The sequence below is a fragment of the Natronolimnohabitans innermongolicus JCM 12255 genome (assembly GCF_000337215.1).
Classification (GTDB): domain Archaea; phylum Halobacteriota; class Halobacteria; order Halobacteriales; family Natrialbaceae; genus Natronolimnohabitans; species Natronolimnohabitans innermongolicus.
The window spans coordinates 1-55,135 of record NZ_AOHZ01000107.1; the positions used below are offsets into that span (position 1 = coordinate 1).

The window sequence follows — 55,135 nt, forward strand, 5'->3', positions numbered from 1 at the left end:
CTAACGGACACCGCTGACGCGGTGTCCTTGCTCTCTTCGATTTCACAGCGACAGCTGACCAGTATCAACAATCTCCTACAGAAGAGCGTCCTCCTTTAGGGTTACAGTGAGATACTGAACGTGATTCACTTCCTTATCACTATGGCCAATCTGTTCCAAGAGTTCCGCCTCATGACCACCAACAACATCTACAACTTTATTGATCCTTGTAGGCCAGAGATCGCTATTTTCACCACTTGGTTCACATACTACGAAGCAAAGATTTGCTTCTCTCCGATTAGTCTCGGCGAGTAGTATGTCTGCAGGGTTTTGAGAAACTTCACACAATGGATCAGTAAACCGGACTTCATACTCAGTCCGATAGCCATCCTCATTATCAGGATGAAACGCATCCTTCACTGCTTTGAAAACTTTGAATGCAGGTTTTATCTCGTTCGTGAACTCTGACCTAACGAGTTCTAATGCTGAGTCATGACTGATGTCATTATATTCTTCTTCGTATTGGTCTCGAAACCGCTCCTTGTCATCTTCTAAAAGATCAGCGAACGAATTAGAAGAATCAACGGTTTCGGGACCCTTCATCATTAAACCTCCATGGGTTCGCAATCAGAGTCGAAGTGGTCTTGAACGAAATTGAATACCCGGAATTGGGGATCAATATCGTTTCCGTCTATCGGATATACTCGGATACTCTCCCAATTGCCTTCGATCTCAGTTCTTCCAAACTTATCTTCATCGATCACTTCTGCACTAAATCTAGTATCTGTTGGGCTTGAAAACTCAGATAGTCCAAATTTCCATCGGTCTTCAGAAAGTCGGGATTCAAATCCTTCCAGTGGAGCTTTTGAGATCGGACTATTCAGGTCAATCTCCCACGGTTTCGATGACGAGATCTTCTGATCTGGATTAACTCCACTTTCAACAGAATGCGCACCACCGGAATTTATTGCGCGCTTCAGAATAAGCTGACGCTCCTTTTGCGATTGGAATAGATCCCAAGCCCTTGTTATAGAGCCTTTCTGATGTGTGATTATTCCCTCCTGTTTCAGACCAAATTTGTACTGATCGGGCCTTTCAAACCGTATGTTTGTAGGGAGGATACCATACTTCTTCCTCATCTCCTTGTATGTTTTCCTTCCATCAACAGCCCAATAGGTCATCGTTCGAGTAACATCTTCTCTCTTCTCCGCAGGGACGTCAGAATACTTAGATCGATGTCCCGTAAAGAACGGTATAATCACATCTGGATCGTCTCGAACAATACGAGCTCTCATGGAATCCATTTCTTGCATTGATATCCAGAAACGACCGATATTTGCCTGAGAAACTATGAATCTCTCAATCGTATCGGGCATTTCTTCGGATATGTTGGCAGTGGTGATGAATATAGGAAAATCATCATCATAGTAAACATAATAAGGGATAGCTCTACCATTGCTATTAGCTGAAAGTAACTCCAGATTCTCCTCATTTTCTTCCCAAATCCGCTCAAAGTTTGATTCGATCTCCGAGAAGAACTCTCTTCTTGTATTGAAATTATTAACAGATCCAATTATGTTGACATTCCTTCCAACATCATCAAGGACATCATTCCGATCAATATATTCGAATAAATTCCGCTCATTGGAGAAAGTTTGCCCGCTAGCATCTAGGAAATCAAATTCGGGCATAGATCGTGAAGTCCGGTTTCTGTATATGTAATATCACCAGAGGAACTTAGTCTCTACTATCCTCGAGTGGATCGGCCTCAGTTGGATCGTCGTTGACTGAATCTCCATCGGTCGCATCATCGTCAACTGAATAATCGTTGACCGAATCGTCTTCTAACCAATCTTTGCCAAAGAGTGACTTCCGTTCATTAGCTAAATCCTCTATCTCGTCCCATAGCTCATTTTGATCAACTTCTGGGATATCATCATCTGCTCTCACTGAAGAAATTATACCTTTATAATTCAGAGCTTTTGTATAGAATTGAACTACCTTTTGTATATCATCCGATTTGAGTAGCCCGATATTATTGACATTCGATTCGAATACTAGTGTTGGAATTGATTCTGTAGGGGGCATTTCTTTTGGCTTTAGATAGTCTTCTGTTGAGGCTGAAGGTTTACCTCGAGAGTTCATCGTGTCCTTGCAGGTCTCGATTCCATTCATTCCCCTAATTTCCGACTTCAAGGCCCGCTTTAGCTTGATTCGCTCAACTCGTTGTTTAACAATATATGTGGCAAGTCCACCTGTTAAAATCGTAGCTGCAATTCTAAGCCAGTCTGGAACCCATGAGAACCAACCTAATATCGATCCACCATTCTGGGTCGTTTCATTTGCTGCCTGAATTAGGAAATCCATCTTATGGAAACCTTGAGTCGTGCTTGAATAATAAGACATGAGATAGACGATGGAGGTGAGTGAAAGACCCCCGTTTCATGTGCTTCAACTGGAACTCATGTACGGAGACAGGGGGAGGGCTGTAATTTTTTTGTGCTGTCCCCTTGGGGACAGTGCGGAGGCGGGACGGTTGATTTGTGACCTCGGCCGTAGCCACACCGAATAGTCACGCCGCCAATCTGTCTCACCCTCGAGCGGGGTGACTCACGGTCGGCCGAAGCGGTCGCACCACAACTCAGCCGATAGAGCGAGGACATCGAACCTCGAGATCGCCCGCGAACACGGAAATCTCACTCCTGCGGCAGTCGAGGAATTCGGTGGTCCCTCGAGCAGCCACGCCAGCCGCAGGTGCAAACAGGTAGCTCGGGACGGCCTTCTCGAGCAGATCGTGACCGGTCTCTAATACCTGACGGCCTCTCACTAAGTTAGTTGTTCCTCTAGAAGTATGATTACGAGTTCCCTGTGGGGAGCCCATCAGAAGTCGTCTTCTGTGGAAGATATTTCTTCATTATCAGGACTGCAGTAAATACCCTACGTATTCTATCGATTTTGATAGTCCATTCACCGGGAGACCGTCTAGAACGGTGGAGCTGCTCTTAGAGAACGTGGGTATTCCGACAGCTACGATCGCTTTTGAAACTCGAGAGAGTACTGCAGTGCCCGGATTACAGGTCAGCGACCTCGCAGCAGACGCCTGGGTTCGAAACGGGCGGAAATCAGACTGTGGGCTGACTGTAAAGCAGAGTCCGCAACTGCAGTTCACAACGGAGTAGCGCTGTTACTCGTGTTGCGTCGCCGGAACTTACCAGCCGCATGGAACTCAGTACCCTCAAAGAGGAATCGCCGCTCCCTGGGACACCCATCAACCTAAATATATATCCACAGGGCCGATAAAACTACAGCTATATCTCCCCTGTGGAAAAGTTACGCCAGCGATCCAATGGCGACCGAGAGAGCACACCGATGTCCGAATTCGAAACCAACAACACGTCGATCCCCGATCCGAACGATTTCGACCTCGAGGAGGCCGACGTACCGTCACGCCTCGAGTACCGAACTGCATTCGAAGAGGCGCTGACACAGCACGGCTTCCCGGATACGCTCGTCCTGTCCCGCGAGCGGGCGGAAGACGTCTTCCACGACCGACGCCTCGAGATCCTCGACTACCTGACGGACCACGACCCGCACTCGGTTCGCGCGCTCGCCGACGAACTGGGGTACGACAAAGGTGCCGTGAGCCGCGACCTCCAGACGCTCGCCGGTCTCGACGTCGTCGAGTACGTCGAACGCGGCCGTGCGAAAGCGCCGCGACTCAAACACGAACACGTCGTTATCGAACCGGTCGTCTGACTCGATTCGAGAGTTCATCGTTCTCGTCGCTGCGTTGCATAGTCGGTGGACGTTGCCGATCGGACCATCAGCACACTGAGGAAACGTGACACCCTCCGCGAAATGGTTCTGCCCGGTGGCGCCGTGAGTGAGCCGAACGCCGTCAGGGAGCACGTCACGCGGCCGTCGACGCCTTCAGCGAGGAGGGCCACGGCGTTCCGACGCGAGAACCGGAGATCGACTACTGACTGACGCCAGCGACCGAGAACTGAGTCAGTAGTCCGTCACGTCGACGACCGCCGTCGTTTCCGGGTGGGTGAGATCGCTATCGCTCGAGACGACCGTTGCATCGCGGGTTCGACCGAGCGCTGCGACGAGCGCGTCGACGCCGTCGAGAAACGGACCCTGTGGGCCGATTTCGTCCGCAATTCGCGCGGCCTCGATCGAGAGCTCTCGATCGACTTCGTAGACGTCGATCCAGGCGAGGGCGTCGATCGCCCGATCGACATCACCCGCTGGGAGGTTGCCGATCCCGACGATCGTCTCGGCGTAGGCCGGTGCGGGAGTGCTCCATCGTTCGTCGTCCCCACCGTTTGCCTCGTAAAACTCCTTCGTGGCGGGCTCACCGTTGAGATAGTCGATAAGGAAATTCGCGTCGAGAACCTTCATGGATCGCCGAGCCGTCGCATCCGTTCGCGTCGTTTTTCAGTCGCGTTCTCGCGGCCCTCACGAAGGCGATCAGCCTGCTCGTCCGAGAGGATACCGAACCCGTCGTCGAAACCGGCCTCGGAATCTTCCAAGACCCGCTCGAGGACGTCGTTGTAACTCTCGTTCTCTCGCTTTCGCCGCTCGAGTTCGCGTTTCACACGGTCACTGATCCGGATCTGCTCGTTTGCCGCACCCATGTGTTGACATCAGTGTCGACGCTACTTCGGCTTTTGGTTACCGCCAGCGGTATCGTGAGCCGCGATTGCCGGACGCTCGCCAGTCTCGATCGTCGAGTCCGTCGAAGAAAACCGTGCGAAAGCGCCGCGATTCAAACACGAACACGTCGGTATCGAACCGGTCGTCTGGCGCAGTTCGAGACCGTCCGCTCGTTCTCAACGTCATGCGACAGACCTCCCAGAGAGCAGTCGCGAACTCGCCCGCCTCGTCGATCGGCACCCGCCGAAGGTGTCCCAGAACGTCGCCGAACTCGCCGACTACGGACTGCAATCCATCGAGCACGGCCAGTACTCAGGGGGAAAATGCGCAGCTACTGTAACGATTCCCGGAAACTGTGTCACTACATGACCGGAGAGAGACGCCACTGAAAGCTCGTAGACGAGCCCACCCCCTGAAACTGCTCGCCCGCCGATAGCGCGGTCAAGCTTCCGGCGGCCCAGTTCTCTCTCCTGACGATCTCCCACCGGAACGCGACCGCTCTGGAGACGCGTGCTTCGAGCACCCCGAAATGCACTCAACCGATCCAGACAGAGGGGTGTGCGAACTGGGCAGGAAAACCTATTGTGATACATATATAACACTAGAACATGGATACAGATAACCTGAACTCGGGAACGGTACCCGATTTTTCTTTTCGTATCCTCGCACTTTGCATAGTCTTCCTCGTAGCCTCGAGAGTTGCTATGGGGTGGGTATACGAGTTTATTTCTAACGGAAACTGGTTGGCTGGTATCTCGGGTGGTATACTCGCGAGTCTTCTCGCCTATTGGCTCTACACGATCGCCGTCGACTCTCCGAGTGAGGAATAACACTCCTCCCTACTGGGATGTGAGTTACCGGCACCGAATAGCCGGTGATCAATCTGGCTGTTCACTGTCATCCATCAGGGACGAAACGATGAGCCGTTTCGTCCCGCGCCGGAGGAGACCACTGGCTGCGGGTTCGGAGATATCCAGCGTAGCGGCGACCTCGCTGAGCGTTGCGTTCCGTGGGTCGTCGAAATACCCTGTCTCGAGTGCGACGAGGAGTGCCTCTCGTTGGCTCTCGGTCAACCCCGCGTCCGTATCCCCTAAACTAGCGTAGTCGTTTACGCGCAGTAACTCGATAGCGATGTCGTTCTGTTCTGCATAGTCCCATACCGGGGCCAGATTCGTCCGGTCGGGCATCCATACCGTTAGAATCCAACCGGTTCCGTCGTTCTCCATGTCGAGTATGACGCCGTTCGCGGCCGAAATAATCGGTGAGACGATCTTCGCTTCGTCCGTATACTCGAAGCGATAGATCGCCTTCTCGTCTCTGGTTTCGATAACGCGTTCGAACTCGCCGATGGTGTGATCGTTCCGCAATCCGTCTTCGAACTGGGTGAAATCGGGAGACTGAACGCGGTAGAAGAATTTTCCCGATGTCGGGTCAGTTCCCGCCTCTAACACCGACTCGACGTTCGAACTCCGGTCGTGAGCGACTGTCTTTGTGAGCACGATATCAGGGTGCTCGACTCGGACGACGGCCGTAATATCGGTCACTGTTTTATCGAGTAGGCACCGTATGAGTATGTATATCTAGTGATGCCCGCAGCAGCATCACTCTCACTCCTGAAATAATCATCCGCTTTGCTTGCCCTCGTCGCCCTCACTGCATCCACCGAGCGACCTGCAAAAGCGATCGGAATCCACGAAATCTTCGAGACCCGGTATAAATGGATTATTCGATTAAGAGGGAGACCAATGCGGACACGGTCGGTATACGATATGTATGGCACAGAGACACCGTGTCGATGACCGGGACAGCGACACTGAGGCAACGTTCTCCCTCCTCGCCGAAGTCACCCCACCGTTCGAGACCAGTCGCTTCGAGCGTCTCTGGGCGTCGCTGTGCAACCAGTACGGTGACTCTCGATAATGGGGGTCCCCGAGATAGATTCGGCCGTGTTCTTCGGTTCGATTACGATGGTAACCTGGGGACTGTGGGTAGTCCTGGGCAACGCTGCGTCGGAGTCGATCGATCCGAGGACGGCCGCCGCGATCTCCTACCTCGTCGCGGGACCCCTTGCGCTCGGATACATCCTCGTTTCGGACGCCTCGCTTGCCGTTACTGCAAGAGGAGGGCTGCTCGCCGGCGTGGCCGGATTGTTCACCGGAATCGGTCTGATTTCGATGTACATCGGCTTCTCCGGAGGGTCAACGACCGTCGTGTCTACTCTCGGGGCGATGTACTTCGTCGTCGCGGCGCTCATCGGTATGGTCATCCTCGGAGACGAGGTTACGATAACGAGATTTGCCGGGATAGTGTTCGCAATTATCGGGGTCATCCTGGTTTCCCAGTGACATCCTTCGCGCCCTGAAGGGCGCGGGATTACCCCCGCGAGTGAGTAAAGAGGGTGCCGAGACTCCGATCGTTCGGTTCGACTCTAGAGCAAACCAAGTCCCAGCAGCGCCGAAACGACGCTGCCAACGATGCCAAGCACTGCGAGAATCGTTCCCTTTTGCTTTCTGCTCATGGTTTGAGTACGCAATTCAGGTGCAAAGAACTTCGGACGCGTTCTGTGGGCGAGGGGTGTCAACCGATAATCACGGAGCGTACTCGGAGTGCGAACAATCACACGTGCCGTGAGTCCCGTAGCGAACGGGAAGGACAGGTGATCGATTACCCGTTGCGCTACGCAGTCTGTCTGTAGCCATCAACGAACATCAGTACGACAAAGACTGCGATCGCGATGAACAGCATTAGCCCCCCCGCCGTAGTCAGCCCCGAAGACACGCCAGGCGATAACAGCTGTAAGCGCCGAAATCAGGCACATCACAAAGAGACGCTTGTCGGAGGGAGTGGCCATACATGACAGTAGTTTCCAACCGAACAGATACGTTCTAGAATTAACCGCGTTCATCGAAAACGGCCGTGCGAAAGCGCCGCGACTCGAGGACAAACGCGCCGACGACGGACTCGTCGAACCCGAAGACTGCAGCCGGTGATCCTGATACTGTCGGACAACAGTCAGTGCGCAGTCGGGCGTGAATTTGCGGTCGGCTCCGACGGCGACGACCGCAGTAGCGCGGCCGATCGGCAACGAGTGTTGTCCGGCAGTATGAACGACACGTCGATCCCCAGCCGAGCGATTTCGACCTCGAGGACATCGGCGTGGATCTGCCGTCAACGGCTGATAGATTACTCTTCCAGACGTAGTGCGCCGAGTAAATATGCGGGACCAACGAGCACGGCCGGTACGCGGTACTTGCATCGACTCGCTCAGTTACGCACTCGAGTACAGCCGCTATTCACAGGGCGGATGTACGGTCTACCGTAACGATTCCCCCAGAAACGTCAGGCGCGTGACTCGCCGCCCTCGTCCTCGAGTCCACCGCCATCAACGTCGGTTCCGAAGCCGAGATCGATCTCGCCGCCGACGGGCGCTTCGAGCACCACCGTTTCGCCGGCGGTCATCGAGTCTCCCTTCCCCACGGTAACGTCCTCGAGGTCGATTTCCGGTGGAAACAGGAGGTCGACCCGGCTGCCGAAGGCGATGTGACCCAGTCGGTCGCCGCGCTCGAGGGCGTCCCCGGGTTCGACGTACGGGTGGATCCGCCGCGCGAACGCGCCGGCGATCAGCGTCACCTCGAGGTCGTCGTCGGGTTCGTCGGGCCTCGAGTGGGAGCGCTCGTTGCTATCTGTGTCGCTCGAGTCCACCTCGCCCTCTCCTTCGGATTCGCCGTCGGGAAGGTTCGACGACTCGGTCGTACACCGGACGTGGACCCGCTCGTTTCGATCCGACTCCTTCGAGAACGCGGGTCGGTTAGCCCCCGAGACGTGCTCGACGTCGATCACGGACGCCTCGACGGGCGCGCGGACGACGTGGACGTGCCAGACGTTCATGAAGACGCCCAGTCGGACGCGGTCGCCCTCCTCGCGGAGGACGGAGACGTTGCCGTCGGCCGGCGAGACCACGCCGGTCGGCGGCGGCGTGCGGTCGGGATCGCGGAAGAAGGCGAGCGTCCCCGCACCGAGCGCGACGGCGATGAGGCTTATCGTGGCGCTGAACAGCAACGCAAACGGCGCGGCGATCAGCGGCGGGATGGCGTACTTCCAGGCCCCCGGCGCGAAGTTCATGTCTCAGTCCACGGCGTCGTCTCGTATGGCCGTTACGATGGGTGACCCGGAGATCGAAGCTACCGCCCCGTGCGCGCTCGCGGAAGGGTCATGTAGAACGTCGAGCCCTCCTCGGGTTCGGACTCGACCCAGATCTCGCCGTCGTGGCGCTCGACGATGCGCCGGCACAGCGCCAGCCCGATGCCCGTCCCGTCGTACTCGTCGCGGGCGTGGAGCCGCTGGAACACCCGGAAGATGCGGTCGGCCTCCTCCGGCTCGATACCGATCCCCTCGTCGCGAACCGAGAGCTTCCACCGCAGTCCCTGCCGCTCGGCGTCGACGTGGATCCGCGGGGGCTCGTCGCCCGAGTACTCGATCGCGTTCGACAGCAGGTTCTGGAACAGTTGGCGAAGCTGTCGCGGATCGCCGCGAACCGTCGGCAACTCGGCCGTCATGATCTCGGCGTCGGCCCCCTCGATCATCACCTGCAGATCCGTGAGCACGTCCTCGAAGACCGCCTCGAGGTCGACGGGCTCGAACGGTTCGCCCTGGGTCTCGACGCGGGAGTACTCGAGCAAGCCGTCGATCATATCACGCATTCGATTGGCGCCGTCGACGGCATAGGTGATGAACTCCTCGGCGTCGTCGTCTAAGTCGTCGGCGTAGCGACTCTCGAGCAAGCAGAGATACGACGAGACCATCCGCAGCGGTTCCTGGAGATCGTGACTCGCCGCGTAGGCGAACTGCTCGAGACGCTGGTTCGAGGATTCGAGTTCCTCGACGGTCTCGCCGAGGCGGCGCTCGTACTGCTTTCGTTCGATCGCGGTCGCGATGACCGTCGCGACGCTCTCGAGGAAGTCGACGTCGTGGTCGCTGAACTCTCGAGCGTCGCCGTCGTAAACCGTGAGGGCGCCCCACGGATCGTCGAGCGGACCGATCGTGACGCCGGCCCCGCTGTGAACGCCGTGGTCGGACAGCGTTTGGCCGTCGGCGGGCGGGAACCGCGAATCGCGCTCGACGTCCTCGACGACGACCGGATCGTCGGTGGCGAGGGTCGCGCCGGTCAGCGAGTGGGGGTCCTCATCGGTCGGGCGCTTCGTCTCGAACGCGCGGAGGGGGTCGTCACAGCCGACGGCGGACCGGATTCGGAACGCGTCGTCGATTGGGGATTCAGGCCCCGCTTCCGGTTCCCGTCTCGAATCCGGCCCCGGAATCGGACCCAGCTCCGGTCCTGAAGACTGGACGTTTTCGGCGACGAGACAGCACTCGACCTCGAGGGCCGCGGTGATCAGATCGGTCGCCGTCTCGAACAGATCGTCGGAGTCGGGGTTTTCCAGCGCGTAACGACCGAGATAGGCGACCGACTCGAGCTGGGATACCCTCGCGGTGAGCGACTGTTCGACCTCCTTTCGCGGCGTGATATCGCGAAAGAGGCCGACGAAGTACCGGTCGTCGTCGTAGTGAAAGTCGTTGAGCGAGACGCCGAGCGGGACCTCGTGACCGTCTTTGTGTTTTCCGGGGAGTTCGACGTAGGTCCAGTCGATACTTCGGTTTCCGGTCTCGAGATACTGCTGGATCGCGTCGAGGTGAGTCTGACGGAGCCGCGGCGGGATGATGTTGAGTTTGCTCGAGCCGACCAGTTCCGACGGCGCGTAGCCCAGGATCCGTTCGATTGCGGGGTTTGCATACTGGATGTCGCTGTTCGAATCGAGGACGATGATGCCGTCCGGCAGCGCGTCGGCCAGCGCCTGAAACGTCTGGCCGTACGTGAGACTGGAGGCTTCGGCGGTTGCCGGCGCACTCGGCTGTCGATCGACGAGGCCGACGATCCGTGGCGCTTCCTCCGCTTGCGCTTGCGCATCCGCGTCCCCCGTCGCGATCGTCTCGAGGTGGACGTCGACGGAGAGGACCGTCTCTGCTCGCGTTCGCAACGAGAGCGACGTCGAAACGGGCGTCGTCTCCGCGTCGGCGACGAGATCGGTAATCGACGGCGCGTCGGTCTCGAGCAACGTCGCAATATCGCGTTCGACCAGTTCGGCGCGACTGTATCCGGTCAGCGCGGTGAACGCGTCGTTGACGGCGTCGATGGTCCCGTCGGCCCGGACGCGAAAACCGGCGATGTCGGCCGCTGTAAGGAGTGAGTCCACTCCGAAACCGATCGGATCGTCTCGGCGGTCTGAGTTGCCAGCGGACGGCGCCGACGACGGACCGGAATCCATTGGCAGGGATTGACGAGTCGCGGTAATAAGCGCTGGGTTTGAACCGCTATACGACGGTTCTACTCGAGTTCCAAATGCGGGCGCGAGTCCACGAGTTCGAGAACCGGCGCTCGACTCAGTCCCAGAACGACTGCGTGCGGGCGTATTCGCGTTCTTTCGAGAGAATGTCCCGGTAGAACTCGGCTTCGTCCTCCCGGAGCCGGTTGATGATCTGGGCGGCGTTGTGCGGGCCGACGCCGCGGGCGGCCATCGCGATCACGGCCTGCTTGCCGTGGCTCTGGACAAGGCTTGCACTGCGGTAGGCGCGTTCGGTCATCGTCTCTTGTTCCTCGTCTTTCTCCGACGCCCGAACCGCATCCACTACCTCGTCGGCCCACGGATTCAGCGCCGCGATCCGGGTCGAACCGCAGTTGCCACACTCCGGTTGCTCCGAGACTCGTCGCACCTTCGTCTTCGATTTCCACTCCTTGCAGTGGGTACACAGCAGGATGATCCGGTCGTTCTGGATGCGCTCGCGGACGGTGTTGATAACGCTCGCGTCGGCGTTCTCCGGCGCGAGCAGTTCCTTCCCCCCGGACGAACGTCCGCCCTGTCCCACCGGCGTCCGGCCCCGATGGGTCACCAGTTCGATCTCGCCGGACTGGATTCCCTCGAGGACGGCGCTCGCCCGCTCGACATCCAGATCCTCGTGGAACACCTCGCGGATCGACTCCTGGTACATCGGCGTGTCCTCGAGCGCCGCGAGCAGTCGCTCGTTCGAGAGCCGACCCGACCCGTTGCCCTGCCAGCGCTTGAGCGCGCCGAACTTCGCCGAGACCTGCGCCAGTCGGAACGCGAGCGCGTCGGAGTTCTTCAGCCCGAGTTCGACGATCGTCTCGACGTGGTCGGGATCCGTCCCCTCGAGGATCCCCAGTACGTCGCTGGTCGCGACCGAACTCGGTACCTCGAGTTCGATCCGGTAGGGGTCGGTCTCGAGGCCGACCGACGACCCCGACTGCTGTCCGAGAAGCGACGAGAGCACGCGTCCGAGCGTCTCGTTTGCCGTGTGGCCAAAGGGCGCGTTCAGAACAACCGTCCGTCCCCGGCGCTCGAGGACGAGCCGGTCGGCCGTCGGCATCGGCGCCTCGGCCTCGACCTGGCGCTCGAGTTGCTCGCAGGCCTCGGTGAGCGTGCGTTCGTCGCCGGGGTATCGATGGGTCAACTCCCGACCCACTGCGGCCGCGTCGGCTCCCGCCGACAGCTGCGGCTCCGCGACAGCCCTGATCTCGCCGACCTCGCCCGCCACGGCCGCGGGGACGGGAATTTCCTGACCGATCCACGACGGCACCTCGCCCGCGGGGTCCTCGATCGGACTCACCTTGACCCGTCCCTCCTCGTCGTCGATTTCGGCGATGCGCCACATCTCGCCGCGCTGGATGAAGACCTCGCCGGGCTGGGCGAAGTTGACGACGAACCGCTCGTCAAGCGTGCCGATCTGGCCCCCCGAGGCGATGTCGTGGACCTCGTAGGTCTCCTCGTCGGGGATCATCGAGAGATTGGAATAGACGTACTGCCAGGTTCCCCCGGTCGTCTCGAGTCGATCCTCGCCCTCGTCGAACCAGACGATTCGGTTGCGGTGCAGTTCCGAGACGACCTCGCGGACCGTCTCCTCGGGAACGTCGCGGAAGGGGTACGCGCGCGTAACGGTATTGTACGCATCGCGGAGGTGCGTATCCCCGCGGCTCTGAACGATCCCCGGGAGCTGATTCGCCACGACGTCGAGGCTGCCCTCGTGGATCGCGGCGGGTTCGACCTCCCCGTCGCGGGCGCGTCGCGCGATCGACAGCGCCTCGAAGGTGTCGTCGGGACGCGTCGTAACGATCGTCCCGCGCGAGACCTCGTCTTGCCGGTGTCCCGCCCGGCCGATTCGCTGGAGCAGCCGGGTAACTTGCCGCGGGCTCTTGTACTGGATCACGTGATCGACCCGCCCCACGTCGATCCCGAGCTCCATCGAGGACGTACAGAGCAGGCCGTCCAGCTCCCCCGACTTGAACCGATCCTCGACCTCGATTCGGGCTTCCTTCGAGAGCGAGCCGTGGTGGACGCCGATCGGAAGCTCGAGTTCGGTAAAGCGCGATCCCAGCGCCTCCGCGGTCTGGCGCGTGTTGACGAAGATCAACGTCGACTCGTTCTCGGCGACGAGATTCCGGATCAGCCGGACGTGACTGGCGGTGTCGGCTTCGGTCATCAGTTCGCCGGCGAGTCGCTTGTCTTCCGCGGTGATCTCCGGCCGGGTAACGGTCACGTCGACGTTGCTGCCGACGTCGATCTCCCGAATTTCGCAGGGCCGGCCGCCGGTGAGAAACTGGCCGACCTCGGTCGGGTCGCCGACCGTCGCCGAGAGCCCGATCCGCTGGAACCCGCCGGCGAGGTCCCGAAGTCGCTCGAGGCCGATCGCCAGCTGTGCGCCCCGTTTCGAGGCCGCGAGCTCGTGAACCTCGTCGATCACGACGTGAGAGAGGTCGGCCAGGGCCTCCCGCAGGCGCTCGCCGGTGAGCATCGCCTGAACCGTCTCCGGCGTCGTCACCAGCACGTCCGGCGGATTTTCGGCCTGTTTCCCCCGCTGATACTGGGTCGTATCGCCGTGGCGAACGTCGACATCGAGGCCCAGATAGTCGCCCCACCACTCGAGGCGTTCGCGCATGTCTCGGTTGAGCGCCCGCAGGGGCGTGATGTAGAGCGCGCCGAACCCCTCGGGCGGACCGCCGTCGGCGTTTTCGTCGTCCACGTCGTCGGCGAGGAGGTGATCGAAGACGGGCAACATGGCCGTCTCGGTCTTTCCGCTGCCAGTGGGCGCGATCACGAGCGTGTGCTCGCCGGCCGACAGCGGCGGAATCGCCAGCTGCTGTGGTGCCGTCGGCGTCGCGAAACCGCGTTCGGACAGCGCGTCGCGAACCGTCGGTCCGAGGTGCGTAAACGCCGCGAGATCCCCCTCACTCATCGCTCCCGCCTAGGGACGAGGGCCGGATAAGCACCACGCTCGCGGCGGTCGCTTCGGTCGGCTCGCGGCGGTCAGTTCAGTCGGCCCCACGGCGGTCGCTCCGGTCGCGCTCACACCGCTCACACCGGTCGCACCGCTCTCGAGCAGGGACGCCTGCACTCGAGTGCCCCGCATTCGAGGCGGCTACGGTTCGTCGTCGCCCGGTTCGTCGTCGGGTTTGCCAGGTTCGTCGTCCGCAGTTTCGTCGGCGTCAGCGTCCTCGGCGTCGGCCTCGTCCCCCGCAGCGTCAGCCTCACCAGCCTCGGTGTCAGTCTCGTCCGCGTCAGCCGCCGTCGTCTCGAGGTCGTCCTCGCCGACCGCCTCCTCGACGTCCTCGTCGACGGCCATCTCGCCCGGTTCCGCCGGCCTGTCCTGGATCTCCTCGCTCGAGCCGGAGACGACCCGCGTCTCCCCTGGGTCGTCGGCGAGGTCTGCGTTCGCCTCCGCGTCGTCGATCGGATCGTCTGCGTCGGCGTCGGACACGTCGCTCGAGTCGGCGTCGACGTCCGAACTCGACTCGCTCGCGGCGTCGGGCGAATCCGGCTCGCCGATCGGAATTCGTCGCGCCTCGGTGGGAACGGCACCCGCGGCCCGCTCGCGAATCGGTTCGGGAACGGCCGCCGCGGTCCGCGTTCGAGCCGTCTCGAGCGGGTCGTCGGCGTCGGTCGATTCGAGGTATTTCGTGACGAGGTGGGCAACGGCGGCGGTGCCGAGCGCGACGAGGAGCAACGCGCCGACGATCGATGCGTCCGAGGGTGCATCGCTCCCGTTGCGTCCGCTCCCGTGTTCCGAGTCGTCGACTGCCGATTCGGACCGGGGGTCGAGAACCGAGCGAATGGACATACTGCGTGCTAGCTGTAGTCGCTGCAAGTCGGTTCGGGATGCCAGCGCAAGCACGCACGACCGCGAGCGAAACCGTTGCAATACGCTACCTGGAACTGGTAATCATTCGTTACTGTACGGTATGGGGTTCATAGATAATATCGTGAATGTCCTTCGCCGCAAATATGGCGAGTCCACAACGGCGGACTGACAGACGACACGGAGAACCGACTGCGACCGACCCGTCGGAGGCTAGGTAACCATGGTTCGGTCACGAGCGACCCTCGTCGCCGGGCTGATCGGCCTCTGTCTCGTCGGCGTCGTCGGCCTCGGTATCATCGGCAGCGCCGGCGCTGACACCGGTGGCGACGCGAGCGTCAGCGAGGAGGCCTACGTCGAACCCGCTCCGGAACAGGGTGAGCTCTACTACGAGGCGAGCGATCCCGACGGCAACTGGGTGAGCTACATCAACCCGCGCGACGAGTACCGCTACCCGGACCTCGGTGACGCCTCGGGCAAGCTCTGCGTCACGTTGCTCAACGAGGCCGGCGACCCGATCGTCGGCGAGACGGTTCCGGACACGACCGTCACGGTCCCGACGGGCGAGGAACTCGAGTGGCACTCGAGCGCTGATCCGATGACGGTCGAATACCCAGTGACCGAAAACTACGACCGGCCGCTCGACGCCGACCAGTTCGGTACCACCGACGACCTGCCACAGGGCGACGGCTACATGGATTCCCACTGCATCGAGATGCACAACCAGCCAGAGGATGCCACCATCGAGTACGGCGAGGCGCAGATCGACGGCGAGCACGCCGACGACATCGAGGTCGTCGGCTACATCCAGCAGGCCCACGACTCCTGGGACTCCGACGTCGATCCGATCGAAGACGCCGAGTCCTACGAGGAGGCCGGTGGCGGCTGGACGTTCCAGCCAGAACACTCCCACGGACAGGCCGTCATCGTCCTGCAACTCGACCGCGACGGCTACGACGGCGGCGTCGACGACCCTGAAAACGGCTCGAGCGACGACGGCGAGACCGCGAGCAACGAGACCGACAGCGCCGAGCCCGAAATCGAGAGCGAATCCGGCGAGAGCGACGATGACGACGGAGACGACGAGATGCCCGGCTTCGGCGTCGCCGCAGCCCTCGCCGCGCTGACGGCAGCCGTCCTCGTCGCCCGACGCCGGTCGGGCTAGACAACGGATCACTCGAAGAATCGAGTCGGCCCGACCGCTGCGACCGTGATTCCGAAACCAGTTCGATTTTTACCGCGTCCCTGAGAGCGTCGAAACGATGACGACCGCAAACGAGCGCGACGGCGACAGCGAAACCGACGACGGGCCGCGCGTTCCGATCGTCTGCCCGGACTGCGAGACGACCTCCCGCGTCCCCCTCGAGTCGGTCGCCGAGACACTCGAACGACACAACGAGGTCCGTCACGACGGTGACGACGTCGCATCGGTCGATCCGGATATCGTCGATCGGATCGCCGATCTCGCCGCAGACGATCTCGGATTTCTCGAGGACGACGTCATCGAGTGACCGACTCAGTCGCGTGTTCCGCCGAAGGAAACGTAATCGCGGAGTCGCTCGAGAATCGAGCCTGCGGACGCGCCGTCCTCCCGGTCCCGATCCCGAACGGAACGCTGGTCGCGTTTCGTCACGGTGTCGCCTTCGTCTCCCGAATCACCGAGGCGGACGTCGGGGCGTTTCGAATCCATGAGCGATGGTGGGGCAGCAAGGGAAACGAACGGACGCCTTGCGAATGAAACCTGCCGGTGGACGAAACTCGGGTGACGGGGCAAACGGCCAACGAACAACAGACAGCGAACAACGGGCAACGAGCAACGAGCAACGAACGAGCGACCGCAGCTCAGAAGACCTCGAGGACGACGATCGCGAGATACAGCTGACCGATCCCGGCGAGGATCATGACCGCGCCGGCGAGACGTTTGAGGGTCTCGCTGTGTGCGGCCAGTCGGCCGGCGCCCGCAACCAGTCCCATTCCCGTCGCGATGGTCAGCGAAACCATCAGGACGACGACGCTCCCGGCGTACGTGCCGAGAACGAGCGCCGCCGAACCGGGCGAGAGCGAGAGCGCCTGCGCGACGACGGCGACGAACAGCGGCGCGACGCAGCCCGCCGCCGCCAGCGCGTAGCCGGCGCCGAAGATCCCAAACCCGAGGACGCTCGAGCGCCGCTTCGGGAGCGCGATCGACAGCGACGGCGCGCGGTCGAAGACGACTAACAGTCCGAAGATAACCAGAATCGCACCGACGAGCGGCTCGAACAGGACGATATTCGACAGCGTCGAGTGGCCGATCCAGTAGGCGGCGACGAACAGCACGCCGAACGTAACGAGGACGCCGGCACCGGCGATGAGTCCACGACTCAGCGCGCCCGAAAGCGACGGCTCCGATCCCTCGGTCTGGCTCACGTAGAAGCCGACGTATCCCGGCAACAGCGGATACGCACACGGCGAGAAGAACGTCGCGATGCCGGCTGTCAGTGCAAACGCCAACGGGAGCGATCCATCGAACATACTCAGTTCATCTCGTCGGTATCTCGCGTTCGTTCGCTCGGTCCCCGCACGTTCTCGTCCGTGCGCTAGACTGGCTCGTATTCAACAGCGATTCCATCCCATCATACGCTCTCGATTGCATCCGTTTACACACCTCCATCCTCGACTTCCCTCGCGTCTGCGCTCCGCGTTCCGCTCTCCGGGCCTCACTCGCTTCCGTCATCGGCCTCGAGTGCAGTTTCGATTCCCTCGACCAGTTCGTCGGCGGTTTTGACCCCCGAATCAGCCCACTGGACGGTGCCCGAGGCGTCCATCGCAACCGCCGTCGGAAACGAACCCTCGAGGTAGCGAGCCGTGATTTCGGCGGTCGGATCGTGGCCCACCAACCAGTCGCCGTCGTGTTCGGCCCACCACCCGGCGAGTTCGTCCTCGGAGATCGCGCCGTTTTCGCCGACCGATTCGTTCGTGATCGAGCAAAACACCACTTCATCGCCGATCCGCTCGTTCGCTTCGGCGAGTCCCGGCATCTGATCGACACACGGGGGACACCACGTCCCGAACAGGTCGATGAACGTCGCCTGATCCGGATCGGGAATCGTGATCGTCCCGGCCTCGCTCCCGGGCGCGTCGATCGTTTCGATCTCGAGTGGTTCTCGCTGCGAGTCGTCGTCGCTGTCGTCCCCGAGAAGCGACTCCATCGAGGGAACGCCGTAGACCGCGGCCGCACCACCGCCGACGACGACGCCCGCACTCGCGATCCCGGCGAGGGCCTCTCGTCGGCGCATCGTTACTCGACCCCGACGACCGCTCGAACGTCCTCGAGGAGTTGGTCGCGATCGACCGCCTGCTCAGACTGGACGGCCCGCGGATACGCGCGCTCGACGATGCCATCCTCGTTGACGAGCGTGATGACGTTGTAGTGTGCGAACGTGTACTCTCCGTGGTCGTGGTCGTCGTGGTCGTCGTGGTCGTCGTGACCGTCACCGTCGTGACCGTCGCTTTCGTTGTGAGAGCCGTCGTCGTGGCCGTTGCCGCCATGGCTAGCATCGTCGTCGTCCACACCGAGGTCAGATTCGTACTCTTCGAGTTCGTCCATGTCTTCGGCGCGATCGAGCGGCATGTTGAACGTCTCAGTCATCAGCGACTCCGCCGTCTCGTACTCCTCCGGTCGGAGGAAGTGCCAGTTATCCGCCTCGTAGTCGATCTCTCGAGCTTCGGCGTACTCGCTGAGCGTGTCGGCCGTGTCCCGCTCGGGGTCGAACGTAAATGCGAGCAACGAGATATCGTCTTCGTACCCCTTCTCAATGGCGTCTTCCTGGGCCCACCGGAGCCGGAGAAGCAAAGCCGGACAGGCGCCGTCCGGGCACGTCGTGAAGAAGTACGTCATCAAAAACGGCCGTTCGCCGACAAGATCGTCACTCGAGACGGTCGTGTCGGCGATCGGGTCCGGCACTGAAAATGACGGAAACTCCTCGCCGTGCATGTGGAAGCTCAATTGGGTCGGGTGATCGGGCTCCGAAAGGATAGTGTCGCTGTCGTCGCCGGACAGCGTATCGAGACAGCCGGCAACACCGGCGAGACCAGCGACACCGAGCGACTGGAGGTACCTCCGACGTTCCATACTCGACGTGTGGGAGTGTACGATCAAATGTCCGTTGGTACACCAGCCGAATCTGGGACGGCCGAGAGTCGACCGATCGGTTCGTCGCGATCCGAAATCGAAATCAGTACTGCTCTCGGCCTCGGTCTCGACCGTAGACTCGAGTTAGCACGGACGGTGAGAGAAAGACGACATTGAAACGCGACGGACGCCGACGGGTCGAACGAACACACCGTCTTTCCGGTGAACGAAGGGGAAATCGGGGACAACGGGTCGGTGAGACCGGATCACCGCCACTGGGTTTCGCGTCGAATGACTATCGCAAATTTAAGATAAACTAGAACCTACCTCAGCGAAACGGAAAACGCGAGGTGACGAATCGACCGTACGACTGGTATAACTAACCCGAATTCGATACTACCGTGGTAATTATGTCCCAATCAAAACGATCGACGGTGCGGATCGACTGCCCGGAGTGTGGCTCGAAAGTCGGCACCGCCGTCCCGCCGGGACCGGGAATTCACGACGAACGCTCCCCCAACCGACTCCGCGGAACGGAAACGTCCTGCCACAACTGCGGTCACGAACTCGAGTTCTACTACTACTGATTCGTACGGGTACTGCGAGCCCGTACGGTAGTGCGTGTTGCGAGGGGTCGGTGCGGTTTGTACCGACTGTCGCTGTCTCGTCCGCTGCGACGCAGTAGCACGACTACCGCTCACGAATGGCGTGGTCGTTCGGGCCGATCGTCCACACACCGAGTTTCCGGTGTACGCTGGGACACACTACGTTTCCGGTGTATTTGCTGCGGTCCCGGTGTGTTGGGTTCGACGACGAAACTCGCTACGAAAGCGCGTATCGGGGCGAAAAGCCGTAATCGGAGCCACCCTCGATGACCGAGAGGCGCTGCGTAGTCAGCCCACATCACGAACGCGAGAACCTCGCGAACGGTAACTCGCACACACCGTGTTTCCGGTGAACGAAATCACTGATCCACTGGGAGATTCTCTCACCGTCGCTCAGGCACTGGAATACCACCTCGTCGGTAAGAGAGACGAAACCAGTAGCCAACAGACGAGAAGCCAACGGACGAGAACGCTTCGAACAGGGTGAGGACGACCGGCGGACTGACACACCACGTTTCCGGTGAACTGGGCAATAGGGACGGGACGTCTCATGTTGTTGTTTCTGACCGGTAGCTATTCGAACTAAAGAGAGAATGTGCAGGCTGAGACTGTGAACTGAAACGAACGAGGTCTAAACGAGAGACAGCGACAGCAAGCGCTACCGACCGACGGACGAAAATCGTACGCTGACCGAAGCGGACCGAAGACTGGAGAACGACCAGAGCGCGCGCACACCACGTTTCCGGTGAAACGGTGAGAACGCACCGCGGGTATCAGGCGGTCCGGGGTGTCGCTGGAATCAAGTGGTCCGGGGTGTCGCTGGTACCAAGCAATTCGGGAGGTCCAGGGACAAATGAGGAGCGCGCGCACACCACGTTTCCGGTGAAATGGGGTGAAGAGGGGTGGGGTGGGGTGGAACGGGTAAGGTGAGAGAACTGGGAGAAAAGTCGGATGTAGCAAGTGGGGATAGAGTTGTGAAAGTAAGGGGGTGAGTACGTGAGGACGGCGGTAGGAAATGCGAGGCAAAACGGAGAAAGCGCACGGGAAAGACGGAAACCGGTAAGTTAGCAGTTTCTCGAACAGCAGTAGCAGTCTTCGAGCAATAGTTTCTCGAGCCGAACAGTAGTTTCTCGAGCGGTAGAATCTACACTCGATACCAAGTCTCTATCCACCGCGTTTTGCTTATCCCATCTCTTCCACCGCTATTCGTTAACTATAAATCACTATGGGAGAAAAAGTCCATTGGGTGCTCTCCTAGAATTGGCAGTCGACGTGAGTCGACCGCTGCAATTTCACCGGAAACGAGTCTCTCCTCCCCCACCCGTATCGCGTTCACACCCGTCTCTCGCTACGCCTCTCGTTGCTCGAGCCCTCCTCGAACGTCTCGTGACTCGCTCTGTCGCTCTTTTCTCGTCGCTCCTGATTCTCCGGTCCGGTGTTTCGAAGCGTTGTTGACCGATCCACGACCTGGTGGTCGGTCGACGACTCGAGTCGGTTTCGCTATCGAAGACGTTCTCCGTTCCGTGACTGAAAACCCATTGAACGCACTGTAGACGGTCTGAAACCATCAAATGCTCTTGTTCCGTCCTCGTTCGGACTACCCCCACACCACGTTTCCGATGAATCACAACCCCCGTTTCATCTGGAACCCCCTCCCCCCATTTTCCCGTTTCACCGGAAACGTGGTGTGTGTGTGTTCCGATTTCGTCCAACCTATCTACAAAATTACATACGTCCTCGAGAACGCCGCTATACCAGTTATTCGCCCCGCTTAGCGGTTCACCCCGTCCGAGTCCAAACAGTAAAGACGTTTCACCGGAAACGTGGTGTCACTACTCATGTCGAGTTCCGGCGACGATCTGTTTACGCGCGACGACCCGATCTTCGAGAACAAGGAGTTACTCGAGATCAATCATCTCCCCGAGGAGGGACGCATCGTCGGTCGGGACGACGAAATCGCGGACCTCGCGAACGCGGTCAACCCGGCGATCTTCGGGCAGAGTCCGAGCAATCTCCTCATTTACGGGAAGACTGGCACCGGGAAGTCGCTCTGTGCGAAACACATCTCCGAGCGACTGGTCCGCGTCGCAAAAGAGGAGGGCGTCACGGCGGAGTTCGCCTACGTCGACTGCGCCCAGGATAGCACGGAGACACAGGCAGTCCAGACGATCGCCCACTCGCTAAACGATTCCGACCGGACGGACATCAAAATCCCGGACAAGGGGCTCAGCACGTCGACGTACTACAAGCGCCTCTGGACGGTGCTCGATTCGCAGTACGAGGTCGTCCTCATCATCTTAGACGAGGTCGACAAGCTCGACGACGACGACATTCTTATGCAACTTTCGCGCGCGGGCGAGGCCGGCAAACTCGAGTCGTGCAAGATCGGCGTCATCGGCATCAGTAACAAGATCAAGTACAAGGATCGGATGGACGAACGGGTCAAGTCGAGTCTCTGCGAGCGGGAGTTCGTCTTTCCGCCGTACGACGCCAACCAGCTTCGGGACATCATGCAGGCCCGGAGCGACGCGTTCAAAGACGGCGTCCTCCAGCCGTCGGTTATTCCGCGGGCGGCCGCCCTCGCGGCCCGCGAACACGGGGACGCGCGCAAGGCGATCGACATTCTCCGCTACGCAGGCGAGATCGCACAGTCAAACGGCAGCGAGCGGGTTCAGGAGGAGTACGTGGTCCAGGCCCGCGAGCGGGCCGAAACCGACCGGTTTCGGGAACTCATCCGCGGCTCCACGCCGCACTCGAGGTACGTTCTCCAGGCCCTCGCAGTGCTCGCGCTCAACACGCCCGACGAGGACGGCTTTCGAACGACCCGGATTTTCGACGTCTACGAGGAGATCTGTCGGCAGGAGGGTTCGGATACCCTCTCCTTACGCCGCGTCCGAGACCTCCTGAAAGAACACGCCTTCCTCGATATCATCGAACAGTCCCGCCAGAGCGGCGGGAGCGCCGAGGGGAGCTACACCGAACACCAACTGCTCGAGGATCCCGACGTCGTCCGGAAGGTGCTCGTCGAGACGGACGAACCGTAGTTTCTGTCGCTCGCTTGGGCGTCGTTTCCCTCGCTCACTTCGGTTCTCGGCAGCAGCGCATCCGTCACCCCCTCCGCTCTCGCCGCCAGTGCTCTCGTCCGCAACTCCCCTTTCACCGGAAACCCGGTGTCCGATCCCGGTTCTGATTCCGCTTTTCGCCGAATTCACTGGAAACCCGGTGTCTTCCGGTCGCGCCTCGAGCGATCACGTCGGCCGATACCGGTCGCCCGTCTCCCAGCCGCGCGGCGAGTCGTTCAACCGCTCGGCGCCGTCGTCGGTGACGACGACCAGATCTTCGATGCGGACGCCGAACTCGTCCTCGAGGTAGATGCCCGGCTCGGTCGAAAACACCATCCCGGGCTCGAGTTCGCGCTCGTTGTCGGCAACGATGTACGGCGGTTCGTGGACCTCGAGGCCGACGCCGTGGCCGGTTCGGTGGGTGAACGCGTCGCCGTAGCCGGCGTCTTCGATCACGGATCGGGCGGCGCGATCGATCGAACCGGCCGTCGCGCCGGGTTCGACGGCCTCAACGGCGGCCTGCTGGGCGTCGCGGACGATCTCGTGAACCTCGGTGTACGTCGCCGACGGTTCGCCGACGACTATCGTTCGGGTCTGATCGCCGGGATAGCGGGCGGTGCCGTCCTCGAGGTCGGCGTCGACGAACGCGCCGAAGTCGAGGACGATCGGATCGCCCGACTCGATTTCGCGGTCGCCGCTGTGATGGTGGGGTCGCGCACCGTTCGGACCCGACGCGACGATCGTCTCGAACGCCGGTTCCACGCCGCCTTCCGCGGCGAGCAGCCGCTCGATTTCGGCCACCAGTTCCGACTCGGTCGTCCCGACGAGTTCCGTTCCCCGGGAGCGGATCTCGAGCGAGACGCGGTCGGCGATCGATCCGGCCCGGCGTAGCGCCTCGAGTTCGACCGGGTCTTTCTGCAATCGAAGCTCCTCCAGCACGCCGCTTGCGAGGCCGAACGTCGCGTCGGGGGCGCAGGCGCGAAGGTCCTGGCTGAAGGTTGCCCACATGCGGTCGTCGACGAGGATCGTCGGTCCGCTGCGCTCGTCCACGGCGTCTGGATCTGCGGCGTCAGGATCCGCAGCTGCTGGACCTGCGGCGTCGGCGTCCGTGGCTTCTCGAGCGTCCTCGACGTCTGACAGCAGCGTTTCGACGACCGCGTCGACGAGTTCGACCGGATCGTCCTCGTCGTCCCACAACTGCACCTCGAGTGCGGGATCGTCGATCGGTAACGCGGCGAGCTGGCGGTCGTACATCGTCGGCGCGACCAGCACCGGATCGCCGGTCTGGGCCACGAACAACAGCAGGTGGCGTTCGGAGGGTGACTCCGCGAACCCGGTGAGGTACGTGAGGTTCGGACTCGGAAAGCAGACGAGAAGCGACGCGCCGACGCGCTCGAGGTGGTTCCGACACGCCTCGAGGCGGCGTTCGAAGACTGATGACATCGTGATCGTGAGCGTGGTTCGAGGGTGGACGAAAAGAAGGTTCGTCTGCTCGGCTCTCGACACGACTGCTTGGCCAAGCGAGCCGTCCGGCGATGCGTTCGCTTCTATTCGACTGACTGTCTCGTTGATTCGACTGCTATGGGTGAGCTATTAGGGTCCATGCGGATGCAGGCCGCGAAGCAACTAGCGGCGAAGCTGTTCAATTGCAGCGAATGCGATTCACTGACGAGCAGTTGTCGTCGACGCATCCGAGCAATCGCCAGTTACGGACCGACGGATACGGCCGCGGGACGACCGCCGAATCGTCCGACGGATCGCCGTGTCCGGGATCGCTGATCGTCGTTTCGAACCGGCAGCCGTACCGCCACGAGTACGACGACGAGGCTGCGGCCGACGCCGACGACGCCGAGGCACGAACCGACGGTGTAAGCGAGTCCGAGTCGACGGACGACTCGTCGGCCGGCTCGGACGCCGACTCGAGCGATGGCGGTGCGGAAGACAGCGACGGCCGAACCGACGACGGCCGTGCCATTACAGTTGACGAGCCGACCGGCGGACTGACGGCCGGTCTCGATCCCATCGTCCAGGAGTCCGACGGAACCTGGATCGCCTGGGGCGACGGCGAGGCGGACTTCGCGGTCACCGACGACCGAAATCGGGTCGCCGTGCCGCCGGGGGAGGACGCCTACACGCTGCGGCGGATCGACCTCTCGGAAGAGGCGGTCGAATCCTACTACTACGGTTTCAGCAACCGTGTCCTCTGGCCGCTCTGTCACGGCTTTACCGACCTCGTCGAGAACCGCTCGAACGATTTCGAGTGGTATCGAACGGTCAACGAGCGCTTCGCCGACGCGGTCGCGGAGAACGCGACGGCCGACTCGACGGTCTGGCTGCAAGACTACCACTTCGCGCTCGCGCCGCGGATGATCCGCGACTCGGTCCCGCAGTCGACGACCGTCGCGCAGTTTTGGCACATCCCGTGGCCGACGCCGGGGACCTTCCAGCACTGTCCCGCCGGCCGCGCACTCCTCGAGGGGCTGCTCGGCAACGATCTGCTCGGCTTCCACGTCGACCGGTACGTCGACCGGTTTCTCGACTGCGTCCGGCAGTATCTGCCGGCCGCGCAGGTCGACCGAGAGCGACGGACCGTCACGTACGAGGGGACCACGACGCGCATCGTCGCGACGCCGATGGGCGTCAACGCCGGTACCTACGACGAGGACGCCCGCGATCGGTCGTCGGCGGACGTTTCGTCGCTGTTCGACCGCTACGAGATCGACCCCGAGAACGTCATCGGACTCGGCGTCGATCGCCTCGACTACTCGAAGGGGATCCCCGAGCGGCTGGCGGCGGTCGAGCGGTTCCTCGAGTGCAACCCCGACTGGCACGGCGAGTTCACCTTCATCCAGTCGGCGACGCCCTCTCGGACGGAGATCGAGACCTACCAGCGCCACGGCGACCTCGTTCGAAGCGAAGTCGAGCGGATAAACAGTCGCTTCGGGACCGACGACTGGCAGCCAATCGTCTACACCGAGGACTACCTCTCCAACGCGACGCTGTGTGGACTCTACCGGCGCGCGGACGTGATGGTCGTCAGTCCGCTGGTCGACGGGATGAACCTGGTCGCCCAGGAGTACGTCGCCGCGAGCGTCGACGGCGACGGCTCCCTCCTGTTGAGCGAGGGGACCGGCGCCCACGAGACGCTCGGATCGCACGCGCTCACGATCGACCCGATCGATACCGACGACTTCGCCGCCCAGCTCGAGGCGGCGGTCTCGATGCCCGCCCACGAGCGCCAGTCGCGGATGAACACGCTCCGGAATCGCGTCTTCGACCGCGACCTCGAGTGGTGGATGAAGACCCAGTTCGACTGGATTCGACGCGTTCACACCGACGGTCGCCGAGGCGGCTCCGACGGTCCCGTCGACCGAGAGACCGCGACCAGCCGCCGCCGGCAACCGCGCTCGAAGCCGGTACGCGGTCGCAGGCAGACGGTCGCTCGCGGTTCGGACCGGCGTACCGACCCCGGCCGCCGGCTCCGCTCGACCGATGGCGCTGCTGACGACACTGGCGCTCGCCCCAGGTCGCGAGCGCACCCACGACCACAGTCGAGGTCGAGACTGGATTCGGCCGCTGGATCGGCGCCGAACTCGAGGCCACGCTCGCACTCGAATGTACGGCCCGGCGGCACCGAACCGAACTCGCGGACCGATAGCTCGGATATGCACTCGCGGGCCGACAGTTCAGATACGAACGTGCGGGCCAACGGCTCGAGAACGAACTCGAGTACTGACGCTGACTCGGACCCGAATTCGAATTCGGACTCGGATTCGGATCGCGATTCGACCGAACGAACGTCGACCGTATAATATGTCGGTGGCAGACGCACGCGAGACGCCGGCGCCGCTGTCCGACGTTCGGCCGCGGCTCCGGTCACGTCTGACCGGGGCGTCCCGGTTGGTGTGCTGTCTCGACTTCGACGGGACGCTCGCACCGATCGTCGACGACCCCGAGGCGGCGACCGCGACGGCGGCGAACGAGGCCGCGGTTGCGACGCTTTCGGCCGAGCCGTCGGTCACGACGGCCGTCGTCAGCGGCCGTGCGCTGGCGGACGTCCGCGAGCGAATCGACGGTCCGAGTACGTACGCCGGCAACCACGGCCTCGAACTCGAGCGCGAGGACTCGGTCGCCGTCCACCCGGTCGCGAGCAAACGCGCCGCGCGCATCGAGGCGGTCTGTACGACCCTCGAGGACCGACTCGCGGACGTACCGAACGTTCGCATAGAGAACAAGCGACTGACCGGAACGGTTCACTTCAGATCCGTGCCGGAGGACGTCCGACCCGAAGCCAGACGGCGGACGCGAGAGACCGTCGAACGGCTCGGCGGCGACGCGCTCGAGGTTTCGAGCGGCAAGCGGATCCTCGAGATCGAGCCGTCGATTCCGTGGGGCAAGGGAAACGCGGTCGCGCTGATCGCGGCGGATGCGCCCGACGACGCGGTTCCGATCTACGTCGGCGACGACGTGACCGACGAATCGGCGTTCGAGACCGTCGAACCGGAGGGAATCGGCGTTCGCGTCGGCGGCGACGAGCCGTCCGCCGCCTCCGCTCGCCTCGAGTCACCCGACGCGGTCGCGACGTTCCTGGAGTGGCTCGGCTCGACCGGCGTCGAGTTGCTCGACTCGGAGTAAGCAACCGCTATCGGGACGTGTCGGCTTACGTCTCGTTTCGGCTCGCGTTCACCTCACTTCTGTGCCAATTCACCATCCACAAGCCGACCCGTTCTCCGGCGGCCGTACCGTCACGCTACGCCGGGAGGCGCTCTCTTCGCGTATCGATTTCCTGACTCATTCTGTTTTCGCAGTCACTCTCTTCTCATAACACAATTCTAAAAGCAGAAACTATTAGTTACCACTGGAAATGTAGTACCGTGTGAGAGTGAACGTTAGTGAAGCTACGCCAACCCACTGATTTCCTGATCCTGGAGGCGCTCGAGGAGGAGGGCCGAAACGTCGCAACGAACCTCGCCGAACACACCGGCAAGAGCCGGAAAAACATCAATACTCGGCTTCCGGTACTCGAAGATTACGGGCTCGTCCACAAGATCGGTCCGGCAGAGCGCTCCGGGCTGTACGAAATTTCGTCGCTCGGACGGGCGGCGCTGGTCTACCGCGATCAGTACGACGAGGTCGACGACTTCGAAGCGCTCATCGAGGGGCCGAGTGCGGAGGTCGGCGGCTCCGGTGAGTCCAAGACGGGCGTCGTTCCCGGTGAAACTGAACGCGACGACGACGGCTGAGGGCTCCAGTAGTCAGTGAAACGATTCACCACTGATCGTACCGCTGTCGTGCGATCAGGTGTGAAGTGACGTTCACTGACGACTGTAGAGCAAGCCTCCGTTGTACTCGGCGAGTTCCCGACGCGCGCAGGTCGAGAACTCGAAGCTGAGTTTCCGCGCGTGGTCTCCCGGGTCCGGATAGCTCGCTCCACAGTGGGAGTGGTCCCCGTCGTAGTTGCTGCTCCAGGCGTAGCTGCTGAGCATCGGCGTCGCGACGATCGCGTCGCCGTCGCGAAACGAAACGCCGTGTTCGTGCTGGAGGCCGAGCGCGTGACCGATCTCGTGAATGAGTATCTGCATCGTCCGGATGCGTCGGTCGTTCGGCACGACTCGCCGGTCGGTGTCCACTTCCGAGAGGTCGTACAGTTCGTCGACCGACTCGAGTTCGGCGATGTAGCGAGCGCCCCCGACCGACGCGACGTGTGGCAGCCCGTAGCCGGTCGGCGCTTCCCGCATCTGCCCGTCGGTCACCAGCAGGTTGACGTCGCTGACGGGGTCGATATCGCGCCGCCCGACCGCGCCGGCCGCGAGCGCCACGGGCCACTCCCCGCTGCTGGTCACGCGGGCGCCGTCCTCGGTCGACGTCGACACCGGCTCGCCGAAGGAGAGCTCGAGCGACCAGAACTCGAAGTCGAGAAACCGCTCGAGATACTCTCGGATACGGTCGGCAACGCCGTCGTACTGCGCGGCGCCCTCGGAGAGCCAGACGCGAACCTCGACCGTGTCGACGGGCTCTCGAGTCGCATACGCGAGCGTCCCGACGGAGGCGAGCGAGCCGAGCGAGCCGAGGAAGACGCGCCGATTCACACCGACTACTCTCGCCCTTCCCTCCCAGTTTGTATCGGTTTACATATTCGTCATTTATGGTTGTTCGCGAGCCGATGACACTCTGAAAGCGGATTCACTCAGGTGGGACAGAACGCAGCGGCTCGAAGCGTTCGGAGCGGGCTCGTTCGGCTCGCTCAGCCGCGTCTCGCCGGCCCTGCGGCCGCCGGGGTCGAGCGTCCCGGAATCGGCCGTCGCGTATCGACGACGCGGGCGCCTCGGCCGTCGACGCGGAGCTCCGCCCAGGATGGGAGGTCGTCGGTCGGGGCCAACAACAGGAGTCCGTCGTCGGCGGTTTCGACCAGTTGTCGATCGGGATTTCGCTGTCGGAGACAGGCCGTCCACTCTCCGCTTCGGAGTCGCTGTACGCGCTGGTGGTCGGTGTAGTAGCGCCCGTTCGATCCCTCGTAGAGAGACTCGACTCTCGCCGCGCCCATCACGTCTTCGCGCCCTCCGCTGGCCGACCGCTCTCGATCGGTCGATTCCCCGGCCCGTGTTCCCAGCCGCAGCGCCACTTCACTGTCGCGGTTCGAGCGTCGGATTCGATGTGATTCGACGCATACTCCGAGGTCCCCCCGCTGCGACGGCGGATGGCGGTCGACCGTCGCCGACTCGTCGTGCACATTTCGTCCGAACGAGCGCGCGTCTCCCGCTTCGACGCTCGGGTTCACATGCCGCACCTTTAAGATCTCGTGACTGTCCCGTCCGGAGGCCGTTCGGTACCGCAGCCCGCCTCAGTCGCCATCGGCACCGCCGCCCCCGACGTCGAAGAACTCGTTGAGGACGGCTTTCAATCCCTTTCGGAGGTGCTGGTGCATCGTCGGCGCCGAGACGCCCATCGCCTCGGCGATCTCCTCGCCAGTGCTCTCCCTGGGCCAGTCGAAAAAGCCGCTGTAGTAGGCGAGTCGCAACGTCGTGAGTTGGCGATCGGTCAGCTGATCGAGGATGCGATTGCGCCGTTCGACTGCGGTGCGGACCGGGTGATCGACTTCGCGGCGAGCGACGAGTTCCGTGTTCTCGTAGATCACCGTGAGCGCTTCGGCGATCTCGCGGACGTTCGCATCCTGTGAGACCTCGATCAGGCAGGTGCCGACGCCGTCCTCGACCGTTACGTCTCGGATCGTCGCGCCGTGGTTCGCGAGCGTTCGAACGCCCGATTCCGCGAGTCGTATCTCGATCGTACAGCTATCTCCGCCGCCGTGGATGAGTCGACACTCCTCGATCGACGAATGCTCGCCCGCCGCCGACAGGACGGTCTCGCTATCGATGCCGGTGACGGTCACGTACTGGACGGTCCGACCGCTCGTCGTCGTTCCGGCCCACTCGAGCGAGATCGTACAGTCGTACGATTCGGAGAGATCGAACGAGAACGTGTCGCCGCCGTCGATCCGGAACTCGAGTTCGACGACGGTGTCCGCAAACAGCAGCTGTCGGCTCTTGACGGCCATGATCGTAAACCCGATCGTCTCTCCGAGGAGGCTGAACCCCGCGCGCTCGCTCTCGCTAAACGCGTCTTCGCGACCCGCGAGAACCGTCAGCACGCCGTAGATCGAGTCGCTGTGGCTGATCGGGACGGCGATCGCGGAGCCGACGTCGTCCGCTCGTGCGGCCGCCCGAACCGGTTCTGAGAACGACTCGTTCGTCGGAATCGACCGGACGGTCTGTACCTCACCCGTCTCGATGGCCCGCTGTACCAGTCGCTCGTGGGTCGTCTCGTCGTCGGTCGCAGCCTCGAGGTATCGCTGTGCGTCGCCGGCACCGGTTCGATACGAGACGGTCCCTTCGCCGGTCCGCTCGACGATCCAAGCGCCACAGTACAGTTCGGAATCGACGAGTTGGTCACAGACCTCGTGTTCGATGGTATCCCGCGAGGGTGCCTCGACCAGCGTTTCGATCACCTGTCCGACGGCCGTGTTGATCTGATTGAGCGTCTCGAGTTGGTCCTGTCTGGTGCGCAGTTTCCGTTCCCGTCGGACCCGTTCGGTGATGTCCCGGGCGAGCCAGACGACGGCCCGCTGTCCATCGATTCGCTCGTCGAGCGGGACGACCCGAGCCTCGTACCGTCGTCGTCCCTCCGTCGTCAGCGCCTCGTACTCGACCGACTGGACGTCCTCCGTTTGTAGTGTTCGGTCGATACAGGCCTGTAGCGTCGCGGCGACGTCGTCGGGAAAGACGTCGGCGAGCTGTTGGCCCGTCATCTCAGACGCCGTCGTCTCGTACCGGGCGGCGGCGTCGGGACGAAGCTTCGCCTCGAGATAGGTCCCGTCGGCGCCGATGACGAACCCCTCGTCGGGAAGTTCGCTCGCGAGGACGCGGTGATAGTCGCCGGTCGTCCCCGACGGTGACGCCAGCCGCCTTCCGTCGCCGCTTCGAGAGGACTCGAGCACCTCGATGAGGGCGTCGAGTCGCTCCGTCGCGGGCACCGATGGGATGTACTCGGTTGCGCCGCTGCGAAACGCCGTCGCCGCGAGCGTTTCGCTGCCGGCGCCGGCTGGCGGGGCGACGACGATCGGACGCGTCGGGTCGATCGCGTGCAGCCGATCGAGAACCGACCGCAGTCGGTCCGGCGACTCGAGTTCGACGACGGCGACGGGCGGCGAGTCAGCGCGGCCGGTGCGCTCGTCGCCGTCCGCGCCGCCGTTGTTGTCGTCGCGAACGTCGCCGCTATCCGCTCCAACGGATTCTGGAGACACCGTCACCACCTCGAACCCTGTCTCTTCGCGAAGGTGTCTCTGCAACCGACTCGAGTGAGTCGTCGTAACCAGAACGAGCGTCTCGGGACGGTGCTGGAGGGACATGCGAAGGCGAGGACACGCCGATCGTCAGTGTTGAACGCGTCTCTTTGTGTCATGATCGTATTAGAATAAAAGCGTACTGGTAGATTTCCCGCGGCCGGATGACGATTGGCGCCGGAATATCCCTCGTGCGTTACTGTTCCCGAGGAATGGTTTCTCGCACAGTGTAGAATGTGTACACGGTGTAAAGCGTTTACACGGTGTAGAACGTGTGTCCGGTCTCAACGGTCAAGGTAAGCGACGCCACCGAAAAGGACTGCGAATCACGCGGCCGCTCCGGCACGGTTGGCCGCGGTGGTTTCTGTCTTACAGTTCGCCCTGGTCTTTGAGGTCCTCGATGACGTCGTCGACGAACGACTCTGGATCGTCGTACGGGAAGTCGCCACCGGAGGTCTTGGTGTTCAGTTCCATCGCGGTCATCGAGAAGTCGCCGGACTCGAACTTCGTTCCCGGGCCGTTCGGCAGGGCCGGAACGAGGTCCATCGGGTTCGAGATGGGGTAGTCTGCGCCTTCGAACGCGTCGATCATCTGCTCTCGGATTTCGTCTTCGTCTGCCATTGCACCTCTCACTTACAGCCGATAAATAATAAATTTGCAGGTAGTTGCTACGCCGCGGGGGAGACGGTACCCGTTCGATTCTGCGCCGTCGATACCGCCTACTCTCCCGTGGGTGATAATAGTTCGCACAGTCTGCGCGCGCCAGGTCTATCCTGAGAACCAGCCAGCAGAGATCGAACCCGAGCGATGACATCCGTATCCGGTCTCCCTCACACCCGCTCCTGTCCGTCATTGCTGACGTAACCCACGACGGACCGAGGCTGTGCTGGAGCTGGGTACGGCGGACCGTCTCAAAGTCGACGCATGAATTCCGGCAGAATGCCGCGCTCGCTCGAGTCGGCCGCGGCGGCCGGGTCGGCGGCCGCTCGGTCGACGTCGTCGGTCGAGTTTGGCTGGCCAGCCGACCTCTGCGTCTCGGCGGTTCGCTGCTGGCCGGACGCCGATCGGGTTGTCGCGTCGGTTCTGTTGGAGCGGGCGGCCGCCGCTCCCGCTGCTCGGTCGCTCCCCGTTGTGCTGCTGTCGTCGGGGGCTGATCCGTCAGTCGCGGAGCCGCCGTCCGCCGCAGCGTTGGTTCCCGCATCGGCCGCCGGGGCTCCACTGGCGGGTCCGCCGGCCGCACCGCCCGCGATCGCGTCGCCGAGTTCTTCCTCGAGCTCGAGTACCGCGTCGAACTCTTCTTGCGTTCGCGGCCCGAAGTAGAACGGCTGTTCGGGGCGGAGATACTCGCGGAACTGGTAGTTGGCGACCGCCGCGCCGGCGAGTGCGGGCACGACGAACGGTTCGACGCCGAAGACGGTCGGTCCGGCGGTCAACACGACGAGCAAGACCGACAGCGGCGAGTAGACGTAGTACGCGAGCAGTCGAAACCAGCCGCCGACGTAGCCGTCGATGACGTAGGCGTAGAGACCGTAGGCGCCGACTACCAGCCCGAAATCGGCGTACAGCGAGACCAAGACGCCGGCGCTGCCGGCGATCAAGATGTAGATGTGCGTCGCGATGGCGCCCATCAGAACTGTGGTGCGATTGACGTACGTTTCGTCGAGTGCCATCCCGACGACGAGCACCGCTAGCTGGAGCAGCGGCACTGCGATCCACCAGGGGAGGGAACTGACGAGGAATCCGAGGGACACGTCGATCACACCTACTCGTCTGGGGGAATCCACCCCACTCGCTTTAACGTTCGTTTCGTTTCGAGACTCGATACGAACACCGAGTGGACGCCACCCTCACACTCGCATAGATAATCTAACAAGTCTTCGAAACAATAATGAGGGCGGAGCGAAGACCCTAGCAGTATGGCGAAAGATACCGTCAGGTACCCGGACGAGGTCGTCGAGGCGATCGACGAACTGGTCGACGACGGTATGTTCGAGAGCAAATCCGAATTCTACCGCTTTTCTGCCGAGTACGTCCTCACGCTCGTCAACAACAATCACGACGTGAAGACGTTCAACTTCGACGAGATCAAATCCGAACTCGACATCAGCCAGGCCGACCACGCGAAGGCGCTGGGTGCTGACGGTGGTACCTTCTTCCTCGACGCCGTGATCACGGTCCGAAAACACGGCCTCCGCGGCGACTACGAGGCCGCCGAACGGTTCATCGACACCCATTACGAGTCGACCGACCAGGAGTGTATCATCCTCGAGGAACTGCTCGGAACGTATCGTGGCGGGTCGGCGTAGCCGTCCGTCCCGAAACGCGTCTCACTCGAGGGTCGCAAACGGCTCGCCGAGCGCCTCGAGGTCGACGTGGTCACGGACCAGCGCCGCGGCGCGGTCGTACGGCGTCGCGTCCGTCGCCGCGTCGGCGTCCCCCTGACGGTCTCGACCGATTACACCGCCCCAATCGACGCCCGCCTCGCGCGCGACGCACTCGAGAAACGCCGTTCGTACCGACTCGTTGTCGAACAGGCCGTGGAGGTAGGTTCCAAGTACGTTCTCCGTCGCCGCACTCGAGTCGCCGAGCGGTCGCGTTACGCTTGCGTCCTCGAGCGTCCGCGTTCGGCCGGCGTGGATCTCGTAGCCCGAGGCCGTCCCCTCGGCGCCGGCGAGCAGCGGCGTCGCCGAGCCGTCGACCGGGACGGTCGTCTGCTCGAGGCGCTTTGTACCCTCGAAGCGCGTCTCGACTGGCAACAGCCCGAGTCCCTCGACGACGTCGTCTTCGCTCGTTCCCTCGAGCGAGGCGTTGGTGAGCCGCTCGCCCAGCAACTGGTAGCCGCCGCAGACGCCGACGATCGGTCCCTCGAAGTTGGCGAGCGCGTCGGCGTAGCCGGCATCGCGGACCGCCAGCAGGTCGTCGACCGTGTTTTTCGTTCCCGGCAGGACGACTGCGTCGGGGGCGACCGACTCGAGGGCGTCACTCGCCGTCTGCACCGCTCGATCGCCCTCTTCTCGACCGTCCTCGACGGGAAGGAACTCGACCGAGACACCCGGCTCGGCCGCGAGCGCCTCGAGGTCGGTCGCGTTCGAGATCCGCGGGAGCCGGGGGACGGCGATCGTCAGCCGTCGATCGGCTGGAACGCCGTCCTCGGCGCCCAGCACGCCCCGCTCTCCCGTCCCGGGCAGTCCGACGCTGTCCTCCTCGGGGAGGCCGGGATCGTCGTAGGGGAGCACCCCCAGGATGGGGACGCCCGTCCTCGCTTCGATCTCCTCGATGCCGGGCTCGAGCAGGCTCGGATCGCCGCGGAACTTGGTGATGACCGCGCCGACGACGCGCTCGCGCAGCGTCTCGGGCAGGAGTTCGATCGTCCCGTAGAGGCTGGCGAAGGCGCCGCCGCGTTCGATGTCGACGAGCAACAGGATGTCGGCGTCGGCGAACGCCGCCGTCTCGACGTTCGCCAGATCCCGATCGTGGAGGTTGATCTCGCCGATGCTGCCGGCGCCCTCGGCGACGATCACGTCGTGGTCGGCCGCGAGCCGCCGGTAGGAGTCCTCGGCCGCGGCGCGAGCCCGGTCCCAGTGGCGCTCGTAGTACTCGCCGGCGGGGACGTGCTCGCGAGCCGCGCCCTGGACGACGAGCTGGCTCTCGCCGTCGCCGCGGGGCTTGAGCAACACCGGGTTGCAGTCCGTCGTCGGCGTGATTCGGGCCGCTCGAGCCTGAACGAACTGCGAGACGCCGATCTCGCCCCACTGATCGTCGGCATCGCCGGCGTCGCCGTTTTTGTGTTCGTCCCCCCCTCCGGAGTCTGCCCGCACGACCACGCGAGCGTTGTTACTCATGTTCTGTCCCTTGTACGGGGCGACCGAGACCCCACTGTCGGCGAGCAGTCGGCAGAGACCGGCGGCTACCGTCGACTTACCGACGTGGCTCGCGGTCCCAGCGACGAGCAGCGTTTGTACCATCCGCGTGCGGGATGCTCACGCGGCTCCGGTATCGTCCTATCGATTCTGCACCGTGACGGGGGATGTGGCTCGACACGAACTCGAGTGAGTTCCCCGAGCCGACCACACGCTGCTGTCGAACCCGGCTCGAGCGGACTCGAAACGGCCGTTCGACCGTCAGAAGGTTACTCGTCGTCGTCTTCGTCGTCTTCGTCGTCGTCCCCGTAGGGTTCTGGCGGCTGGCCGTCCTCGAAGGCCAGTTTCTCGCCCTCGTGGGGCTCGATGTGGCTCAGGATCTCGTGGGGGACGTAGCCGATGTTGTACCCCTCCTCGTTGTGGAGGACGATGCCGTGTTCGTACTCCCGGAAATCGAAGCAGTTGATCTCCTCGTAGGCGTTGCCCGGTTTGTAGACGACCTTCATAGCCGACCGATCAACGGGTCGGAGGGTCTGAGTGTGCCTTGCGAGTGAAAGTCGCTTTCGGCGCGGCGTCCGCCGCCGGATCACTGCGTCGGCTCCCCGTTCGCCCGCGCCGCCTCGAGGTGTCGACGTTCGATCACCACTTCGTCGGCCTTCTCGTTCGCTTCGTCGGGCTCGTATCGATCGGCGACCTCCCGAATCGCCTTCATCGAGGCCGTCCTGACGAGCGCCTCGAGGTCGGCTCCCGTGTACCCCTCGAGGTCGTCGGCCAGCTCCGCGATATCGACCTCCTCAGAGAGCGGCTTCCCGCGGGTGTGGACCTCGAGGATCTTCTCGCGGGCCTCCCGGTCGGGTTCGCCGACGAGGACGTGCGTGTCGAGACGGCCCGGTCGGAGCAGGGCGGGATCGATCTGGTCTTTGCGGTTGGTCGCGGCGAGGACGACCAGGTTGGGGTTCTCGCGCATCCCGTCGAGTTCGGTCAGCAACTGCGAGACGACGCGTTCGGTGACCTCGTGGCCGTCGCCGCGGGCGGCCGTGATCGCGTCGATCTCGTCGAAGAAGACGATCGACGGCGCGGCCTGGCGGGCGCGTTCGAACACCTCGCGGATCGCCTTCTCGCTCTCGCCGACGTAGCGGTCGACGATCTCGGGGCCGTCGACGCGGACGAAGTTGACGTCGGTCTCGCCTGCGAGCGCGCGTGCGAGAAGCGTTTTCCCGGTTCCCGGCGGCCCGTACAGCAGAACGCCCGAAGGGGGCTCGGTGTTGGTTTCCTCGAACAGTCGATCGTAGGTCAGCGGCCACTCGACCGATTCCCGGAGGACCTGTTTCGCGTCCTCGAGGCCGCCGACGTTCGAGAAGTCGGTGCTCGGCGACTCGGCGACGTACTCGCGCATCGCCGACGGCTCGACGGCGGCCAGCGCCTCGTCGAAGTGATGCTTTTCGACCGTCGGCTCCTGGTTCCACTCCGCGCGGTCGTCCGCGTCGGTCGGCCGGTCGCGGATCGCGGCCATCGCGGCCTCGCTGACGACCGAATCGAGGTCGGCGCCGACGAAGCCGTGAGTTCGCCGGGCGATCGTCTCGGCGCTGACGTCGTCGGCCAGCGGCGTGCCGCGGGTGTGGACCTCGAGGATCTCCTTTCGGCCCTCCGCGTCGGGGACGCCGATCTGGATCTCGCGGTCGAAGCGGCCGCCGCGGCGCAACGCGGGATCGATCGTATCGACGCGGTTCGTCGCGCCGATGACGATCACTTCGCCGCGGGCGTCGAGGCCGTCCATCAGGGTCAGCAACTGGCCGACGATCCGGTTTTCGGCGTCGCCGTCGTCGTCGCGCTGGCCCGCGATGGAGTCGATCTCGTCGAAGAAGATGATCGTCGGCGCGTTCGCCTCGGCCGTCTCGAACACCTCGCGAAGCCGCTCTTCGGACTCGCCTTTGTACTTCGACATGATCTCCGGGCCGGAGATCGTCTCGAAGTTGGCGTCGACCTCGTTGGCGACCGCGCGAGCGATCAGCGTCTTCCCGGTTCCCGGCGGCCCGTACAGCAGGACTCCGGCCGGCGGGTCGATCCCGAGGCGCTGGAACAGTTCCGGCTCCGACAGCGGCAGTTCGATCATCTCGCGGACGAGCTCGAGTTCCTCGTCCAGACCGCCGATGTCCTCGTAGGTAACCCCGGAGGCAGGCTCCGGATCGGCACTCTGGCTCGGCTCCGTGGTCGTGTCGTTGCTCGAGCGCTGAGCGTTCGAGCGCTCGTCGCTCGCTCCGCCAGAACCGCTGCGTGCGGTCTCGAGTTCGCCGCCGGTGACTCGAACTGTGGTCGTGCTCGTGATGCGGACGTCGCCGGCGGGGTCGGTGTCGGTGACCTTGAACGGCTCCTGGCCGAGTCCCTCGATCCGGATCTGCTCGCCGGCCCGAACCGGCCGGTTCCGGAGCGTCTTGGCGGCCTCGCGCTCGGCGGTGCTCCGATCCGTTCCGGCGGCCGACGGCGGCGCGGACAGCGTGACGCGGTCGGCCTCGGCGATGGTCGACGTGTCCTTCGTTCGGACGGTGACCGTGTCGCCGACGTGAGCGCCCGCGTTCGCGCGCGTATCGCCGTCGATCTGCACGGCGTTTTCCGGCACCGACGGATCCGCGGGCCACATCTTCGCGACCGTTCGCCGCTCGCCCTCGATGACGACGGTGTCGCCGCTCAACACGCCGAGCTGTCGGCGCGCGAGCTCCGGTATCCGCGCGACCCCGCGTCCAGCGTCCCGCTTTTCGGCGGCCCGAACCGTCAGCGAGACGCCGTTCGAGTCCGATTCGCTCATGGGATTCCTTTCGGCCGCGGTACCTTGAGAATTGTCCTCGACGCGACCGTTTGCGCCCGTTCGAAGTTGTCCGCCGACGAGGACCTCCTCTCGTTACAGCGCGTTCCCGAGCAGCCGATCGATCCCTCGACGGAGTCGCTCGGAGGTCGACGGTCCCGAGATGCCGAGTCGCCGTCCCACCTCGTCGGTCGACGCTTCCCGCGGAACCGCGAAGTACCCCATCTCGCGGGCGACCGATAGCGCCTTGTACTGCTCGCGGGTGAGCCCGAACGGCGGATCGTCGGCCGACGACTCCCGGGTGAGTCGCTCGAGGTGGAAGTTCGCACCGCGGTCCGCACAGAACTCGCGATACTCCGCGAGCGCCTCGCGGTCGGGAAACCGGGCGCGACCCCACCAGCCGTCGACGGTGACGATTCCGCCGAGCGGCGTCGTTCCGAGTTCGACGAACTTCCGGTAGATCGGCACCGGCGGATCCCGCAGTTCGATCCGATACAGCGAGCCCCCGTCCGTCTCGTCGAGCGTCGTCGCGCCGGCGACCGTCCCGTCGGCCGCCAGCGCGTCCCGAAACTCGCCGTCCGCGCCGTCGACGACGCGACAGAGCACGACCGGCCGATCGGGATCGATCACGAGAATCCGCTCGATATAGACCGTAACCTCCGGAACGGCCGAAACGGCGTCCGTCAGCGGCAACTCGAGCGACGTCACTCTGTACTCCGCGATGAGCCCCATGTGCCCGTCGTTCGTCGGGGAAACTTAAACACCCTACTGTAGTAGATACAAATTCATCGGAAATCCGGCGCTACCTACGAGTGTCAATGGCAACCGAGAGCGACCCCGCGATGCAACTGGACACGTCGATCCGGTCACACAACTACTACCGAAACGCCGTCAAAAAACACTGGGACCCCCACGAAATCGACCTCGAGGCCGACCGCGAGGGGATCGCGGAGCTGCCGGAGCCGGCCTTCGAGGCGCTCAAAGAATCCCTCGCGCTGTTCGGCGCCGGCGAGGAGTCGGTGACCGAGGACCTCGCGCCGCTTGCGGTCGTCCTCGAGGATATCGACGACCAGATGTTCCTCACGACGCAGCTCTACGAGGAGTCCAAACACACGGACTTCTTCGACCGCTACTGGCGCGAGGTCGTCCACGCGGAGGAGGAACGTCGCGGACAGGCGCTCTCGTCGCCGACCGACGACCGCTGGTTCAACGACGCCTACGACGAACTCTTCGAGCGCAACGAGCGAGCGATGGCCCGCTTGCTCGAGGCGGATACGCCGGAGAACCGCGCGAAGGCCCACTGTCACTACCACCTGACGATCGAGGGAATCCTGGCCCAGACGGGTTACTACGGACTCACGCTCGCCTACGGCGAGAACGAGCCCGAACTGCCCGACCTGCCGGGACTCGTCGAGGGGCTGAAACTCGTCCGCAGCGACGAGGGTCGCCACGTCGGCTTCGGCATGGCGAAGCTCAAGTCGCTCGTGAGCGACGGCGACGTCGAGCCCGACCTGCTCCGCGAGACGGTCGGCGAACTCGTCCCGCTGGTCCAGGACAGTCTGGTCAGCGACGACGGCGCGACGTCCGACTCGGGGCCCGGCCCCAGCCCGTCGCAGCTGTCGGAGTACGCCTACACCAAACACGAACAGCGGATGCAACAGATCACCTCGGCGAGCGAGAATATTCCGGACGTCGAGGAGCTGACCGAACTCGAGGCCTGATACGGATTGCTGTCCCGATGTCCCGGCGCAACCGCCGCCCGTGTCGCGGGTGCGCCGGAACTGACGTACAGTAAACCGTATGAACCCGGATCACTCCGACGAGATAGCCGTTCAGTCGGGTTCTCGGGCGTCCGAATTCGCCTGATCGCCGACGTCGACACCGACGGAGTCGGGGTATCGAGCGGAAACCACACTTCACGTCACGCATTCCTCCGACGACCGAGCCGACAGCGGTGACTCCGTCCGCTCCGGCCCCTCTCCGGCGTGTCGCGTCGGTCCGATCTCACCTCACACTCGAGCGCGCCGCGACGGCCGCTCGCGGCCGCTGCCGGAGAAACGCATTTCGGCGTTCGAATCGTACGCGTTCCCATGGTAGTCCAGACCGAACGGGACGATTCCACGTGGTGGGAGTGTGAGGATTGTGGGCTGCTGTTCGACGAGAAAACGGACGCGTCAGACCACGAGACCCACTGCGACGGCAGCGAGCCGTCGTACATTCAGTGAGTGCGTCGGCGCCCGTCGCCCTCACTCGAGTCGGTCGCGGTGCTCGGCGGCGAGTTCGCCGGCCTGCTCGAGCGTGTGGACGTCGGTCCAGCGGACGCGGGCGGCGTCCTCGTAGGCCAGAGCGGTTTTGAGTTCGTCGCGCAGGACGCCGTGACCGACGGCCTGGACGACTCCCGACTCGTCGCCGAGTTCGTAGACGCCGGGTCGATCGGGCGCGCTCGAGACGGCATTCCGGTCGAGGTCGCGCCAGGGTTTTTGTAGCGGCATCGTTACTCCCGCTCGGGTCGGTTGTTGTCGTCCGCGTCGTCGCTTTCGGTGTTCTCCTCGTCGTTCTCGGGCCCTTCGGCTCGCTTCCCGTCGTTCGAGTCGGCGTCGAACTCGCTCGAATCGCCGCGGGTCGCGTCGACGTCGTCGACAAGTTCGTAGGCGTGTTCGCTCATCTCGTCCTCGGCGAAGACGAACACGCGGCCGTCGACGACCGAGAGGTCGGCCTCGACGCGGATCGAGTACGCTTCCGTCGACACCGACACGCCGGGAAACAGCGTCTCTTCGTCGTCGCCCTCGAGCATGACGCGGCCGACGCCGGTCGACTCGAGGATGTCGTCGTGGGTGTTGCGGTCGTTGATGTAGGTCATGACGCCCTCGACGCCGTCGGGATCGGTGACGAGAACGTGCACTTCCTTTCCCGGCGGCGTCGTGATCGCCCCCTCGACGGGTTTCGGCGGGCCGTGGTAGAAGACGTCCCGTCCGTCCAGGTACTCGACGACGACGCCGCCCTCGACGAAGTCGACGCCGATCGTGCTGGGTGCGACGTTATTGCGCGCGCTCATTGACGTTCGATTCGCCGGGACCGCGGAAAAGCGGTGCGTTCTCCCGCCTTCGATTTCGTCTCTCGCTCGGCGAACCGGCGCGGAGACCGCGCCGATCGCTCGAGTCACCGTCGTGAACGGAATCCGGAGAGACCGTCAGCCGTAAATACGCGGTCTGAGAGAGTGTGACTATGGACGGCCGTGCCGTTGCCCCAGCAGCCGGGACGATCCTCACCGCCTTCGCCACCGGAACCGGTTCGGCGTTCGCGGTCGACCTCGAGACGACAGCGACGGTCGAACTTACCAGCGACGGCGAGTTCGTCGGCGAGATCGACGACCGCCCCGAGGAGGACACCAGCCTCATCGAGCGCTGCGCCGAGTTGACCGTCGACCGATACGCCGACCAGGCGGGACTGAACGCCGACGACGTCGGCGCTCGAGTGCTGACCGAAAGCGAGATTCCGATGGCGGCCGGGCTGACGAGTTCGAGCGCCGCGGCAAACGCGACGGTGCTCGCGACGCTCGACGCCCTCGAGATCGTCGACTCCGTCGACCGGATCGACGCCTGCCGACTCGGCGTCACGGCCGCACGCGACGTCGGCGTCACCACGACCGGCGCGTTCGACGACGCCAGCGCGAGCATGCTCGGCGGCGTGACGATCACCGACAACGACACCGACACGCTCCTCCAGCGCGAGGAAGTCGACTGGCACGTGCTGGTCTACACGCCCCCGGAGCGAGCCTACAGCGGCGAGACCGATATGGACGCCTGTCGCCGGATCGCCCCGATGGCGGAGCTGGTCGAAGAACTCGCTCTCGACAGTCGCTACGGCGAGGCGATGACCGTCAACGGCTTCGCCTACTGCGGCGCGCTCGAGTTCTCGACGGCCCCGATGCTCGAGGCCATGCCGGACGTCACCGGCGTGACGCTCTCCGGCTCCGGCCCGAGCTACGTCGCCGTCGGCGAACGGGCGACGCTCGAGGACGTCCGGGAGCGCTGGGACGACCGCGAGGGGACGACGCGGCTGCTCGAGACGCGAACGGACGGAACACAGACACGATCGACATGACTCGACAATCCGAGACGGCCACGGACGGAGGCACCGACGAACGAACGCCCGACGAGATGAGCCTCGACGAACTTCGCGAGGAGATTCAGACGATCGACCGCGAAATCGTCGAACTGATCGCTCAGCGAACCTACGTCGCCGACACGATCGCACAGGTCAAAGCCGAGCAGGATCTGCCGACGACCGACGAAAAACAGGAACAGCAGGTGATGGATCGGGCCGGCGAGAACGCCGAACAGTTCGACGTCGACGCCAATCTCGTGAAGGCGATTTTCCGATTACTCATCGAGTTGAACAAGGTCGAACAGCGGGATAGTAGATAGCACTAAGCGGATTCCTGAGCACGTGTGAAGGCTCGATTGGCAAGTAGACTCTCTGGTTGCTGTTCATTGTTCGTGACGACGATTTAAGTACGGACACTACACGTTCGAATGGAACGGTTCGAGCATCCGCGAGCGAAGCGAGCGGTTCTCCGACAGCGAGGCCGAAGGACGAGCCATCGGCCTTTTTCGTCGAAGTTTTTGCGCCCAGCGAGGGACGCTCCGCGTCCCTCGGGCCGTGTGAGCGGACTCCGTCCGCGAACAGAGAGCGATTCGCCTGCGGCGAACCCAAGGTGGAAAAAGTTCGTTCCCTATACTGATCGCAGCGCACACGTCAGTCTAGTCCGAGGCTCAGTTTCAACGCTTCGTCCACCGCCTCTATCGTCTCTGCATCGAGGCTTCCAAGCACTGAGTGAATCCGTTTTTCGATGGAGACGACACGAATCTGGTCGAGACGGACCGAGGAATCTTTCTCGAACGGCGAGTCCGCTGCCTCAACGGGAACCTCGAACGGATAGCCTCGATACGTTCCCGTCGCAGGTGCAACGATTGTCGTACTGGCATTTTTGTTCCCAACGTCATTCTGGACGACTACCGCAGGACGAGTCTTTTTTATCTCGTGCCCTTCCGCAGGATCGAGCCGAACGATAACGATGTCACCGCGACGAACGTCTGTATCCTCGCTCATTTATCCAGTCCGCCCCACGCCTCGTCCGATGCGTCGTCCCACTCGGCCGCAAGTTTTTCCGCGCTCGCAGAAGCCTCGCGGTACGCAGCAGCAAGTTCGCCCTCGTTTGGGTGGTCAGATTCTACTTCGACGACAGCGACGGTTACTCGCTTGTTCGCGTACTCTGTTCCCAGATAGATTCGACCTCGGTCGTCAGTCTCGTTGGTCTGGAGGTCTCGCGCATCTACTTTTGTCATGTTCCCAACTAGGTTCTACTACTGAATAAGATTTGCCCACTATTACCCACCGCGATATTTTCGATGGATCATACCATGGATTTCATCTACCTGAACAAAGTAGAGCAGCGTGAAAATAGGTAGTCAGTAAGACCGTACTTCGAGGCTGTCGATACGCCCAAAGTGCTTGGTGTTTCTAGTGATAACCGGTTCGTCGTTGAGCAGCGCAGTCGCGGCGATGATACAGTCTTCTCGCTCGATCCGTTCACCGTCGTTGATCAGCCCACCGGAGAGTTTTCCGGCTTTTCGCATCACGGTGTGGTCGGCGCTCACGACGTGTTTCGTTTCCAGTATCTCGAGGATTCGGTCTCGCTTCGTATCCGGCGTCTGAGACCGAGAAACGCCCTCGTAGAGTTCCAAGACCGTCACGGAGGACACTTTCTGTGGTCGTGCTTCCTTTTCAATGATATCGAGAAATTGTTTCGCGTCTTCATCGCCTCGAAGTAAATCGATAATGAACGACGAGTCCTGAATCATTCCGACATCTCGTCGTCTATGGCTTCGTCTAACTCCGCTGTGAGGCGGTCACTCCGGTCTCTGGACTTCGTTCGACCGTCATCGATAGCGGCCTCGAGGTCTGCCGCCTCGTCCTCGGAGAGAATTCCTGTAACCTCGTTCCACGACCGTTCTCCAGCAAGGCGCTTGACGGTTTCACTGAAGCTTTCCCCCTCTTTCTTTCGGGCTTTCAGCCGCTCGTAGGCTTCCTCGTCGAGTGAAATCGTTTTCGTCGCCATCGTAGTACACAGTACTACATGCACGCTTAAAAATACTGGTGCAAAGCCCATTCCGGATTGGCTCGGTGCAACGTAGCGAAAAACCGCCAAAATACACGAAATAGTGTAACGTGAGCTAGAGACCTAACGAAGTAGAGATGCGTGAGAACCGGTAGCACGAGATAGAGATATTGTCATTCATCAGCCGGTTCTAGCGGCACTCGTTCACCTTGATGTCTTTGTAATCTTTCTCCGATGAGAGTACGTTCAGCGTCCGTGTTTCTGCAGTCGCGGCGTGGAACGCATCGAACGCTGTCATTCCCTCGTCGTAGTAGTTGACAGCCTTCAGAACGATTTGTCGTTCTTCCTCGTCCCGGACAGGGACGAGTTCGAGCAGATTTGCCACGAGTGGGACGTACTCGAACTCGTACCGTTCTCGGGCGAGAAGGAGTTCGAGATAGGAGAAGGCCGACGTTTCTACGTCGTACTCGTCGAGTGCTTCTTCTGCTGATTGCTGCAACCAGTCTGAGTCTTTGGCGAGCGCGAGTAAAAAGTCGGTTTCGACGTAGACCGTCATCTATCGTCCCCGTTCTCGCGGGCCTCAGCTTTCGCTTCTGCTTCGATGTCCGCGCGAATATCGTCGACGGATGCGTCACGTAACTCGCCTGCCGCTTCGCGGACTGCAGCGAGCGGGTCGTCTGCAACCGGAACGAGTTCAATTCTGTCCTCGTACGTGACGATGTGGTACTTCTCCCCGTATTTTTCTCGTACGTCTTTGGGGATGTACAACCTCCCCTGCCCGTCCGTTTCTGCTGACATAGATATGATTATAGTGCCATAGACGAAGAATCTTACCACCAGTAGGGAATCGATGGTACAGCCGTTAGAGTTTCATCTGTTCGCACATTGGATATTGTCTATCTGAACAAATTGAGCAGCGCGAGAATCGCTAATTTTACCTATTTACTACTGTTTCTCCTCGCCAATAGCGTCTGCGTTCGGACGCCGAAACGCCTACAGTAACACGCAGGTAGTACAAACGTATGTCCGAAGCGGGCACAGACAACGGCGATGACGAAATCGTCACGGTAAACTTCAAAGTCACACGGTCGTTTCTCGACGAAATCGAAGACACGTGGCGGACGAGAATTTAACGGCCGTAGCGAATTCATCCGGTATACCTTACGCGATGCCGTTGAACACCCCACGTTCGACCGTGATGAGCTCGTTGCACTCCTCGAAGCCGAAGAGGACGTCCGCGAACAACGAACGATGAGTGCCGAAGAGGCACGCGAACGTTTCGGTACCGACGACTCGAATGAGTGAGGACGGCTGGACGTCGGAACTCGCATCGAACGTACGGGACGACCTTGATGCGCTCAACTCGACTGAGCAGCTCCTCCGTGCTCTCAGAACCCTCGCGGTACGCGGCAGCCAGTTCGTCCTCGTCGGGATGACCAGATTCCACTTCGACGACAGCGACGGTTACGCGCTTGTTCGCGTATTCTGTCCCGAGATAGATTCGGCCTCGGTCGTCGGTCTCGTTGGTCTGGAGGTCTCGCGCATCCACTTTCGTCATGTTCTCAACTAGAGCCTACTGCTGGATGAAATCGCCCACTATTACCCACTGCGACGTTTTCGATGAAGCGTACGTGTCCGACGCGTCCGTCGACTCCAATCATCAACTAACAAACCACATTCGGTGTTCGTTCGACAAATTTCGAACACCGAAATCCATGACTGCACTGTCGTCTTGCGATCGCACGTATTCGCTTCGCTGAGAATCATCGATCCGTGAAAAATGATTGATGTGTCGCCTCGAGAATACGGAACGTATGGTCGACGGTGACTCGAGCGACTCGAGCGCGATACGGCGATCGAACGGCGGTGAGAACGGACGGGAAGAGCGTGATCCGGCACAACGTGTCGAATCGGCGGCGGAGTCGACGGCGATCGAGTTCCTCGATTGCGCGCGGGTGCGTGTCACCGGCGAGTGGGCGGACGTTGTCCTGGGCGCGACGTTCGAAGCCGAAGACGGGGAAACGGGGACCGTCGTCGATTCGGTCGGCGCGGTCGAGGGCGAGCGAACGATCGATGCCGCCGCGGCGTTTGACCTCCCGTCCGACGGGACCGTCCTCGAGTCGGTCGAACTGTTCGAAACCGGGCCGGGGATGCCCGGGTTGGGCGCCGAGCACGTCGAGAATCCGTCGCTGGAGGCGTGTCACGCGGAGCAATTCGGCGACGAAACGGACGCCACCGAGGGCGTCGAGTTTCTGGACTGCGAGACGGTTCGAGTGACGCGTCCGGCGGGCGACGCGATGCTTTCGGTACTCTGGTGGGACGAAAACGGCTGGGTCGGAACGATCACCGAACCCGTCGGTAGCGTCGCGGACGATCGGACGATTTCGGCGACCGAGGCGTTCGGCGAGTTCGCACACGGCCCGATCGTAACCGGCGTCGAACTGTTCGAGGGCGATACGCCGCTCATGCCGGGCGGCGGCGACGTGTTCGTCTCGAACCCGGAGACGGACGACTGCCTCGAGTCGGTTCGCGAGGCCGCCGCCGAACCGGACGAACTCGAGTCGGTCGACCTCGATTGAGCTTCGGTCTCGGCTGATCGACACGGTCTTGAATCGATCGGGACGGACCGACTCACTACTGAACCAACCGCGAGAAGACTGCCGTTACGTTTCGGACGCTACTTACGCCTCTTTCGACGCCACGGTCTCCTGCCGACGCTCGAGCGTGATCGAGTCGGACTCGAGGACGGCCTCCGTTCGTTCGTAGCTGGGCGCTTGCTCGAGCGTCTCGTAGTTGTTGTAGCGGGTCGACGTGTAGGCGTCGTACGCGTCGGATTCGAAGGACTCTCGCAAGTCGAGACAGTGGTCGCGAATCGTTCGCTCGGGCTCGAATCCGAGTTCCGTCTCGATCTTGTCGAACTCGACGCGATAGCTTCGCTCGTCGGTCTGGTCGTCGTGGTACTCGATCGTCGCCTCGGGATAGCAGTCGGCGACGACGGTCGCGAGTTCGTCGATTCGGTAGTTCTGTTCGTTCGAGCCGACGTTGAAGACGGTATCGCCGACGTCTTGGATCGGCGCGGTGAGACAGTCGACGTACGCGCGGGCGGCGTCGGCGACGTGGACGTTCGGTCGGTACTGGTCGCCGCCGAATACGGGAATGACGCCTTCGGTGTAGGCTTTCGCCGGGAGGATGTTTCCGACGAGATCGAACCGCATGCGCGGCGACTCGCCGTAGATCGTCGCCATTCGCAGGATCGTCGGCGAGAACTGCTCGTCGGCGAGGTCGTGAAGGACGCGTTCGGACTGGATCTTCAGCCGCGCGTACAGCGAGACGGGGTTCAGTTCGGCGTCTTCGTCGAGGCGCCGGTCGTCGTCCGGAGAGCGCCCGTAGACGCTACACGTCGAGGCGAAGACGAATCGATTGATGCCGTGGTACTTGCACAGCGACGCCAGCAGCTGGGTCGAGTGGAGGTTGTACTCGAGGGTCTTCTCCGGATCGAGTTCGGAGGCGGGATCGCCGACGATGCCGCCGAGATGGACGACGGCGTCGACGCCGGCGATCGCATCGAGGACCGTACTGACCGAGCGCGCGTCGCCGCGGTGCAGCGAAAACCGGTCGGTTTCGGTCAGATCGGAAACACCGGCGGCACCGTAGAAGAGCGGATCGAGAACGCGAACGCCGAACCCCGCGTCCAGCAGCTGTCGACAGAGGACCGAGCCCAGATAGCCCGCGCCGCCGACGACGAGTACGGTTTCGTCGCTCGCCGACCTCTCGACGGTGCTCGCCGTGGTGTTGGTCAGGTCGACGGTCGTGACGTCGGTAACCGTTCCGTCCTCGTCGAGGACGGGTGCGACAACCGTCTCGGAGTCGCCGTCCTCGTCCTCGAGGACGGTCGCTGCACCGTCGACGGTGCGAATCGAGCCGCTCGCGTCGACGACGACTGGGTCCTCTTCGATGACGGCCGAGAGCGGGGTCTCGGGCGTATCACCGTCGAACAACGTCTCTTTCAGTCGTCTGCTCGTTGCGATTCCAACGAGCTGGTCTTCGTCGTCGACGACAACGATTCCTCGGGAGTCAGCGCGGTCGATTCGAGCGATTGCGTTCCGAATCGAAAGTCCCGCATCGGCTGTAACTGGCCATCTCATAGATAACGTAACCCCAACTGCCGCACGTTGCTGGTTCTCGGTCCGTACCGGTGCGGCCTATTCACCTAGTCAGGACGGTTTCCCTTTGTTATGGATCGCTTGGGGAGACAGTCAGAACGTGCTTGATTCCTCAGTGTAGAAATATCCACCACGCTCAATTGTTACTACTCCAACAATCCCATCACGAAGGGACGGTCCTCTCACTATCGTCCACGCTCGAGTCCGGCGCCGACGGCCGTGACGATCCGATCGATCTCGTCTCCTCGGAGATCCGGATGAATCGGAAGCGAGAGCACTCGACCGGCGATCTCTTCGGTTACGGGGACCGTTCCGGGCTCGTAGTCGTACGCGTCGCGGTAGCTTTCGGTCAGGTGAACGCCCGGCTCCCAGTAGACCTTCGATGCGATCTCGCGGTCCGCTAGGGTCTCGATAACGGCGTCTCGATCGATATCTTCCCCCAGGGTAACCGTGTACAGCTGGTAGACGTGTCGGCCGCGGCCGGCGGCCGTGTGCGGTTCGACGCCGTCGAACCCGGCGAGTCCGTCGGACAGTTGCGACGCGACGCGGCGTCGGTTCGCGATGTGGTCTTCGACTTTCTCGAGTTGCGCACAGCCGATGCTCGCGATCAGGTCCGGCATGCGGACGTTGGTCCCGACGTCGACGTACTCGCCGCTGCCGCTCGAACTGAAGTACTCGTCGGAGGCGCGGCCGTGCGACCGGAACTGCTCGAGTCGGCGCGCGAGGTCGTCGTCGTCGGTGACGACGGCGCCGCCCTCGCCGGTCGGAAGGACCTTGTTCTGACAGAAGCTGAGCGCCGCCGAATCGCCGATCGTACCGAGCGTTCGCCCCTCGTAGTCGGCCCCGAACGCTTCGGCGGCGTCTTCGATCAGCGGGACGTCCGCCTCGGCGGCGATTTCGGCGAGCGGGCCGATATCACAGGCCGCGCCGTAGGGGTGGATCGGGAGGATCGCCGCCGTGTCGTCGGTGACCTTCGTCGCAACGTCGTCCGGATCGAGGCCGTACGTCTCGCGTTCGATATCCGCGAAGACTGGATCGGCGCCGACGAGTCGAACGGCGTTGGCTGTCGCGATGAACGTAAACGCGGGGACGATCACTTCGTCGCCCTCGTCGATACCGTGGGCCGTCAACGCGGCGACTAAGGCCGTCGTTCCCGAGTTGACCGTCACGGCGTGGTCGACGCCGAGATACGACTCGAGTCCGCGCTCGAACTCGTCGATGTACGGCCCGTTCGCCCAGTACGACCCTCTGGTGATCGAATCGACGGCGTTCGCCACGTCGTTCTCGTCCCACGGTATTTCGAACAACGGGATCTCGTTACTCATCGAAGGTCGGTTCTCGAGACACGCGATTAAGTAGCCGTTCGTTACTCTCCGGAATGCCGTACTTTCCGTAACTACAATCGGTTTCAACTCGGATCGATCTGGGTCCAGACCGTGCTGCTGTGCTCGCCGATGACCACCCGTCAGCACGGCTCGTTTTCGTGACCGTTCCCGTCGTCCCGTCGGCCACCACAGCTACAGTTTCGGTGCAGGAACGACGACGACCGGCACCGGTGTGTCCGCGGCCAGCGCTCGAGCGGTCGAGCCCAGCTGAGATTCCGTGGTGTCGTCCGAGTCGGCCGAAACGGACGGGTCGCCGTCTTGAGGCGTTACCAGGAGTTCGTCGGCGCCGACCGCAGTCGCCACGTCGCGGAGGACGTCGGCCGGCTCGGCGTCGGTTTCCCGAAGCTCCGTCTCGACCCGTCCGACCGCGGCCAGCCTGACCGGCGCGACGTTGAGCGCCTCCTGTGCGTCCCGTCGTTCGGGTCCCGCCGCATCGGTCGCCGACACGACGGCGACGACCGTAACGGTATCGTCGGCTGTCGCCCGCTCGTCGAGGTAGTCACAGATCGCTGCCGTCGTATGGACGGAGGTCGCGCCGGCGAGGTAGTGCATATCGACTATCCGGCGCGACGTCTCAAAGAAACTGCGAAACGGCCGACGCTTCGAATGGGTGCGCAGGGCTCGCTGACGGTGCTCCGTCGAAAGCTCGACCGAGAACGAGGGCGTCGGTATTCGACCGATCCGCGAAATTAGGACGAAAGCCGCTCGAGACGAGTCACCGATTCGCGGTCGCCGTTTCCATCTCTCGTATCGCTGCGTCTACTCGTTCGCCGATGTATTTCGCGTCTTCGACCGAGAGATCCCTGTGGATCGGCAGACAGATGTGGCGGCCCATCGCCGACTCCGCGTTCGGCGCGACGCCGTCGGTGTCGTACCGATCGGTGACGAACGGCTGGCGATGTAACGGCGGGTCGTACGCCCAGTCGATCGGTATTCCGTCCTCGCGGAGGCGATCCCGGATCCGAGGCCGGTTCCGTCCGTTCTCGAGTGCGAGGGGATACCGCCAGTAACTCGATCGAACGTTCGCCGGAGGCGACACGGGGCGGACGCGTTCCCGGTCGGCGAGGTCGGAGAGGACGTCGTCGTACACGTCGGCGAGATCGTTGCGGTGAGCGACGAATTCGTCGACGTGGGGTAGCTGGCTCCGACCGAGCACGGCCGCCATTTCGGACAGCCTGTAGTTGCTGCCGACGAATTCGAAGCGCGAATCGTCCGTCGCCGGATCGAGACCGCGGTTTCGGATCGCCGCCGCTTCCCTGGCGAACTCCCGGTCGTCGGTCAGGATCATCCCGCCTTCGCCGGCCGTCATCACTTTCGTCGCGTAGAACGAGAAACACGCCACGTGACCGATGCTCCCGGCGGGTTTCCCGTCGATCCTGGCGCCGTGTGCGTGCGAGCAGTCCTCGATCAGGACGGCGTCGTGCTCCTCGCAGAGGTCCCGCAGTTCCGCCGTTCGGTTACAGACGTTGCCGGCGAAGTGGACGACGACGACGGCGGCGGTGTCGTCGCTGATCCGCTCTCGGACCGACTCGACCGAGACGTTGTGGTCGTGGGGTTCGATGTCCGCAAACCGGAGTTCGCCGCCGGTCGACAGCACCGACGTCGCGTTCGCGGCGAACGTCTGAACCGGGACGATTACGTCCTCGCCGCGAACGTCGAGCGTCCGGAAGACCGTCTCGAGCGCCGACGTACACGAGTTCGTCACGATACCGTGCTCGCGACCGACGTACGCGGCGAACTCGCGCTCGAAGGCGTCACAGTGGTCGCCCATCGTCAGATTCGTCTCGCCGTCGAGCATTCGCTCGATCTCCGTCAGCACCCACGCCTTTTCGGGGAACGCGCCGCCCGTCGCGATGTCGTACGCTTCCGTCATGGTCGCTCACTCGTAGGTATTCGTCGGCGTTCTGGCTCACCAGCGGTTCTCGAAGCGCGGATCGAATCGGCGTCCCAGTCTCTCGCCGACGCCCTCACGTACGGTTCGGCTTTCGGATAGATCGTGACCAGTTCGTCGATCATTTCGTCGGTGAGTCGGTCGTACTCGGAGACGCGTTCGACGTATCGGACGATCGGTGGTTCGTGACTCAGCCCCCACCAGATCGGATGTGTTAGCACCTGTACGGTGGACGGATCGGTGAGCCCGTCGATCGATCCGATCGGCGGTCCCTCTCGCCATCGACCGCCGGAATCGGAGATGTACGTCGACATCAGCTCGCGACCGTAGGCGTTTACGAGCCCCGCGATCGACGACGGTCCCTCGAGCACTCGATCCGTCGGCAGGTGAAACGATACCGACGCTATCGGACCGATACCGAGCGATTCGAGCCGCCGGCGTGCCCGGCGAATTCGCATCCGCTGGCGCTCGAGGTCCACGTCATCGCTCCCGTCTTCGCTCTCTCCGTACTCGTGAGCGTAGTGCAGGCCGATCTCGTGTCCCATCGCTTCGATCGTCCGCAACGCCTCCGCGTTCGCTTCGACGTCGTACAGCGGCGAATCCGGAATCACCATGTACGTCGACCGAACGCCGAGTTCGCGTTCGAACCGGGCCAGTTCGACCGCACGGTCGAGACAGACGTCGACGTCGTGGCGGAGCAACGCCAGGGGTTGCGTCCGACTTGCCGTACGGAACGCCGACAGCGGCCGCACGTCGAATCGGGCCTCGAGCGTCTCGATGAGGGTTCGGTAGTACTCGTAACTAAAATCGCCGGACCAGCCTCCGAGGGCCGGTTCTTCGACGGTCGTCATCGGCTCGCACCCCTTCGAAGTAACTCGACGGTCCCGTCCGCACCGACGTTGAACAGGGCGTCGACGATCGACAGATCGCGGACGAACTCGTCGAAACACTGCTCGTATCGTGGTGTGGTGTACGACTGGTACTCGAGGGCGACCTCAGCCGCCTCGAACGTCGACGGCGTCAGGTACGACCGTGCGCCCGCGCCGGAGAGATACCGGTCTGCACCGAGTTCGGTGCAGATGTCGACCACACGATCGGTTTTCGTGCTTTCGATACCCATCTCCGAGGAGCGGACGAACGTACACTCGAGTTCGAGCCGAGCGGCGAGTTCACAGATCAAGTGGATGTTCAACTCGGCGATCGAGTGCCACTGTTCGTCGTAGGTCCGTTCGAACAACTCCTCGAAGGCGTCGTGATACGGGGCGTTCGCGTAGTTGTACGTGAGATTCTTCAGATGGTTCTTCCGCCAACGTTGGTCGGTCGCAATTTGGACGTCCCGAATCTCGTCGCTCGAACCGCTGACCGGAACGGTGAGCCACGTCCAGCCGTCCGGGGTCTTTATTCGGTTACGGTTCGTGAAGGAATTCGCCGAGTACTCGACGTCGTCGAGGAACACGAAGACGTCGCTTCGGAGAATCTTCTCGAAGTATCCGAGCCAGGGAAGGTAGTTCGGTTGATGAACTGCGACGACGAACTCGTCTTCGTCGTCGGACGTCGTCTCGATGGCCGTCGGATCGACCGTCTCCGAGTTGACCCCACGATCCCGAGTCATCCCTTCTTCCACCAGTTCTGTCATGATCCAGACTGATGGTCGTGTTAGTATACTATTGTTATTGTATCCCTGAACTCTATCTGCTCGTTATATTTCCACCTGAACGAGGGAGTCACAATATGTCGGTGTACTGAACGCGGGTGCGTGGACGAGACGACTCCGGCGTCGCGTGAGGATTTTCCGACCCAGAAAACGCACTCGTGACACTATTAGGAGCGGGTCGAATGGTGAATCTGGGGAGGATAGCTGCATTCCACACGGGCGCGGGCTCGAACGCGATCACGTATCGCCTTCGGTCCCAGCGCCCGTCCGCTCCGACAGCGGCTGGCGCCTACAGCTGGTTCGTCGGACCCTCCCGCGCGACGTCCCCGCGACACTTCGGCTCCGACGGTCGCTTCACTCGGTTTCGATCGTTTCTTCGCGTCGAGTCGTCACACTCGTCTAGTGTTTCCCGTACAGCGAGTACGTAATCGCGACCAGTCCGAGCAGCCGACTGACGTTCTCGAGGAAGACTATGACGACCTGCTCGGCGCTGAACAGCGTCGTGACGACGACGTTGATCAGGAACGGACACAGCGTGAGCAACAATAGACCGATGGCGAGATAGAGCATCGACGGAACGTCGTTACGACGGTAGCCGCGGTAGGCCTGGTACGCGATGAGCGTCCCGATCAGCGCGACCAGAAAGAGGCTCGCCACCGTCAATAGTTCGAACAGGGGCGCCTCGTCGAGGCGAACGACGTCCTGGCTCATCGCATCCCCTCCCACAGACGGGTGAACTTGTCGGCGACGTCTTCTTCTCGGTACGTAAGCTCGAGTTCGAACGATCCCTCGTCGAGCGAGAGCTCGAGACGGTCGAGGTTCGCGCTGTAGACGCTGTAGTGGTTGCCGTCGGGGGCGAGTTCAGTCTCTTCGGTGACGAGTCGACACGCCTCGAGGCGGTCGAGTCGGCGATAGATCGTCGGCAGGGACGCATCACAACGGTCGCTCAGGGTACTAGCAGACATGGGTTCGACGCTCGTATGGGTGAGGATCTCGCGTGCGTACTCGTCGTCGAGTACGGCAAGCACCGTCGGGAGGTCGGTTTCCTCACTCACTGCTACCTGTTGGTTCCCGTATTAGTATGAAAAGGGACCCGATTTTTCTGACCCAGAAACTGCTCTTCGCCCCGATCACGAGACGGACGTCGACCGAAAACCGATCGCTCGACGATCCCCACCCCCGTCGCCTCAAAATGATGTAGCGCTATACGATTCATCCGTCTCACTCCTCGAGCCAGTGAAACAGTCGCTCGAGCAACCGCGCTTCCGCCGACGCCGAGAACAGGTGCCCCTCGCCCGCAAACGCCTCGAGCAGCACGTCGGTCTCGAGCGCCGACGCAGCCTCGAGGCTGTCCGCAATCGGGACCGAGTCGTCGTCGCGCCCGTGGAAAATCGCGACGGGGACCGACAGGGAGGCGGCGACGTCGGCGAATGGATACGCGTCGAACGCCTCGAAGAATCGCTCGTCGATGCACACGCCGGTGTCGAACACCAACTCGCCCGTTTCGGCGACGACTGATCGGTACTCGTCGAACGTCCGGTTGTACGTGACGGGTGCTCGAGTCGCGACCGCTTCGACTCGCGACTCGTCGACGGCGGCGTGGAAGGCGACCTTTCCGCCGAAACTCGAGCCGAAGAGGACGAGAGCTGGGGGATCGAAGTACTCGATAACGGCTCGCAGATCCGCGAGTTTGTCACCGATCGTCTGGTCGACGAACTGACCGTCGGACTCGCCACAGCCACGGAAATCGAACCGGACGGCGTCGTACCCCTCCCGGACGGCCCGTTGACAGCGGTGCTCGTAGCT

56 protein-coding genes and 3 pseudogenes (1 of these 59 cut by a window edge) are annotated in these 55,135 nt (G+C 62.4%); 17 read left to right on the forward strand and 42 right to left on the reverse strand.

Annotation, left to right across the window (positions count from 1 at the left end):
• Positions 1 to 75: 75 nt before the first annotated feature.
• The 3 genes from C493_RS22885 to C493_RS22895 are packed head-to-tail and all read right to left on the reverse strand — an operon-like array spanning position 76 to position 2,346.
• Positions 76 to 582, reverse strand: coding sequence for a hypothetical protein (locus C493_RS22885; protein ID WP_152421223.1), 507 nt, complete (start codon positions 580 to 582; stop codon positions 76 to 78).
• Between the two features lie 2 nt (positions 583 to 584).
• Entirely contained in the window at positions 585 to 1,670 is a 1,086-nt protein-coding gene (locus tag C493_RS22890) for a hypothetical protein (protein ID WP_152421224.1), read from the reverse strand.
• 46 nt (positions 1,671 to 1,716) lie between these two features.
• Positions 1,717 to 2,346, reverse strand: a complete 630-nt coding sequence (locus C493_RS22895; RefSeq protein ID WP_152421225.1) for a hypothetical protein — start codon at positions 2,344 to 2,346, stop codon at positions 1,717 to 1,719.
• A 1,002-nt stretch (positions 2,347 to 3,348) separates the two neighbouring features.
• Here C493_RS22895 and C493_RS20955 point away from each other — a divergent pair.
• On the forward strand, positions 3,349 to 3,735 hold the full coding sequence (locus C493_RS20955; protein ID WP_007261501.1) for an HVO_A0114 family putative DNA-binding protein: 387 nt from the start codon (positions 3,349 to 3,351) through the stop codon (positions 3,733 to 3,735).
• Positions 3,736 to 3,987: 252 nt separating this feature from the next.
• Here the strand turns inward: C493_RS20955 and C493_RS20960 are convergent, their stop codons facing one another.
• A complete protein-coding gene (locus C493_RS20960; protein WP_007261502.1) occupies positions 3,988 to 4,383 on the reverse strand; it encodes a PIN domain-containing protein in 396 nt (131 codons plus the stop codon).
• Complete coding sequence (locus tag C493_RS20965) at positions 4,380 to 4,619, reverse strand: antitoxin VapB family protein (protein ID WP_007261503.1); 240 nt, start codon at positions 4,617 to 4,619, stop codon at positions 4,380 to 4,382. The genes C493_RS20960 and C493_RS20965 overlap by 4 nt, the downstream gene beginning before the upstream one ends.
• Before the next feature lie 151 nt (positions 4,620 to 4,770).
• Here C493_RS20965 and C493_RS24325 point away from each other — a divergent pair, with 151 nt between their 5' ends.
• The gene (locus C493_RS24325) at positions 4,771 to 5,007 is read left to right on the forward strand and encodes an HVO_A0114 family putative DNA-binding protein (protein ID WP_449289435.1); all 237 of its coding nucleotides are present in this window, start codon (positions 4,771 to 4,773) and stop codon (positions 5,005 to 5,007) included.
• Positions 5,008 to 5,516: 509 nt separating this feature from the next.
• Here the strand turns inward: C493_RS24325 and C493_RS20975 are convergent.
• Positions 5,517 to 6,182, reverse strand: coding sequence for a helix-turn-helix domain-containing protein (locus C493_RS20975; protein WP_007261505.1), 666 nt, complete (start codon positions 6,180 to 6,182; stop codon positions 5,517 to 5,519).
• 375 nt (positions 6,183 to 6,557) lie between these two features.
• On the opposite strand from C493_RS20975, the gene C493_RS20980 reads away from it, so the two are divergent.
• Positions 6,558 to 6,983 carry an EamA family transporter gene (locus C493_RS20980; protein ID WP_007261506.1) on the forward strand — a complete coding sequence of 142 codons (426 nt, stop codon included), beginning with the start codon at positions 6,558 to 6,560 and terminating at the stop codon, positions 6,981 to 6,983.
• A gap of 994 nt (positions 6,984 to 7,977) precedes the next feature.
• Here the strand turns inward: C493_RS20980 and C493_RS20985 are convergent.
• From C493_RS20985 to C493_RS21000, 4 genes are all read right to left on the reverse strand, one after another.
• A complete protein-coding gene (locus C493_RS20985) occupies positions 7,978 to 8,760 on the reverse strand; it encodes a protein sorting system archaetidylserine decarboxylase (RefSeq protein WP_007261507.1) in 783 nt (260 codons plus the stop codon).
• Between the two features lie 59 nt (positions 8,761 to 8,819).
• Positions 8,820 to 10,958, reverse strand: coding sequence for a PAS domain S-box protein (locus C493_RS20990; protein ID WP_007261508.1), 2,139 nt, complete (start codon positions 10,956 to 10,958; stop codon positions 8,820 to 8,822).
• Positions 10,959 to 11,073: 115 nt separating this feature from the next.
• Positions 11,074 to 13,938: a DEAD/DEAH box helicase gene (locus tag C493_RS20995; RefSeq protein ID WP_007261509.1), complete on the reverse strand. Its 2,865-nt coding sequence runs from the start codon at positions 13,936 to 13,938 to the stop codon at positions 11,074 to 11,076.
• Positions 13,939 to 14,121: 183 nt separating this feature from the next.
• Positions 14,122 to 14,820: a hypothetical protein gene (locus tag C493_RS21000; RefSeq protein WP_007261510.1), complete on the reverse strand. Its 699-nt coding sequence runs from the start codon at positions 14,818 to 14,820 to the stop codon at positions 14,122 to 14,124.
• A 241-nt stretch (positions 14,821 to 15,061) separates the two neighbouring features.
• Here C493_RS21000 and C493_RS21005 point away from each other — a divergent pair, with 241 nt between their 5' ends.
• On the forward strand, positions 15,062 to 16,003 hold the full coding sequence (locus C493_RS21005) for a PGF-CTERM sorting domain-containing protein (RefSeq protein WP_007261511.1): 942 nt from the start codon (positions 15,062 to 15,064) through the stop codon (positions 16,001 to 16,003).
• A 97-nt stretch (positions 16,004 to 16,100) separates the two neighbouring features.
• Positions 16,101 to 16,349, forward strand: coding sequence for a hypothetical protein (locus C493_RS21010; protein WP_007261512.1), 249 nt, complete (start codon positions 16,101 to 16,103; stop codon positions 16,347 to 16,349).
• 5 nt (positions 16,350 to 16,354) lie between these two features.
• Here C493_RS21010 and C493_RS23190 read toward each other — a convergent pair whose 3' ends face one another.
• The 4 genes from C493_RS23190 to C493_RS21025 all read right to left on the reverse strand — a co-directional run bounded on the left by C493_RS23190 (position 16,355) and on the right by C493_RS21025 (position 18,949).
• Positions 16,355 to 16,528 carry a hypothetical protein gene (locus C493_RS23190; RefSeq protein ID WP_161606924.1) on the reverse strand — a complete coding sequence of 58 codons (174 nt, stop codon included), beginning with the start codon at positions 16,526 to 16,528 and terminating at the stop codon, positions 16,355 to 16,357.
• Positions 16,529 to 16,680: 152 nt separating this feature from the next.
• On the reverse strand, positions 16,681 to 17,349 hold the full coding sequence (locus C493_RS21015; protein WP_007261513.1) for a cytochrome c biogenesis CcdA family protein: 669 nt from the start codon (positions 17,347 to 17,349) through the stop codon (positions 16,681 to 16,683).
• 185 nt (positions 17,350 to 17,534) lie between these two features.
• Complete coding sequence (locus tag C493_RS21020; protein WP_007261514.1) at positions 17,535 to 18,113, reverse strand: TlpA family protein disulfide reductase; 579 nt, start codon at positions 18,111 to 18,113, stop codon at positions 17,535 to 17,537.
• A gap of 2 nt (positions 18,114 to 18,115) precedes the next feature.
• Positions 18,116 to 18,949, reverse strand: a complete 834-nt coding sequence (locus C493_RS21025) for an SCO family protein (protein WP_007261515.1) — start codon at positions 18,947 to 18,949, stop codon at positions 18,116 to 18,118.
• A gap of 410 nt (positions 18,950 to 19,359) precedes the next feature.
• Here C493_RS21025 and C493_RS23280 point away from each other — a divergent pair, with 410 nt between their 5' ends.
• Both C493_RS23280 and C493_RS21030 read left to right on the forward strand, forming a co-directional pair.
• Positions 19,360 to 19,536: a hypothetical protein gene (locus C493_RS23280; RefSeq protein ID WP_007261516.1), complete on the forward strand. Its 177-nt coding sequence runs from the start codon at positions 19,360 to 19,362 to the stop codon at positions 19,534 to 19,536.
• A 1,856-nt stretch (positions 19,537 to 21,392) separates the two neighbouring features.
• The gene (locus tag C493_RS21030) at positions 21,393 to 22,598 is read left to right on the forward strand and encodes a Cdc6/Cdc18 family protein (RefSeq protein WP_007261517.1); all 1,206 of its coding nucleotides are present in this window, start codon (positions 21,393 to 21,395) and stop codon (positions 22,596 to 22,598) included.
• Positions 22,599 to 22,802: 204 nt separating this feature from the next.
• On the opposite strand, the gene C493_RS21035 is transcribed toward C493_RS21030, so the two are convergent.
• A complete protein-coding gene (locus tag C493_RS21035; RefSeq protein ID WP_007261518.1) occupies positions 22,803 to 24,059 on the reverse strand; it encodes an aminopeptidase P family protein in 1,257 nt (418 codons plus the stop codon).
• 212 nt (positions 24,060 to 24,271) lie between these two features.
• Between C493_RS21035 and C493_RS21040 the strand changes: the two genes are divergently transcribed.
• From C493_RS21040 to C493_RS21050, 3 genes are all read left to right on the forward strand, one after another.
• A complete protein-coding gene (locus C493_RS21040) occupies positions 24,272 to 26,428 on the forward strand; it encodes an alpha,alpha-trehalose-phosphate synthase (UDP-forming) (protein ID WP_007261519.1) in 2,157 nt (718 codons plus the stop codon).
• 1 nt (position 26,429) lies between these two features.
• On the forward strand, positions 26,430 to 27,251 hold the full coding sequence (gene otsB, locus C493_RS21045; protein ID WP_007261520.1) for a trehalose-phosphatase: 822 nt from the start codon (positions 26,430 to 26,432) through the stop codon (positions 27,249 to 27,251).
• A gap of 257 nt (positions 27,252 to 27,508) precedes the next feature.
• A complete protein-coding gene (locus tag C493_RS21050) occupies positions 27,509 to 27,859 on the forward strand; it encodes a winged helix-turn-helix domain-containing protein (protein WP_007261521.1) in 351 nt (116 codons plus the stop codon).
• Positions 27,860 to 27,931: 72 nt separating this feature from the next.
• Here C493_RS21050 and C493_RS21055 read toward each other — a convergent pair whose 3' ends face one another.
• From C493_RS21055 to C493_RS21075, 5 genes are all read right to left on the reverse strand, one after another.
• A complete protein-coding gene (locus tag C493_RS21055) occupies positions 27,932 to 28,705 on the reverse strand; it encodes a zinc metalloprotease (protein WP_007261522.1) in 774 nt (257 codons plus the stop codon).
• A gap of 155 nt (positions 28,706 to 28,860) precedes the next feature.
• Positions 28,861 to 29,160 carry a hypothetical protein gene (locus C493_RS21060; protein ID WP_049889559.1) on the reverse strand — a complete coding sequence of 100 codons (300 nt, stop codon included), beginning with the start codon at positions 29,158 to 29,160 and terminating at the stop codon, positions 28,861 to 28,863.
• Positions 29,161 to 29,457: 297 nt separating this feature from the next.
• Complete coding sequence (locus tag C493_RS21065) at positions 29,458 to 31,521, reverse strand: bacterio-opsin activator domain-containing protein (RefSeq protein WP_007261524.1); 2,064 nt, start codon at positions 31,519 to 31,521, stop codon at positions 29,458 to 29,460.
• A gap of 303 nt (positions 31,522 to 31,824) precedes the next feature.
• Complete coding sequence (locus C493_RS21070) at positions 31,825 to 32,076, reverse strand: MTH865 family protein (RefSeq protein ID WP_007261525.1); 252 nt, start codon at positions 32,074 to 32,076, stop codon at positions 31,825 to 31,827.
• Between the two features lie 290 nt (positions 32,077 to 32,366).
• Positions 32,367 to 33,215, reverse strand: coding sequence for a hypothetical protein (locus C493_RS21075; protein ID WP_007261526.1), 849 nt, complete (start codon positions 33,213 to 33,215; stop codon positions 32,367 to 32,369).
• Between the two features lie 156 nt (positions 33,216 to 33,371).
• Between C493_RS21075 and C493_RS21080 the strand changes: the two genes are divergently transcribed.
• Positions 33,372 to 33,761, forward strand: a complete 390-nt coding sequence (locus tag C493_RS21080) for a ribbon-helix-helix domain-containing protein (RefSeq protein WP_007261527.1) — start codon at positions 33,372 to 33,374, stop codon at positions 33,759 to 33,761.
• Between the two features lie 21 nt (positions 33,762 to 33,782).
• Here C493_RS21080 and C493_RS21085 read toward each other — a convergent pair whose 3' ends face one another.
• From C493_RS21085 to C493_RS21100, 4 genes are all read right to left on the reverse strand, one after another.
• The gene (locus C493_RS21085; protein WP_007261528.1) at positions 33,783 to 35,420 is read right to left on the reverse strand and encodes a cobyric acid synthase; all 1,638 of its coding nucleotides are present in this window, start codon (positions 35,418 to 35,420) and stop codon (positions 33,783 to 33,785) included.
• 164 nt (positions 35,421 to 35,584) lie between these two features.
• A complete protein-coding gene (locus C493_RS21090) occupies positions 35,585 to 35,821 on the reverse strand; it encodes a hypothetical protein (protein ID WP_007261529.1) in 237 nt (78 codons plus the stop codon).
• 80 nt (positions 35,822 to 35,901) lie between these two features.
• Entirely contained in the window at positions 35,902 to 38,118 is a 2,217-nt protein-coding gene (locus C493_RS21095; RefSeq protein ID WP_007261530.1) for an AAA family ATPase, read from the reverse strand.
• A 93-nt stretch (positions 38,119 to 38,211) separates the two neighbouring features.
• A complete protein-coding gene (locus C493_RS21100) occupies positions 38,212 to 38,847 on the reverse strand; it encodes a helix-turn-helix domain-containing protein (protein ID WP_007261531.1) in 636 nt (211 codons plus the stop codon).
• An 86-nt stretch (positions 38,848 to 38,933) separates the two neighbouring features.
• Between C493_RS21100 and C493_RS21105 the strand changes: the two genes are divergently transcribed.
• Both C493_RS21105 and C493_RS24115 read left to right on the forward strand, forming a co-directional pair.
• Positions 38,934 to 39,836 carry a ribonucleotide-diphosphate reductase subunit beta gene (locus C493_RS21105; protein ID WP_007261532.1) on the forward strand — a complete coding sequence of 301 codons (903 nt, stop codon included), beginning with the start codon at positions 38,934 to 38,936 and terminating at the stop codon, positions 39,834 to 39,836.
• Positions 39,837 to 40,205: 369 nt separating this feature from the next.
• Positions 40,206 to 40,340, forward strand: a complete 135-nt coding sequence (locus C493_RS24115) for a DUF7128 family protein (protein ID WP_007261533.1) — start codon at positions 40,206 to 40,208, stop codon at positions 40,338 to 40,340.
• A 21-nt stretch (positions 40,341 to 40,361) separates the two neighbouring features.
• Here the strand turns inward: C493_RS24115 and C493_RS21115 are convergent, their stop codons facing one another.
• A complete protein-coding gene (locus C493_RS21115) occupies positions 40,362 to 40,607 on the reverse strand; it encodes a DUF7508 domain-containing protein (protein WP_007261534.1) in 246 nt (81 codons plus the stop codon).
• 2 nt (positions 40,608 to 40,609) lie between these two features.
• Positions 40,610 to 41,170, reverse strand: coding sequence for a DUF5796 family protein (locus C493_RS21120; RefSeq protein ID WP_049889558.1), 561 nt, complete (start codon positions 41,168 to 41,170; stop codon positions 40,610 to 40,612).
• Positions 41,171 to 41,340: 170 nt separating this feature from the next.
• Between C493_RS21120 and C493_RS21125 the strand changes: the two genes are divergently transcribed.
• Positions 41,341 to 42,219 (forward strand): shikimate kinase, encoded by an 879-nt coding sequence (locus C493_RS21125; RefSeq protein ID WP_007261536.1) that lies wholly within the window; start codon positions 41,341 to 41,343, stop codon positions 42,217 to 42,219.
• A complete protein-coding gene (locus C493_RS21130) occupies positions 42,216 to 42,542 on the forward strand; it encodes a chorismate mutase (protein ID WP_007261537.1) in 327 nt (108 codons plus the stop codon). The genes C493_RS21125 and C493_RS21130 overlap by 4 nt, the downstream gene beginning before the upstream one ends.
• A 331-nt stretch (positions 42,543 to 42,873) precedes the next feature.
• Here the strand turns inward: C493_RS21130 and C493_RS21135 are convergent, their stop codons facing one another.
• The 6 genes and pseudogenes from C493_RS21135 to C493_RS21155 form a co-directional block, all read right to left on the reverse strand.
• Entirely contained in the window at positions 42,874 to 43,227 is a 354-nt protein-coding gene (locus tag C493_RS21135) for a type II toxin-antitoxin system PemK/MazF family toxin (protein WP_007261538.1), read from the reverse strand.
• Positions 43,224 to 43,463 carry a hypothetical protein gene (locus C493_RS22405; protein ID WP_007261539.1) on the reverse strand — a complete coding sequence of 80 codons (240 nt, stop codon included), beginning with the start codon at positions 43,461 to 43,463 and terminating at the stop codon, positions 43,224 to 43,226. Before C493_RS22405 ends, C493_RS21135 begins: the two co-directional genes overlap by 4 nt.
• Positions 43,464 to 43,586: 123 nt before the next feature.
• Entirely contained in the window at positions 43,587 to 43,979 is a 393-nt protein-coding gene (locus C493_RS21140; RefSeq protein WP_007261540.1) for a type II toxin-antitoxin system VapC family toxin, read from the reverse strand.
• On the reverse strand, positions 43,976 to 44,236 hold the full coding sequence (locus C493_RS21145; RefSeq protein WP_007261541.1) for an antitoxin VapB family protein: 261 nt from the start codon (positions 44,234 to 44,236) through the stop codon (positions 43,976 to 43,978). Before C493_RS21145 ends, C493_RS21140 begins: the two co-directional genes overlap by 4 nt.
• A gap of 173 nt (positions 44,237 to 44,409) precedes the next feature.
• Positions 44,410 to 44,792, reverse strand: a pseudogene (locus C493_RS21150) (PIN domain-containing protein).
• Entirely contained in the window at positions 44,789 to 45,034 is a 246-nt protein-coding gene (locus tag C493_RS21155; RefSeq protein WP_049889560.1) for an AbrB/MazE/SpoVT family DNA-binding domain-containing protein, read from the reverse strand. The pseudogene C493_RS21150 and the gene C493_RS21155 overlap by 4 nt, the downstream one beginning before the upstream one ends.
• A gap of 224 nt (positions 45,035 to 45,258) precedes the next feature.
• On the opposite strand from C493_RS21155, the pseudogene C493_RS23975 reads away from it, so the two are divergent.
• A pseudogene (locus tag C493_RS23975) lies at positions 45,259 to 45,541 on the forward strand (ribbon-helix-helix domain-containing protein).
• A 67-nt stretch (positions 45,542 to 45,608) separates the two neighbouring features.
• Here the strand turns inward: C493_RS23975 and C493_RS23980 are convergent.
• A pseudogene (locus C493_RS23980) lies at positions 45,609 to 45,794 on the reverse strand (hypothetical protein); the annotation flags it as partial.
• A 256-nt stretch (positions 45,795 to 46,050) separates the two neighbouring features.
• On the opposite strand from C493_RS23980, the gene C493_RS23985 reads away from it, so the two are divergent.
• Complete coding sequence (locus C493_RS23985) at positions 46,051 to 46,815, forward strand: hypothetical protein (RefSeq protein ID WP_241430932.1); 765 nt, start codon at positions 46,051 to 46,053, stop codon at positions 46,813 to 46,815.
• Between the two features lie 102 nt (positions 46,816 to 46,917).
• On the opposite strand, the gene C493_RS21175 is transcribed toward C493_RS23985, so the two are convergent.
• From C493_RS21175 to C493_RS21215, 9 genes are all read right to left on the reverse strand, one after another.
• Positions 46,918 to 48,381: an NAD-dependent epimerase/dehydratase family protein gene (locus tag C493_RS21175; RefSeq protein ID WP_007261547.1), complete on the reverse strand. Its 1,464-nt coding sequence runs from the start codon at positions 48,379 to 48,381 to the stop codon at positions 46,918 to 46,920.
• A gap of 203 nt (positions 48,382 to 48,584) precedes the next feature.
• Entirely contained in the window at positions 48,585 to 49,724 is a 1,140-nt protein-coding gene (locus tag C493_RS21180) for a DegT/DnrJ/EryC1/StrS family aminotransferase (RefSeq protein WP_007261548.1), read from the reverse strand.
• A 192-nt stretch (positions 49,725 to 49,916) separates the two neighbouring features.
• Positions 49,917 to 50,336, reverse strand: a complete 420-nt coding sequence (locus tag C493_RS21185) for a hypothetical protein (RefSeq protein WP_007261549.1) — start codon at positions 50,334 to 50,336, stop codon at positions 49,917 to 49,919.
• A gap of 163 nt (positions 50,337 to 50,499) precedes the next feature.
• Positions 50,500 to 51,657, reverse strand: a complete 1,158-nt coding sequence (locus tag C493_RS21190; protein ID WP_007261550.1) for a DegT/DnrJ/EryC1/StrS family aminotransferase — start codon at positions 51,655 to 51,657, stop codon at positions 50,500 to 50,502.
• The gene (locus C493_RS21195; protein WP_007261551.1) at positions 51,654 to 52,526 is read right to left on the reverse strand and encodes a polysaccharide deacetylase family protein; all 873 of its coding nucleotides are present in this window, start codon (positions 52,524 to 52,526) and stop codon (positions 51,654 to 51,656) included. The genes C493_RS21190 and C493_RS21195 overlap by 4 nt, the downstream gene beginning before the upstream one ends.
• Complete coding sequence (locus C493_RS21200; protein WP_007261552.1) at positions 52,523 to 53,311, reverse strand: WbqC family protein; 789 nt, start codon at positions 53,309 to 53,311, stop codon at positions 52,523 to 52,525. The genes C493_RS21195 and C493_RS21200 overlap by 4 nt, the downstream gene beginning before the upstream one ends.
• 417 nt (positions 53,312 to 53,728) lie before the next feature.
• Entirely contained in the window at positions 53,729 to 54,040 is a 312-nt protein-coding gene (locus C493_RS21205; protein WP_007261553.1) for a DUF7521 family protein, read from the reverse strand.
• Positions 54,037 to 54,384 (reverse strand): ArsR/SmtB family transcription factor, encoded by a 348-nt coding sequence (locus C493_RS21210; RefSeq protein WP_007261554.1) that lies wholly within the window; start codon positions 54,382 to 54,384, stop codon positions 54,037 to 54,039. The genes C493_RS21205 and C493_RS21210 overlap by 4 nt, the downstream gene beginning before the upstream one ends.
• Before the next feature lie 166 nt (positions 54,385 to 54,550).
• Positions 54,551 to 55,135, reverse strand: the 3' portion of a protein-coding gene (locus tag C493_RS21215; RefSeq protein WP_007261555.1) for an alpha/beta hydrolase family protein. 147 nt of this gene lie beyond the right edge of the window; the window shows 585 of its 732 coding nt (coding positions 148-732); the start codon falls outside the window, past its right edge; the stop codon is at positions 54,551 to 54,553.

What these genes read in the sequence shown, in the direction of transcription:
- C493_RS21080 (WP_007261527.1), top strand. Translation starts at nt 33,372, where the DNA reads ATGGCGAAAGATACCGTCAGGTACCCGGACGAGGTCGTCGAGGCGATC.
- C493_RS21190 (WP_007261550.1), bottom strand. Translation starts at nt 51,657, where the DNA reads ATGACGGAAGCGTACGACATCGCGACGGGCGGCGCGTTCCCCGAAAAG.
- C493_RS21090 (WP_007261529.1), bottom strand. Translation starts at nt 35,821, where the DNA reads ATGAAGGTCGTCTACAAACCGGGCAACGCCTACGAGGAGATCAACTGC.
- C493_RS21135 (WP_007261538.1), bottom strand. Translation starts at nt 43,227, where the DNA reads ATGAGCGAGGATACAGACGTTCGTCGCGGTGACATCGTTATCGTTCGG.
- C493_RS21015 (WP_007261513.1), bottom strand. Translation starts at nt 17,349, where the DNA reads ATGTTCGATGGATCGCTCCCGTTGGCGTTTGCACTGACAGCCGGCATC.
- C493_RS21140 (WP_007261540.1), bottom strand. Translation starts at nt 43,979, where the DNA reads ATGATTCAGGACTCGTCGTTCATTATCGATTTACTTCGAGGCGATGAA.
- C493_RS21070 (WP_007261525.1), bottom strand. Translation starts at nt 32,076, where the DNA reads ATGGCAGACGAAGACGAAATCCGAGAGCAGATGATCGACGCGTTCGAA.
- C493_RS23280 (WP_007261516.1), top strand. Translation starts at nt 19,360, where the DNA reads ATGTCCCAATCAAAACGATCGACGGTGCGGATCGACTGCCCGGAGTGT.
- C493_RS23985 (WP_241430932.1), top strand. Translation starts at nt 46,051, where the DNA reads ATGGTCGACGGTGACTCGAGCGACTCGAGCGCGATACGGCGATCGAAC.
- C493_RS22885 (WP_152421223.1), bottom strand. Translation starts at nt 582, where the DNA reads ATGAAGGGTCCCGAAACCGTTGATTCTTCTAATTCGTTCGCTGATCTT.
- otsB (WP_007261520.1), top strand. Translation starts at nt 26,430, where the DNA reads ATGTCGGTGGCAGACGCACGCGAGACGCCGGCGCCGCTGTCCGACGTT.
- C493_RS21145 (WP_007261541.1), bottom strand. Translation starts at nt 44,236, where the DNA reads ATGGCGACGAAAACGATTTCACTCGACGAGGAAGCCTACGAGCGGCTG.
- C493_RS23190 (WP_161606924.1), bottom strand. Translation starts at nt 16,528, where the DNA reads ATGGATTCGAAACGCCCCGACGTCCGCCTCGGTGATTCGGGAGACGAA.
- C493_RS21120 (WP_049889558.1), bottom strand. Translation starts at nt 41,170, where the DNA reads ATGAGCGCGCGCAATAACGTCGCACCCAGCACGATCGGCGTCGACTTC.
- C493_RS20980 (WP_007261506.1), top strand. Translation starts at nt 6,558, where the DNA reads ATGGGGGTCCCCGAGATAGATTCGGCCGTGTTCTTCGGTTCGATTACG.
- C493_RS21005 (WP_007261511.1), top strand. Translation starts at nt 15,062, where the DNA reads ATGGTTCGGTCACGAGCGACCCTCGTCGCCGGGCTGATCGGCCTCTGT.
- C493_RS21040 (WP_007261519.1), top strand. Translation starts at nt 24,272, where the DNA reads ATGCGATTCACTGACGAGCAGTTGTCGTCGACGCATCCGAGCAATCGC.
- C493_RS22405 (WP_007261539.1), bottom strand. Translation starts at nt 43,463, where the DNA reads ATGACAAAAGTAGATGCGCGAGACCTCCAGACCAACGAGACTGACGAC.
- C493_RS21180 (WP_007261548.1), bottom strand. Translation starts at nt 49,724, where the DNA reads ATGAGTAACGAGATCCCGTTGTTCGAAATACCGTGGGACGAGAACGAC.
- C493_RS20995 (WP_007261509.1), bottom strand. Translation starts at nt 13,938, where the DNA reads ATGAGTGAGGGGGATCTCGCGGCGTTTACGCACCTCGGACCGACGGTT.
- C493_RS22895 (WP_152421225.1), bottom strand. Translation starts at nt 2,346, where the DNA reads ATGGATTTCCTAATTCAGGCAGCAAATGAAACGACCCAGAATGGTGGA.
- C493_RS20960 (WP_007261502.1), bottom strand. Translation starts at nt 4,383, where the DNA reads ATGAAGGTTCTCGACGCGAATTTCCTTATCGACTATCTCAACGGTGAG.
- C493_RS20955 (WP_007261501.1), top strand. Translation starts at nt 3,349, where the DNA reads ATGTCCGAATTCGAAACCAACAACACGTCGATCCCCGATCCGAACGAT.
- C493_RS21185 (WP_007261549.1), bottom strand. Translation starts at nt 50,336, where the DNA reads ATGCACTACCTCGCCGGCGCGACCTCCGTCCATACGACGGCAGCGATC.
- C493_RS21025 (WP_007261515.1), bottom strand. Translation starts at nt 18,949, where the DNA reads ATGGAACGTCGGAGGTACCTCCAGTCGCTCGGTGTCGCTGGTCTCGCC.
- C493_RS21115 (WP_007261534.1), bottom strand. Translation starts at nt 40,607, where the DNA reads ATGCCGCTACAAAAACCCTGGCGCGACCTCGACCGGAATGCCGTCTCG.
- C493_RS20985 (WP_007261507.1), bottom strand. Translation starts at nt 8,760, where the DNA reads ATGAACTTCGCGCCGGGGGCCTGGAAGTACGCCATCCCGCCGCTGATC.
- C493_RS20965 (WP_007261503.1), bottom strand. Translation starts at nt 4,619, where the DNA reads ATGGGTGCGGCAAACGAGCAGATCCGGATCAGTGACCGTGTGAAACGC.
- C493_RS22890 (WP_152421224.1), bottom strand. Translation starts at nt 1,670, where the DNA reads ATGCCCGAATTTGATTTCCTAGATGCTAGCGGGCAAACTTTCTCCAAT.
- C493_RS21020 (WP_007261514.1), bottom strand. Translation starts at nt 18,113, where the DNA reads ATGCGCCGACGAGAGGCCCTCGCCGGGATCGCGAGTGCGGGCGTCGTC.
- C493_RS21095 (WP_007261530.1), bottom strand. Translation starts at nt 38,118, where the DNA reads ATGAGCGAATCGGACTCGAACGGCGTCTCGCTGACGGTTCGGGCCGCC.
- C493_RS21000 (WP_007261510.1), bottom strand. Translation starts at nt 14,820, where the DNA reads ATGTCCATTCGCTCGGTTCTCGACCCCCGGTCCGAATCGGCAGTCGAC.
- C493_RS21035 (WP_007261518.1), bottom strand. Translation starts at nt 24,059, where the DNA reads ATGTCATCAGTCTTCGAACGCCGCCTCGAGGCGTGTCGGAACCACCTC.
- C493_RS20990 (WP_007261508.1), bottom strand. Translation starts at nt 10,958, where the DNA reads ATGGATTCCGGTCCGTCGTCGGCGCCGTCCGCTGGCAACTCAGACCGC.
- C493_RS21010 (WP_007261512.1), top strand. Translation starts at nt 16,101, where the DNA reads ATGACGACCGCAAACGAGCGCGACGGCGACAGCGAAACCGACGACGGG.
- C493_RS21175 (WP_007261547.1), bottom strand. Translation starts at nt 48,381, where the DNA reads ATGAGATGGCCAGTTACAGCCGATGCGGGACTTTCGATTCGGAACGCA.
- C493_RS21195 (WP_007261551.1), bottom strand. Translation starts at nt 52,526, where the DNA reads ATGACGACCGTCGAAGAACCGGCCCTCGGAGGCTGGTCCGGCGATTTT.
- C493_RS21065 (WP_007261524.1), bottom strand. Translation starts at nt 31,521, where the DNA reads ATGTCCCTCCAGCACCGTCCCGAGACGCTCGTTCTGGTTACGACGACT.
- C493_RS21130 (WP_007261537.1), top strand. Translation starts at nt 42,216, where the DNA reads ATGACTCGACAATCCGAGACGGCCACGGACGGAGGCACCGACGAACGA.
- C493_RS21100 (WP_007261531.1), bottom strand. Translation starts at nt 38,847, where the DNA reads ATGGGGCTCATCGCGGAGTACAGAGTGACGTCGCTCGAGTTGCCGCTG.
- C493_RS21200 (WP_007261552.1), bottom strand. Translation starts at nt 53,311, where the DNA reads ATGACAGAACTGGTGGAAGAAGGGATGACTCGGGATCGTGGGGTCAAC.
- C493_RS21060 (WP_049889559.1), bottom strand. Translation starts at nt 29,160, where the DNA reads ATGGGCGCGGCGAGAGTCGAGTCTCTCTACGAGGGATCGAACGGGCGC.
- C493_RS21155 (WP_049889560.1), bottom strand. Translation starts at nt 45,034, where the DNA reads ATGTCAGCAGAAACGGACGGGCAGGGGAGGTTGTACATCCCCAAAGAC.
- C493_RS24115 (WP_007261533.1), top strand. Translation starts at nt 40,206, where the DNA reads ATGGTAGTCCAGACCGAACGGGACGATTCCACGTGGTGGGAGTGTGAG.
- C493_RS21125 (WP_007261536.1), top strand. Translation starts at nt 41,341, where the DNA reads ATGGACGGCCGTGCCGTTGCCCCAGCAGCCGGGACGATCCTCACCGCC.
- C493_RS21205 (WP_007261553.1), bottom strand. Translation starts at nt 54,040, where the DNA reads ATGAGCCAGGACGTCGTTCGCCTCGACGAGGCGCCCCTGTTCGAACTA.
- C493_RS21030 (WP_007261517.1), top strand. Translation starts at nt 21,393, where the DNA reads ATGTCGAGTTCCGGCGACGATCTGTTTACGCGCGACGACCCGATCTTC.
- C493_RS21105 (WP_007261532.1), top strand. Translation starts at nt 38,934, where the DNA reads ATGGCAACCGAGAGCGACCCCGCGATGCAACTGGACACGTCGATCCGG.
- C493_RS21085 (WP_007261528.1), bottom strand. Translation starts at nt 35,420, where the DNA reads ATGGTACAAACGCTGCTCGTCGCTGGGACCGCGAGCCACGTCGGTAAG.